Annotated in this window: 54 protein-coding genes and 1 pseudogene (1 of these 55 running past the window's edge); 16 read left to right on the top strand and 39 right to left on the bottom strand. The window is 67.5% G+C overall.

Features of this window, described 5'->3' with window-relative positions; all coding sequences use genetic code 11:
* The 26 genes from AC5P78_RS19430 to AC5P78_RS19305 all read right to left on the bottom strand — a co-directional run.
* Positions 1–18 carry the beginning of a hypothetical protein gene (locus AC5P78_RS19430; RefSeq protein ID WP_005411594.1) on the bottom strand. The gene continues 423 nt to the left of window position 1, outside the view, so the window shows 18 of its 441 coding nt (coding positions 1–18); the start codon lies at positions 16–18; its stop codon lies off the left edge, out of view.
* Positions 19–80: 62 nt separating this feature from the next.
* Complete coding sequence (locus AC5P78_RS19425; protein ID WP_012481594.1) at positions 81–1,319, bottom strand: beta-ketoacyl-ACP synthase; 1,239 nt, start codon at positions 1,317–1,319, stop codon at positions 81–83.
* Complete coding sequence (locus AC5P78_RS19420) at positions 1,319–2,050, bottom strand: 3-ketoacyl-ACP reductase FabG2 (RefSeq protein WP_012481595.1); 732 nt, start codon at positions 2,048–2,050, stop codon at positions 1,319–1,321. Before AC5P78_RS19420 ends, AC5P78_RS19425 begins: the two co-directional genes overlap by 1 nt.
* A complete protein-coding gene (locus tag AC5P78_RS19415; RefSeq protein WP_005411597.1) occupies positions 2,047–2,502 on the bottom strand; it encodes a hotdog family protein in 456 nt (151 codons plus the stop codon). The genes AC5P78_RS19420 and AC5P78_RS19415 overlap by 4 nt, the downstream gene beginning before the upstream one ends.
* A complete protein-coding gene (locus AC5P78_RS19410) occupies positions 2,499–3,683 on the bottom strand; it encodes a beta-ketoacyl-[acyl-carrier-protein] synthase family protein (RefSeq protein ID WP_005411598.1) in 1,185 nt (394 codons plus the stop codon). Before AC5P78_RS19410 ends, AC5P78_RS19415 begins: the two co-directional genes overlap by 4 nt.
* Entirely contained in the window at positions 3,680–4,237 is a 558-nt protein-coding gene (locus AC5P78_RS19405) for a DUF3261 domain-containing protein (RefSeq protein WP_005414865.1), read from the bottom strand. The genes AC5P78_RS19410 and AC5P78_RS19405 overlap by 4 nt, the downstream gene beginning before the upstream one ends.
* The gene (locus tag AC5P78_RS19400) at positions 4,225–5,475 is read right to left on the bottom strand and encodes an NAD(P)/FAD-dependent oxidoreductase (RefSeq protein ID WP_043034447.1); all 1,251 of its coding nucleotides are present in this window, start codon (positions 5,473–5,475) and stop codon (positions 4,225–4,227) included. Before AC5P78_RS19400 ends, AC5P78_RS19405 begins: the two co-directional genes overlap by 13 nt.
* Before the next feature lie 51 nt (positions 5,476–5,526).
* Positions 5,527–7,902, bottom strand: a complete 2,376-nt coding sequence (locus AC5P78_RS19395; protein WP_323157138.1) for an MMPL family transporter — start codon at positions 7,900–7,902, stop codon at positions 5,527–5,529.
* Positions 7,874–8,503 (bottom strand): outer membrane lipoprotein carrier protein LolA, encoded by a 630-nt coding sequence (locus tag AC5P78_RS19390; protein WP_005411602.1) that lies wholly within the window; start codon positions 8,501–8,503, stop codon positions 7,874–7,876. Before AC5P78_RS19390 ends, AC5P78_RS19395 begins: the two co-directional genes overlap by 29 nt.
* On the bottom strand, positions 8,500–8,931 hold the full coding sequence (locus AC5P78_RS19385) for an acyl-CoA thioesterase (protein WP_005411603.1): 432 nt from the start codon (positions 8,929–8,931) through the stop codon (positions 8,500–8,502). The genes AC5P78_RS19390 and AC5P78_RS19385 overlap by 4 nt, the downstream gene beginning before the upstream one ends.
* On the bottom strand, positions 8,918–10,468 hold the full coding sequence (locus AC5P78_RS19380) for an HAL/PAL/TAL family ammonia-lyase (protein WP_005411604.1): 1,551 nt from the start codon (positions 10,466–10,468) through the stop codon (positions 8,918–8,920). The genes AC5P78_RS19385 and AC5P78_RS19380 overlap by 14 nt, the downstream gene beginning before the upstream one ends.
* Positions 10,458–11,399: a lysophospholipid acyltransferase family protein gene (locus tag AC5P78_RS19375; protein ID WP_049417925.1), complete on the bottom strand. Its 942-nt coding sequence runs from the start codon at positions 11,397–11,399 to the stop codon at positions 10,458–10,460. Before AC5P78_RS19375 ends, AC5P78_RS19380 begins: the two co-directional genes overlap by 11 nt.
* A 1-nt stretch (position 11,400) precedes the next feature.
* Positions 11,401–12,171, bottom strand: a complete 771-nt coding sequence (locus AC5P78_RS19370) for a glycosyltransferase family 2 protein (RefSeq protein WP_043034442.1) — start codon at positions 12,169–12,171, stop codon at positions 11,401–11,403.
* Positions 12,161–13,846 (bottom strand): ApeI family dehydratase, encoded by a 1,686-nt coding sequence (locus AC5P78_RS19365; protein WP_049417923.1) that lies wholly within the window; start codon positions 13,844–13,846, stop codon positions 12,161–12,163. The genes AC5P78_RS19370 and AC5P78_RS19365 overlap by 11 nt, the downstream gene beginning before the upstream one ends.
* Positions 13,839–14,390: a COG4648 family protein gene (locus AC5P78_RS19360; RefSeq protein WP_005414874.1), complete on the bottom strand. Its 552-nt coding sequence runs from the start codon at positions 14,388–14,390 to the stop codon at positions 13,839–13,841. Before AC5P78_RS19360 ends, AC5P78_RS19365 begins: the two co-directional genes overlap by 8 nt.
* Before the next feature lie 22 nt (positions 14,391–14,412).
* A complete protein-coding gene (locus AC5P78_RS19355) occupies positions 14,413–14,670 on the bottom strand; it encodes an acyl carrier protein (RefSeq protein WP_005411609.1) in 258 nt (85 codons plus the stop codon).
* A gap of 17 nt (positions 14,671–14,687) precedes the next feature.
* Positions 14,688–14,945, bottom strand: a complete 258-nt coding sequence (locus AC5P78_RS19350) for a phosphopantetheine-binding protein (protein WP_005411610.1) — start codon at positions 14,943–14,945, stop codon at positions 14,688–14,690.
* Entirely contained in the window at positions 14,932–15,729 is a 798-nt protein-coding gene (locus AC5P78_RS19345; RefSeq protein ID WP_005414875.1) for a lysophospholipid acyltransferase family protein, read from the bottom strand. Before AC5P78_RS19345 ends, AC5P78_RS19350 begins: the two co-directional genes overlap by 14 nt.
* Positions 15,722–16,465: a beta-ketoacyl synthase chain length factor gene (locus AC5P78_RS19340; protein WP_012481602.1), complete on the bottom strand. Its 744-nt coding sequence runs from the start codon at positions 16,463–16,465 to the stop codon at positions 15,722–15,724. The genes AC5P78_RS19345 and AC5P78_RS19340 overlap by 8 nt, the downstream gene beginning before the upstream one ends.
* Before the next feature lie 217 nt (positions 16,466–16,682).
* Positions 16,683–17,696: a cytochrome d ubiquinol oxidase subunit II gene (gene cydB / locus AC5P78_RS19335; RefSeq protein ID WP_005414876.1), complete on the bottom strand. Its 1,014-nt coding sequence runs from the start codon at positions 17,694–17,696 to the stop codon at positions 16,683–16,685.
* Position 17,697: 1 nt separating this feature from the next.
* Positions 17,698–19,095, bottom strand: a complete 1,398-nt coding sequence (locus AC5P78_RS19330; RefSeq protein WP_012481603.1) for a cytochrome ubiquinol oxidase subunit I — start codon at positions 19,093–19,095, stop codon at positions 17,698–17,700.
* A 129-nt stretch (positions 19,096–19,224) separates the two neighbouring features.
* On the bottom strand, positions 19,225–20,424 hold the full coding sequence (locus AC5P78_RS19325) for an ABC transporter permease (protein WP_201861927.1): 1,200 nt from the start codon (positions 20,422–20,424) through the stop codon (positions 19,225–19,227).
* A gap of 1 nt (position 20,425) precedes the next feature.
* Positions 20,426–21,721 (bottom strand): ABC transporter permease, encoded by a 1,296-nt coding sequence (locus tag AC5P78_RS19320; RefSeq protein WP_227843490.1) that lies wholly within the window; start codon positions 21,719–21,721, stop codon positions 20,426–20,428.
* Positions 21,722–22,042: 321 nt separating this feature from the next.
* A complete protein-coding gene (locus AC5P78_RS19315) occupies positions 22,043–22,258 on the bottom strand; it encodes a hypothetical protein (protein WP_049417918.1) in 216 nt (71 codons plus the stop codon).
* Entirely contained in the window at positions 22,255–22,905 is a 651-nt protein-coding gene (locus tag AC5P78_RS19310; protein WP_049417915.1) for an RNA polymerase sigma factor, read from the bottom strand. Before AC5P78_RS19310 ends, AC5P78_RS19315 begins: the two co-directional genes overlap by 4 nt.
* Before the next feature lie 36 nt (positions 22,906–22,941).
* Positions 22,942–23,271: a hypothetical protein gene (locus AC5P78_RS19305; protein ID WP_005411618.1), complete on the bottom strand. Its 330-nt coding sequence runs from the start codon at positions 23,269–23,271 to the stop codon at positions 22,942–22,944.
* 168 nt (positions 23,272–23,439) lie between these two features.
* Between AC5P78_RS19305 and AC5P78_RS19300 the strand changes: the two genes are divergently transcribed.
* The 7 genes and pseudogenes from AC5P78_RS19300 to AC5P78_RS19270 all read left to right on the top strand — a co-directional run bounded on the left by AC5P78_RS19300 (position 23,440) and on the right by AC5P78_RS19270 (position 31,837).
* Positions 23,440–25,812 carry a S9 family peptidase gene (locus AC5P78_RS19300; RefSeq protein WP_180874242.1) on the top strand — a complete coding sequence of 791 codons (2,373 nt, stop codon included), beginning with the start codon at positions 23,440–23,442 and terminating at the stop codon, positions 25,810–25,812.
* The gene (locus AC5P78_RS19295; RefSeq protein WP_065183630.1) at positions 25,809–26,228 is read left to right on the top strand and encodes an NUDIX hydrolase; all 420 of its coding nucleotides are present in this window, start codon (positions 25,809–25,811) and stop codon (positions 26,226–26,228) included. Before AC5P78_RS19300 ends, AC5P78_RS19295 begins: the two co-directional genes overlap by 4 nt.
* 30 nt (positions 26,229–26,258) lie before the next feature.
* Complete coding sequence (locus AC5P78_RS19290) at positions 26,259–26,819, top strand: hypothetical protein (protein ID WP_495217324.1); 561 nt, start codon at positions 26,259–26,261, stop codon at positions 26,817–26,819.
* A 36-nt stretch (positions 26,820–26,855) separates the two neighbouring features.
* Positions 26,856–27,976 (top strand): annotated as a pseudogene (locus AC5P78_RS19285) (hypothetical protein).
* Positions 27,977–28,013: 37 nt separating this feature from the next.
* Positions 28,014–29,627, top strand: a complete 1,614-nt coding sequence (locus AC5P78_RS19280) for a hypothetical protein (protein ID WP_012481612.1) — start codon at positions 28,014–28,016, stop codon at positions 29,625–29,627.
* Between the two features lie 54 nt (positions 29,628–29,681).
* Positions 29,682–30,578: an oxygen-dependent coproporphyrinogen oxidase gene (hemF, locus tag AC5P78_RS19275; protein ID WP_012481613.1), complete on the top strand. Its 897-nt coding sequence runs from the start codon at positions 29,682–29,684 to the stop codon at positions 30,576–30,578.
* Between the two features lie 95 nt (positions 30,579–30,673).
* Complete coding sequence (locus AC5P78_RS19270) at positions 30,674–31,837, top strand: hypothetical protein (protein ID WP_076739418.1); 1,164 nt, start codon at positions 30,674–30,676, stop codon at positions 31,835–31,837.
* Between the two features lie 42 nt (positions 31,838–31,879).
* Here the strand turns inward: AC5P78_RS19270 and AC5P78_RS19265 are convergent, their stop codons facing one another.
* On the bottom strand, positions 31,880–32,359 hold the full coding sequence (locus AC5P78_RS19265; protein ID WP_024957711.1) for a DUF421 domain-containing protein: 480 nt from the start codon (positions 32,357–32,359) through the stop codon (positions 31,880–31,882).
* Between the two features lie 340 nt (positions 32,360–32,699).
* A complete protein-coding gene (gene polA / locus AC5P78_RS19260; RefSeq protein ID WP_012481616.1) occupies positions 32,700–35,474 on the bottom strand; it encodes a DNA polymerase I in 2,775 nt (924 codons plus the stop codon).
* A gap of 98 nt (positions 35,475–35,572) precedes the next feature.
* Here polA and AC5P78_RS19255 point away from each other — a divergent pair, with 98 nt between their 5' ends.
* Positions 35,573–35,857, top strand: coding sequence for a DUF2782 domain-containing protein (locus AC5P78_RS19255; protein WP_005411628.1), 285 nt, complete (start codon positions 35,573–35,575; stop codon positions 35,855–35,857).
* 257 nt (positions 35,858–36,114) lie between these two features.
* Here the strand turns inward: AC5P78_RS19255 and AC5P78_RS19250 are convergent, their stop codons facing one another.
* Positions 36,115–36,561, bottom strand: a complete 447-nt coding sequence (locus tag AC5P78_RS19250; protein WP_005411629.1) for a universal stress protein — start codon at positions 36,559–36,561, stop codon at positions 36,115–36,117.
* A 185-nt stretch (positions 36,562–36,746) separates the two neighbouring features.
* On the opposite strand from AC5P78_RS19250, the gene AC5P78_RS19245 reads away from it, so the two are divergent.
* A complete protein-coding gene (locus AC5P78_RS19245; RefSeq protein WP_005411630.1) occupies positions 36,747–36,893 on the top strand; it encodes a hypothetical protein in 147 nt (48 codons plus the stop codon).
* Between the two features lie 48 nt (positions 36,894–36,941).
* Here AC5P78_RS19245 and AC5P78_RS19240 read toward each other — a convergent pair whose 3' ends face one another.
* Complete coding sequence (locus AC5P78_RS19240; RefSeq protein ID WP_043034430.1) at positions 36,942–37,496, bottom strand: hypothetical protein; 555 nt, start codon at positions 37,494–37,496, stop codon at positions 36,942–36,944.
* A 255-nt stretch (positions 37,497–37,751) separates the two neighbouring features.
* On the opposite strand from AC5P78_RS19240, the gene AC5P78_RS19235 reads away from it, so the two are divergent.
* Positions 37,752–38,378 (top strand): hypothetical protein, encoded by a 627-nt coding sequence (locus AC5P78_RS19235; protein ID WP_024957802.1) that lies wholly within the window; start codon positions 37,752–37,754, stop codon positions 38,376–38,378.
* A 91-nt stretch (positions 38,379–38,469) separates the two neighbouring features.
* Here the strand turns inward: AC5P78_RS19235 and AC5P78_RS19230 are convergent, their stop codons facing one another.
* The 6 genes from AC5P78_RS19230 to rpmB all read right to left on the bottom strand — a co-directional run bounded on the left by AC5P78_RS19230 (position 38,470) and on the right by rpmB (position 44,652).
* Positions 38,470–38,796, bottom strand: a complete 327-nt coding sequence (locus tag AC5P78_RS19230) for a low molecular weight protein tyrosine phosphatase family protein (protein WP_495217323.1) — start codon at positions 38,794–38,796, stop codon at positions 38,470–38,472.
* 121 nt (positions 38,797–38,917) lie between these two features.
* Positions 38,918–41,110 (bottom strand): DNA helicase II, encoded by a 2,193-nt coding sequence (uvrD, locus tag AC5P78_RS19225; protein ID WP_049396046.1) that lies wholly within the window; start codon positions 41,108–41,110, stop codon positions 38,918–38,920.
* Between the two features lie 9 nt (positions 41,111–41,119).
* A complete protein-coding gene (locus tag AC5P78_RS19220; RefSeq protein WP_024957799.1) occupies positions 41,120–42,541 on the bottom strand; it encodes an FAD/NAD(P)-binding protein in 1,422 nt (473 codons plus the stop codon).
* Positions 42,542–42,586: 45 nt separating this feature from the next.
* Complete coding sequence (gene cls / locus AC5P78_RS19215) at positions 42,587–44,005, bottom strand: cardiolipin synthase (RefSeq protein WP_005414897.1); 1,419 nt, start codon at positions 44,003–44,005, stop codon at positions 42,587–42,589.
* 232 nt (positions 44,006–44,237) lie between these two features.
* Positions 44,238–44,405, bottom strand: a complete 168-nt coding sequence (gene rpmG, locus AC5P78_RS19210; protein ID WP_169411268.1) for a 50S ribosomal protein L33 — start codon at positions 44,403–44,405, stop codon at positions 44,238–44,240.
* Between the two features lie 10 nt (positions 44,406–44,415).
* Positions 44,416–44,652: a 50S ribosomal protein L28 gene (gene rpmB, locus AC5P78_RS19205; RefSeq protein WP_005411638.1), complete on the bottom strand. Its 237-nt coding sequence runs from the start codon at positions 44,650–44,652 to the stop codon at positions 44,416–44,418.
* Positions 44,653–44,930: 278 nt separating this feature from the next.
* Here rpmB and AC5P78_RS19200 point away from each other — a divergent pair, with 278 nt between their 5' ends.
* The gene (locus AC5P78_RS19200; RefSeq protein WP_065183637.1) at positions 44,931–46,145 is read left to right on the top strand and encodes a nucleotide disphospho-sugar-binding domain-containing protein; all 1,215 of its coding nucleotides are present in this window, start codon (positions 44,931–44,933) and stop codon (positions 46,143–46,145) included.
* Between the two features lie 13 nt (positions 46,146–46,158).
* Here AC5P78_RS19200 and dnaQ read toward each other — a convergent pair whose 3' ends face one another.
* Both dnaQ and AC5P78_RS19190 read right to left on the bottom strand, forming a co-directional pair.
* Positions 46,159–46,668, bottom strand: a complete 510-nt coding sequence (gene dnaQ, locus AC5P78_RS19195) for a DNA polymerase III subunit epsilon (protein WP_065183638.1) — start codon at positions 46,666–46,668, stop codon at positions 46,159–46,161.
* A gap of 55 nt (positions 46,669–46,723) precedes the next feature.
* Entirely contained in the window at positions 46,724–47,617 is an 894-nt protein-coding gene (locus tag AC5P78_RS19190; RefSeq protein WP_495217322.1) for a LysR family transcriptional regulator, read from the bottom strand.
* Positions 47,618–47,725: 108 nt separating this feature from the next.
* Between AC5P78_RS19190 and AC5P78_RS19185 the strand changes: the two genes are divergently transcribed.
* The 5 genes from AC5P78_RS19185 to AC5P78_RS19165 all read left to right on the top strand — a co-directional run bounded on the left by AC5P78_RS19185 (position 47,726) and on the right by AC5P78_RS19165 (position 54,383).
* Complete coding sequence (locus AC5P78_RS19185; RefSeq protein WP_065183640.1) at positions 47,726–48,115, top strand: RidA family protein; 390 nt, start codon at positions 47,726–47,728, stop codon at positions 48,113–48,115.
* A gap of 203 nt (positions 48,116–48,318) precedes the next feature.
* Positions 48,319–48,651, top strand: a complete 333-nt coding sequence (locus AC5P78_RS19180; RefSeq protein ID WP_005411643.1) for a hypothetical protein — start codon at positions 48,319–48,321, stop codon at positions 48,649–48,651.
* Between the two features lie 56 nt (positions 48,652–48,707).
* Positions 48,708–49,961, top strand: a complete 1,254-nt coding sequence (locus AC5P78_RS19175; protein ID WP_065183641.1) for a TolC family protein — start codon at positions 48,708–48,710, stop codon at positions 49,959–49,961.
* Entirely contained in the window at positions 49,958–51,163 is a 1,206-nt protein-coding gene (locus AC5P78_RS19170; protein WP_065183642.1) for an efflux RND transporter periplasmic adaptor subunit, read from the top strand. The genes AC5P78_RS19175 and AC5P78_RS19170 overlap by 4 nt, the downstream gene beginning before the upstream one ends.
* Before the next feature lie 10 nt (positions 51,164–51,173).
* Positions 51,174–54,383: an efflux RND transporter permease subunit gene (locus AC5P78_RS19165; RefSeq protein ID WP_049396041.1), complete on the top strand. Its 3,210-nt coding sequence runs from the start codon at positions 51,174–51,176 to the stop codon at positions 54,381–54,383.
* 95 nt (positions 54,384–54,478) lie between these two features.
* Here the strand turns inward: AC5P78_RS19165 and AC5P78_RS19160 are convergent, their stop codons facing one another.
* Positions 54,479–56,251, bottom strand: a complete 1,773-nt coding sequence (locus AC5P78_RS19160; RefSeq protein WP_049396040.1) for a DUF885 domain-containing protein — start codon at positions 56,249–56,251, stop codon at positions 54,479–54,481.
* Positions 56,252–56,489 lie beyond the last annotated feature (238 nt).

Below are 56,489 nucleotides of genomic sequence, written 5' to 3'. Positions count from 1 at the left end.
CATCAGGGTGCGGCGCATCGGAACATCTCCTTGTCGGGGGTGCGGGTGGGTTGAGGAAAAAGGCGGGATGGGACGGTGGATCATTCGCTCCAGCGGCGGAACACCAGCGAGGTGTTGATGCCGCCGAAGGCGAAGTTGTTGCTCATCACGTACTCGGCCTGCAATTCGCGGCCCTGCCCGGTGATGAAGTCGAGCTGGCCGCAGCGCGGGTCAACCTCGGCCAGGTTCAGCGTGGGGGCGAACCAGCCGGCACGCATCATCTCGATGCTCAGCCAGGCCTCGAACGCACCGCAGGCACCGAGCATGTGGCCGACGTAGCTCTTCAGCGAGCTGATCGGTACGCGGCTGCCGAACACCTGCGCGGTGGCCTGGGTCTCGGCGATGTCGCCGTGATCGGTGGCGGTGCCGTGGGCGTTGACGTAGTCGATCTGCGCCGCCTCCAGGCCCGCATCCTCCAGCGCCAGGCGCATGGCCTGGGCCATGGTGTCGGCGCTGGGCTGGGTGACGTGCTGGCCGTCGCTGTTGGTGCCGTAGCCGACCACCTCGGCAAGGATGGTGGCACCGCGCGCCTGCGCGTGCTCCAGGTCTTCCAGGATCAGCGTGCAGGCACCCTCGCCCAGCACCAGGCCATCGCGGCCGGCATCGAACGGGCGCGGCGTGGTCTGCGGCGCGTCGTTGCGCACGCTGGTGGCGAACAGGGTGTCGAACACCGCCGCAGCGGTAGCGTCGAGCTGCTCGGCACCACCGGCGACCATCACCGTCTGCTTGCCGCTGCGGATCGCTTCATAGGCCGCGCCCACGCCCTGGCTGCCCGAGGTGCAGGCGCTGGAGGTGGTGTAGACACGCCCGGACAGGCCGAAGAACACGCCGATGTTGACCGGCGCGGTATGGCTCATCATCTTCAGGTAGGTGGTGGCGCTGATGCCTTCGGTGGTGAACTCGTTGAGCATGCGCCCGAACTCGCCGGTGGCTTCGTGGCTGCCCGACGAGGAACCATAGGCCACGCCGGTGCGACCGCTGCGCAGCACCGGGTGCTCGTGCAGGCCGGCTTCGCGCAGCGCCACTTCGGTGGCACGCACCGACATGATCGCGACCTTGCCCATGGAGCGGGTGGTCTTGCGGTTGTAGCTCGGCGGCAGCGCGAAGTCCTGCGCCGGCGCAGCCAGCTTGGTGTTCAGCCCGGCATAGACATCCCACTCGGGCATCGCGCGCACCGCGTTGCGGCAGCTGCGCAGATGCGCCTCGATGGTCGGCCAGTCATGGCCGAGCGGACTGATCGCGGACGCACCGGTCACCACGACGCGACGATCGGTGGCCATCAGAGCATGCCCCCGTTCACCGAGATCACCTGGCGGGTGATGTAGCCGGCCGGTTCGGACAGCAGGAACGCCACCGTGGCCGCCACTTCGTCGGGACGGCCGACGCGGCCGGCGGGAATCAGCTTGAGCGCGTGTTCGATCACTTCATCGTTGAGCATTTCGGTCTCGATCAGGCCCGGGGCCACGCAGTTGACGGTGATCTGGCGGCTGGCCAGTTCCAGCGCCAGGGCCTTGGTGGCACCGATGATGCCGGCCTTGGCGGCACTGTAATTGACCTGCCCGCGGTTGCCGGCCAGTCCGGACACCGACGACAGGGTGACGATGCGGCCCGGCTTGCGCCGCCGCACCATCGGCATGATCAGCGGATGCAGCACGTTGTAGAAGCCATCCAGGTTGGTGTGGATGACCTGGTCCCAGTCTTCCGAAGAGAGCGCCGGGAAGGCGCCGTCGCGGGCGATGCCGGCATTGCAGACCACGCCGTAGTACGCGCCGTGCGCTTCGACATCGGCCTCCAGCGCGGCGCGTGCGGCCTCGCGGTCGGCCACGTCGAACATCAGTACGCGGGCCTGCTGGCCCAACGCGTGGATCTCGGCCACCACGGCCTGTGCCTCATCCAGGCGGCTGCGGCAATGCACCACCACGTCGAAGCCATCGCGCGCGATGCGCAGCGCGATGGCCCGGCCGATGCCCCGGCTGGCGCCGGTCACCAGCACGCTTCGATTCCCTGTCATGCCTGTCCACTCTCCAGATAGGCCATCGCATCGGCCGGTTCGAACACCGACACGTTGGCTGTCGCCCATTCGTCCTCGCCCGCCAGGATGCGGCAGGCGAACATCCCCAATCCATTGTCACCCAACAGCTCGCAGCGCGCCTGTACGCGCAGCCGCGAGCCGCTGGGGAAGCTGCAGCGCGCGCTGTTGTAGCGGCGGCTGCCGAGCAGGAAGCCCAGCTGCGGCGGCTTGCCGGCTGCACGCGCACGGCAGCCGGCCCAGGCCGCGATGGCCTGTGCCATGTATTCGATTCCCACCCAGGCCGGTACTTCGTGGTTTTCCACGAACAGGCCGGCCTCGGGCACCACCAGTTCCGCCTCGATGGTGTCCTGGTCCCAGTGCGTGATGCGCTCCAGCAGGCACATGTCCTGGCGGTGCGGTACTACCTCTTCAATTGCATACAGCATGTTCATCGACGCTCCAGCGCCAGCACGGCATTGCTGCCGCCGAAGGCGAACGAATTGCTCAGCACCCGCCGCGGTGCCTGCGCCAGGCGGGTGGCCGGTGCGACCAGCGGCAGTGCCGGCAGCGCGGGGTCTGCCACGCCGTCCCACCAGTGCGGTGGCAGTTGCTGCTGCGGGTTCTCGGCCAGCACGATCCAGCACAATGCAGCTTCGATCGCGCCTGACGCACCCAGCGTATGGCCGGTCAGGGGCTTGGTCGAACTGGCCCGAATGCCGTTGCCCAGCACCTGCGAAACCGCCAGGCTTTCCATCGCATCGTTGTGCCCGGTGGCGGTGCCATGCAGGTTCACGTAGTCCACTTCATCGGCCGCCCAGCCGGCGCGCTGCAGCGCCTGCTGCAGGGCATCGATGGCACCCAGGCCCTGCGGATCGGGGGCGGACATATGGTGAGCGTCGGCCGACTCGCCCCACCCGGCCAGGCACACCGGGCCCGGCTCGCGGGTGAGCAGGAACAGCGCGGCGCCCTCGCCGATGTTGATACCGGCGCGGTGCTGCGAGAACGGATTGCAGCGCAGGGCCGACACCGATTCCAGCGCGCTGAAACCGGCCACGGTGAAGCGGCACAGCGAGTCCGCGCCGCCTGCGATCACGGCGTCGACGATACCGGCTCGCAGCATGCGTGCAGCCGACATCAATGCCTTGGCACTGGACGAGCAGGCGGTGGACAGGGTCCACGCGGGCCCCTGAGCGCCGCTGCGCTGGCGCACGAACTGCGCGGCAGTACCCATTTCCTGCTGGGCGTAATCGAAGCCCTGCGGCCACTGGCCCTGTTCGGCGTGGGTGCGCAGGGCCTGCTCGGACTCACCAATGCCCGAGGTGCTGGTGCCCAGCACCACCGCCACGCGCTCGGCGCCATGGCGGGTGATCGCGGCGGCCACCGCCGGAGCGATCTGCGCCAGTGCCACGTCCAGCAGGGCGTTGTTGCGCCCGCGCAGGGCCACCGGCAGTTCCTCCAGCGCCGGCAGTGGCGTGCGTACTTCTCCCAGCGCCAGGGTGCGCCCCGGCAACAGGCTGTCGTTGTCACTGAGCCCGCCCGGCACGTCGGCGAACATCGCCGACGCGACAGCGGCGCGGCCATCGCCGAGCGCGCAGACCACGCCCAGGTCGTTCAGGTAGATCGGTGCACTCATCGGTCCTGTCCGGCCATGTCGATCGATTCGATGCGCAGCGCATAGCCTTCGGCACGGTTGTCCAGCTGCACGCTGCCATCGTCCAGGCGCTGCAGTTGCAGCCACACCGTGCCATCGCGCGACAGGCTGCGCTGCTGGCCGTCGTCGCTGACCTGCCAGTCGGCCGGCAGCGCGGCGGCGATGGCCGCGGTCGGCCACAGCGCGAACTGCAGGTCATCCAGCACACGCTCGGCACGTACCTGCGGCGGCAGCCACGGCGCGCGCTGCTGGGTCAGCTGCTGGCCGTCCCACTGCAGGCGCACGCCGGTCTGGCCCATCGCCTGCACCGCCAGCTGCACCTGCTGCGCGTCGGCTTCCAGCAGCGCGTCGAGGTCGCGCTCATGGCTGCCGAAGCGGAAATGCAGCTGCTGCTGCAGGGCCAGCGGCGCCGGCAGGCTGGCCGGCGACAGCCGCAGCGGCGGCAGCTCCACCTGGGGCTTGGGCATGCGCCCGGCACAGGCGGCCAGCAGCAGGCACAGCAGCAGGGCCGCAGTACGGAAGATCAGGCGCTGCACAATTCCTCCAGCACGCGCATGCGGCGACCACTTTCATCGGCCACATACGGATTCTTGGTGTCCCAGGCGTAACCGGCCAGGATGGAGCTGATCATGTCGCGCACTTCGGGCTGCTGCTGCGGGTGGTAGATGATCTTCTGGAAGCCGCCCTGGTACCAGCTTTCCACGAAGCGGCGGAAGGTCTTCACGCCGGCGCGCAGCGGGATCGAGAATTCAGCTTCCCAGTCTACGGTTTGGCCGGCATAACGGCGCTTGAGGCACTCGCTGGCCAGCTGCGCGGACTTGAAGGCAATGGTCACACCGGACGAGAACACCGGGTCGAGGAACTCGCCGGCGTTGCCCAGCAACGCGTAGCCGGGGCCCCACAGCGAGCTGACATTGGCCGAGTAACCCGTGATGCGGCGCACCGGCAGCACCGCCCATTCGGCATTGGCCAGCAGGCGGGTCAGGTTGGGGTCCTCGCCGACGATGGCCTGCAGCTTCTGCAGGTCGTCGCCTTCGTAGCGCTCGAAGAACGACGGCTCGGCGACCACGCCCAGCGAGCAGCAGCCGTTGGAGAATGGAATCGTCCAGTACCAGACGTCGATGTGTTCGGGATGGGTGGTGATCAGGATCTTGTTGCGGTCGAAGTCGGCTTCGGCCGGAATGTTGTCGCGCACGTGGCAGAAGATCGCGCCGCGCACCGGGAAATTGGATGGCGATTCCAGCTGCAGCAGGCGCGGCAGCAGGCGCGCGAAGCCCGATGCGTCGAGGATGAAATCGGCCTCGATGCGGTATTCGCTGCCATCCGGGCGGCGCACGTTCACCGCAGGCTGTTCACCGGGTTCGACCGACAGCACTTCATCACCGAAACGCAGCGTGGTTCCCATGCGCTCGGCGCCGCGTGCCAACACGTTGTCGAAGTCGGCGCGCTGCACCTGGTAGGTGGTACCCCAGCCCGGCGAGAACTTCTTCCGGAAGTCGAAGGCAGTACGCGCTTCACCGTGCACGAAGGCCGCGCCGTTCTTGTACTGGAAGCCGGCCTCGACCACATCCTGCAGCAGCCCGGCTGCTTCGATGTACTCCATGCTCTGCGGCAGCAGGCTTTCGCCGATGGAGAAGCGCGGGAACTGCTGGCGCTCCAGCATCAGCACCTGTCGGCCCTGCTGGCGCAGCATCGCCGCGGCCACGGAGCCGGCCGGGCCTGCGCCGATGATCAGGATTTCAGTGCGTTCGACAGCATCCACAGCAGTACTCATCGGGGCGTCCTTGTTGCTCGATCAGGGAAAGAAGAAAAGCGGAAGGCGGACTCAGGCCGGCGGCAGGTCATGCGGTGGCGGCCGGAACAGTGGCGAGATCAGCCAGACCAGGCCGATGCCGAACAGCAGGGTCAGGCCGAACGCGCGCAGCGCCGGGGTCTGCGACAGGCCCAGCAGGCCGAACGACAGCCAGGTGCTGGCCGCACCCACGCAGACCGCCAGCCATGCGCTGGCATCGCCACGGTGTTCGATCAGGAAGATGCCGTAGTCGATGCCCATGCCCAGCAGCAGCATCAGCGCCAGCACGTTGAACAGCTGCAGCGGCTGGCCGAACAGGCCCAGCAGGCCCAGGGTCAGTGCGCCGGCAATCAGGGTGGGGGCAAATACGCGCCAGGCCTGGCGGCGGTAGCGCAGCCACAGCGCACCGAACACCAGTGCGATGCCGACCAGCAGCAGCCCGCCCATCAGCTTGCGGTAGTGGCCCAGCAGCTTGGAGAAATCGGAGGTGCGGTCTACCCAGCGCACGCCGGGCAGGCCTTCGGCAGCACCCTGCAGCGTGGCCAGGGCATCGGCGCGCGACAGGTCATCGACCATCACCACGCTGATCATCTGCCCACCGACTTCACCCACCCACAGGTGGCGGAACGGCTGCGAGGCCGGCGAGGCCAGGAAGGCTTCGGCGGTGAGCGGCGCGCCGGCGAACTGCGGCCGCTGCAGCGGCTCGCCCACCGCCTCGGACACGGCCGACAGCACGCCGGGTTCCACCTTCGCGGTCAGCGCAGCATCGGCCTGCTGGCGTGCCGGTGATGGCAGCCAATCGCTGATCGCGCGATAGCCACCAATGCGCTTGTCGGTGGCCAACACACGCAGGCGCTCGGTCAGTGCTTCCTCGCGCTGCAGCAGCTGCGCGGCATCGACACCCTGCACCAGGTAGAACTGCGCCGGACTGGGCATGCCCAGCAACTGGCTCAGGCGGATCTGCTGCGCCATCAATGCCGGCGGCGAGGACTGCAGGCTGCGCAGGTCGTCGTTGCTCTGCAGGCGCACGATGCCGATGGCAGACAGTGCCAGCGCGACCACCACGAAGACCGTCACCGCGCGGCGGCCATGCAGCCGCGGGAAACGCTCCAGCGTATTGCCCAGCCACTGCGAGAAGCGGGTCTGGCGGATCTCGCCACCGTCGAGCCACGGGAACCAGAAGATCACCGTGAGGAAAGCTGCGGCCAGGCCGACCACCGAGAACAGCGCCATCTGGCGCAGGCCGGGGAACGGGGCCAGGCCCAATGCCAGGTAGGCCAGCGCGCTGGTCAGCAGGGCCAGCCACAGGCCGGGCAGCAGATGCCGCAGCAGTTTCCAGCGACGATCGGCCGGTTCGGCCTGGCGCGAGGCGAACCAGTGAATGCCGTAATCCTCGGCCACGCCCACCAGCGACGCACCAAACACCAGGGTCAGCACGTGCACCTTGCCGAACACCAGCACGGTCACCGCCAGCGCCACGCCACAGCCGATCAGCAGCGAGGCGGCCACCAGCAGGATCGGGCGCAGCGAGCGGAATGCCAGCCATACCAGCAGCAGCACCGCCGCCAGCGACCCCCAACCGATGGTGTTGATCTCCTGGTTGGCCTGCACCGCGGCGGCCTCGGCATGCAGCGGCACGCCGGCATGCAGGATTTCAAGCTCAGGCGCCGCCGCCGTGGCGGCCTGCCCGGCACGTTCCAGCAGGCCATCGAGGTGGCGCTCGCCATCCAGCTGGAACGCCGAGCCGGGCGTATCGAACTGCAGCACGGCCCAATGCCTGCCCTCGGCTTCAAGCAGGCCGTCATCGCCCAACCGCAGGCCCGAACCCTGCGCCTGCTGCTGCCACCACTGCGGCCACAGCGACAACGGATCCTGGCGCCATTCAGTCAATCGCGGCGCACCCATCGGGCCATACAGCGCAGCCAGCGCCTGCTCGGCCAACACGCCCGGTTCGCTGCCCAGCAACTGCTCGCGCTGGGCCGGTGTCAGCAGGCGGTCGCGGTACGGCGCGTAGAACGCGCGCGCCTCGTCAAACCAGCCTTCGATCGAGCCGCTGGGTACCAGCAAGGCATGGTCGGCATCCTTGGCCATGGCCGCCGCAAAGGCCACCTGCGCGCGCTTGGCAGCCGCGCTGTCCTTGCTGCCGAGCAGCACCACGACCTGCCGCGAACTGCCATCGGCAATGCGCCGGGTGACGTCGCTCAACAGGCGGTCGTGCGCATCCTGCGGCAGCAGGGCGAGGATGTCGGTGTCGATCCGCGATTGCTGGCTCCACAGCTGCCACTGCTGTGCGCCCAGCGCCAGCAGCACCAGCAGCCAGGCAATGCCCAGCCAGTGCCACCAGCGCCGCAACCGGTCCGGTGCGTTCGATGCCACGGCCTCACTCAAAGCGGCGGGCCTCGTCGGCATTGAGCGTGGCCGGCGCCTCGCTCAACGCGCTGAACTGGATCTGCGTGCGGTCCTTGTTGGCCTCGACGATCTCGACCTGGCGCACGTAGCGGTCGCCCTGCAGGGTCAGCGATTCGAAGGCCTTGGCCAGCATCGCCGACTTCGGCGTCAGGCGCAGCCGCCAGCCCTGCCCTTCACGGCTGGCCGCCACGTTGAACTGGCTGGACAGTGCCTGCACGTCGCCACTCATCAACGCGAACATGATCGCATTCACTGAACGCATCGCCGGCTGCTGCCGCGCGTCCAGTTCGACGCGGGTGCTGCCATCACGCTGCCGGCTTAGGATGCGGTCGGCGGTGACCACTACTTCCGAGGGGAACGGCTTGAGCGTGGTCCAGATCACGCCGTGCTGGCGCGCGACCACGAACCGGCCCTGCGAGCGCAGCGGGTTCCTGAAGCCACTCACCTGCTTTTCCTGAGTGAACTGGCCACGCAGCACATCCGGCCGCGCCACCGCCTGGGTAATCGCATCGATGGCGGGGTCGGCCGCCTGCACCAGTGGTGCGGCCACCAGCAGCAGCGCGCACAGCAGCGCACGCGCGAAACGGTTCGCTCGGTTCATGGCGCAGGCACTCCCAGGCGTTCCCACAGTACCGGCGGGCACTGGTACAGCATTTCCTTGCTGGCCGCGTCCACCGCGACCTGGATGGTCATCGCCCGGGTCAGCACCTGGCCGCTTTCCGCATCGAGGATTTCGTACTCGATCTTCAGCCGGTTCTCCCATTCCACGATGCGCGCGACCACGCGCAGCGCCTGGTTGAACAGCAGCGGGCGCACGTACTTCACCCGCGCGTCGACCACCGGCCACAGGTAGCCCGATTCGAGCATCTGCGGGTAGTCGTAGTCGTAGCGACCGAGCAGCGCGCAGCGCGCGATCTCGAAGTACTTGAAGTAGTTGCCATGCCAGACCACGTTCATCGGATCGCAGTCATGGAAGGCGGGGGTCAACGCAATCTCGCCAACCCGTTCAATGGCCTCATTCACCGGCATACAGCTCCCAACGTTGCGCGCGGATCTCCACCAGCAGTTCCCGCAGTTCGCGATCCAGCGCGCGGTCTTCCTCGACCAGGGCGATGCGTTGCCCCAGGTCGGCGTACATGTCGGCCAGACTGCCATGCAGCTGCGCATTCAGGCCAACCCGTTCACGCAGGGCCAGGCCCTGGCGCGCGGCGATCAGCATTGCCGCCACCACCTGTTCGGTCAGCTCGATCACGCGCAGGCAGTCGCGCGCGGCGATGGTGCCCATGCTGACCTTGTCCTGGTTGTGGCATTCGGTGGAACGCGAGAACACGCTGGCCGGCATGGTCTGCTTCAGCGCTTCGGCAGTCCAGGCCGACACGCTGATCTGCAGTGCCTTCAGCCCATGGTTGATGGCCGCGCGCGGACCGGTAGCCGCCGACAGGTTGGCCGGCAGGCCATGGTTGTAACGGGCGTCCACCACCAGCGCCAGCTGCCGGTCGAGCAGATCGGCAACGTTGGCCACGGTGTTCTTCAGGGTGTCCATCGCCAGCGCGATGTGGCCCCCGTAGAAGTGGCCGCCATGCAGGATGCGCTCGCCGTCGGCGTCGATCAGCGGGTTGTCGTTGGCGCTGTTCAGTTCGGTCTCGATCAGCTGGCGCAGGAACGGCAGGCTGTCCTCCAGCACGCCGATCACATGCGGTGCGCAGCGCAGCGAGTAGCGATCCTGCAGGCGCTGTTCATTGCGCGGCGGGCGCTCGCTGTGCAGGTCGCTGCGCAGGCGCGCGGCGATGCGGCCCTGGCCCGGGTGCGGCTTGGCTGCGAACAGGGTTTCGTCGAAGTGGTGCGCGTTGCCGTCGCTGGCCAGCACGTTGAACGCGGTCAGGCGCGTAGCCATGCGTGCCAGGTAGTCGGCGCGCTGCCAGGCCAGGCAGGCCAGGCCGGTCATCACCGCGGTGCCGTTCATGATCGCCAGGCCTTCCTTCGGCCGCAGCTTCAGCGGGGTCATGCCGATCTTCGCCAGCACGTCCGCCGCCGGCTGCACGCGGCCGTCGTGCAGCACCTCGCGCTCGCCGCACAGCACCGCCGCCACGTAGGACAGCGGCGTCAGGTCACCGCTGGCACCGACCGAGCCTTCGGCCGGAATCATCGGCAGCACGTCGTGCTGCAGCAGCGTGGCCAGGCCTTCCAGCAGCGGCAGGCTTACACCGGACATGCCGCGCACCAGAGAGGCCAGGCGCGCCGCCAGCACCGCACGGGTCTCGACCGGGTCCAGGTAACGGCCCAGGCCGCAGCCATGGTAGGTGTACAGGTGGTGCGGCAGTTCAGCCACCAGCGCCGGTGGGATGTTCACCGTGCACGAATCGCCATAGCCGGTGGTCACACCGTAGATCACGCCGTCCTCGCGCAGCAGGCGGTCGAGGAAGTCGGCACCGCGCTGGATGTGCGCGCGGAACGCCGGCGCGTCGCTCAGTGCGGCCTCGCACTGGCGCTGGGCCAGGGCAACCACGTCTTCGATGGTCAACGGTGCATCGCCAAAGCGGCATGCGGGTACGGCGTCAGTCGTCATGCGGAGCCTGATCCCAGAAGGGGAAGAAATTGAACCAGTCCAACGGGGACTGGATGACCTGGAGTTCCAGCCAACGCGCGAAGCGCTGTGCCTGTTCGGCCAGTGCCGCATCGCGTGAGCCGCGCGGCAGCACGATGCGTTCGGCGAACTGTTCGAATGCCACGCGGTAGCCCTCGCCCTGGTGCAGGCAGGCCATGGTGTAGACCGGGCAGCCCAGTGCGGCGGCGAGCACATAGGCACCGATCGGGAACGGGGCGCGGTGGCCAAGGAAATCGGCGGTGACGCTGCGTCCGCCCTGCACCGGCGTGCGGTCGCCGACGATGGCGACGAAGCCCCCCGCCGCGACGCGCTCGGCCAGCATCACTGCCGTGGCCGGGCCCATTTCGGTTACCTGCACCAGTTCCACCGCCGCCAGCGGGTCCAGCCGTTGCAGCAGGCGGTTGAAGCGCTGCGCATGCGCGGTGTGCACCAGCACGGTGATGCGGAACCCCGGCACCTGTTCGGCCAGCACCTGGCACAGTTCCAGGCAGCCGATGTGCGCGGTCAGGATCAGCCCGCCTTCGCGGCGCGCGATCTTCTCCAGCACCAGGTCGCGATGCAGGTGGATGCGTTCGGCCGGATAGCGCCCGCCCAGGCCGAGGATCTTGTCCAGCATCGTGTCGGCGAAGGCGAAGAAGTGGCGCAGGCTGTCGCGCCGGGTCGGCGCACGGCCCAGCACACCGCTGTGTGCCTGCAGGCGCTGGAGGTACTGCATGGAGGCCTGGCGGCCGACGCGGTTGCCCAGCCAGTGGCAGGCCACCACGGGCCACACGCACAGTCGGAACGGCCAGCGCCCGAACCAGCGGTGCACCCAGCACAGGAACAACACGCCGGCCACCGACGTCGATTCGCCGATGTCGGCCCAGTGCGGAGCGCCCTGCGCGGCCGCCATCTCAGCGCTGCCCCCGCAGGCGGCGCCACAGCAGGCGCGGCGCGCGCCAGAGCATGCCGAAGAACAGGCGGGTATGCATGCGGCTGATGCGCACGTTGTCACGCCACACATCGAAGTGCGACACGCCATCGGCGGGATAGGTCACGCGCGTGGCCAGGTGCTCGACCGGCAGCTGTCGCCAGTACAGGCGCACCATCACCTCGGTATCGAAATCCATGCGGCGGCCGATGGTCTCTTCACCGATCAGGCGCAGCACCGGCGGCAGCGGATACACGCGGAAGCCGCACATGGTGTCGCGCAGGTGCAGCGACAGCGTGTTGATCCAGACCCAGATATGGGTCGCGTAGCGTCCGTACAGGCGCGCCTTGGGAACACTGGCGTCGTAGGCCGGGATGCCGCAGATCACCACACCCGGGTGCGCACGCGCCGCCTCGACGAAACGCGGCAGGTCGGCGGTATCGTGCTGGCCGTCGGCATCGATCTGCAGCACGTGGCTGTAGCCACGCGCAGCGGCTTCAGCAAAACCGGCCAGCATCGCCCCACCCTTGCCCTGGTTGATGTCCAGGCGCAGCAGGTCGACGCCCTGGCGCTGTGCCAGCGAACGCAGCACCGTCGCGCACGCTTCATGCGAGCCATCGTCGACCAGCAGGCACGGCAGCCCGGCGGCCTGCACGCCGTCGACCACCGCCGCGATGGCGTGCTCGTGGTCGTAGACGGGAATCACCACCAGTGGCGCGAACGCGGCACCGGCAACGGCCGGATCAGTCCGCATCGGCGAAAACCACCTTGCCGCTGGCATGCACACCGTGGCTGGAGGTGTAGCGGAAGGCCAGCACATTGCGCGTGGCATCCCAGTCCAGCTGCAGGGTCAGCTCATCGCCCGGGCGGGCCACGTGCTGGAACTTCACCGCATCCATGCGCAGGAATCCGGCCGGCATGCTGAACGCCTGGCGGCCAAAACGCACGGCCCAGTCCAGCTGCGCCACGCCGGGCAGGATCGCCGCCTGCGGGAAGTGGCCCTGGAACGGCCGCAGCGCCGGGTCGAGGGTCATGCGCAACGTAGCGCTGGCAGCATCGCGGTGAACCCAGACCGGCACCGGCATGAGCGGCTGGAACAGCGCCGCCAGTGCCGCCTGGGTGACCTTGCCCTGTGCATTGATCGGCAGCGCCTTCACCAGGCGCCAGCGGCGCGGCCGGGTGACCGCGTCATGCGCCTGTGCCAGGCGCGCGCCAAGGCGCTGGCCCAGCGCGCGGCGCGCGGCGTCACCGCCCTCCAGCAGCGCCAGGCTGGCCGGTACCACCACCGCTGCCAGCTGCTCACGCTGTCCTGGCAGGACCAGTACTCTCACATCGTCCACTTCGGTGTCTTCGCGCAGCGCGCGTTCCAGCGCATCCAGCGAAACGCGGCGCTCCTCGATCTTGACGATGCGGTCGGCACGGCCCAGCAGGCGGAAGCGGCCATCGGCCAACGCTTCCACGCGGTCCTGGGTGCGCCACCAGTCGAGGGTTTCCAGATGCGCTGAGGCGACGGCCAGGCAGCCATCCTCGATGCGCCATTGCACGCCTGGCAACGGCTGCCACGGCGGCAGGTCGGTATCCCAGCGGCGCCAGGCGATACCACCGGTTTCGCTGCTGCCGTAAACCTCGGTCGGTGCCACGCCCAGCCATTGCCGTACCTGGCGTGCGGCTTCTTCGGGCAGCGGGCCACCGGAGGAGAACACCGCGCGCAGGCGGCCGTGCAGGCTGGCCCAGTCGAGCTGCTCGGGCAGGCGCTTGAGGTGGGCTGGCGTCGCCACCAGCACCGTGTCGGTACCGGCCAGCGCGCCCACCAGGTCTTCGTGGAAGAACCGGCGCGGATGGATCAGGCGGCCGGCGGCCAGCGGCCACAGCACCCGGAACAGCAGGCCGTAGATGTGCTGGTGGGACACCGTGCCATGCACCTGCACGCCTTCCAGCTGCGCGCCGAACGCAGCCTGCAGCGCATCCACCTCGCGCGCCAGCTGGTCCATGCGCTTGTTGATCGCACTGGGCTGGCCCGTGCTGCCGGAGGTGAACACGCACAGCTCGCAGGCGCGCTCGTCCAGCACCTGCAGTTCGCCGTCCACGCCAACGGTGGGGGCAACCAGCGCTCGGTAGTCGGCGGAAACATCGCCGGCAAAACCGCTCACCTGTGGCTGCAGCGCCTGCAGCGTGGCCGGCAGGTTGTCGGCAGCCAGGAACACCCGCTTGCCGGCATGCCAGGCGCCGAACAGCGCAGCAGCGAAGGCCACCGCATCATCGAAGTACAGGGCCCAGTCACGGCCATCGGCAGCAGCAAAGGCCGCACGCCAGGCCAGCACCCGCTGGCGGAAGCGGGCATGGTCGATCACCTCGCCATCGCACACGCCGATGCTGCGCTGCGGCTGCGGGTCCACCAGCAGCCGGTCCAGGGCAATCCACTCAGCCATGCGCGTGCGCTGCCTTGACCCGACGCCGCACCAGCCACTCACCTGCAAACAACACGCCCATCATCACGTACGCCAACAATCCGTTGTAGAGCATCCAGACCCGGTCCGACGCGTAAAGCGCGGTCAGCAGGGCCAGGCTGCCGTTGAGAACGAAGAAGCCACACCACACCTGGGTGACGCGGCGGGTATAGGCCACCGCGAACGCCGGCAGGTCCGGCTCCTGCAACCGCGCCAGGCGTTCCACCAGCGGCGGGCCGAAGCGCAGGCTGGTGCCGAACACCGCCAGCATCACCATGTTGACCAGCGCCGGATACAGCTTCAGCGGCAGGGCCTGGTTCAGCACGGTGGCCAACACGGCCAGCAGGCCGGTTCCCGCGGCGGCGGCCCACCACAGCGGCTGGCGCGTACTCAGCGCACGCAGCAGGGCCAGGGTGAACAGCAGCAGCGACAGCCAGCGTGGCTCGAAACGGCCCATCGCCAGGTACACCAGCACCGGGTAGGCCAGCGAGATCGCAGCCACCACGACCGTGCGTGCGCGTGCCATGGCGGAGCCGCCGGCGCTGCGGTCAGGCGGCTGCCTGGTCCGGCAGCAACCCATGCACGACATCGACGATGTCCTGCACGGTGCGCACGGCCTTGAACGCTTCCGGCTGCAGATTGCGGCCCAGCAGCGGCTTGAGCTGCACGATCAGGTCGACCGCATCGATGCTGTCGATATCCAGGTCGTCGTACAGGCGTGCCTCGGGGGTGATCCGGGCGGTTTCGATCTCGAAGCTGTCGGTCAGGATGCTGACGATGCGTTCGAACAGTTCATTCTTGGTCATGGCAATTCCTGGCGCCGTTACGACTGGCGGGCGGCGACGAACTCGCCGAGCGCGCGCACGCTGGAGAAATGGCGACGGGTTTCTTCCGAATCGGCCGAGAGGCTGACACCGTACTTCTTCTGCAGCGCCAGGCCCAGCTCCAGCGCGTCGATCGAATCCAGGCCGAGGCCCTCGACGAACAGCGGCGCGGTCGGATCGATGTCCTCCGGCGTGATGTCCTCCAGCGAAAGGGAGGAAATGATCAATTCCTTGATCTCGTGCTCAAGTGCTTGCACGGGGCGGCTCTCCAGACAGGTCGAAATAACGAGAAAGGTGCTCGGTAACGCGGCGTGCCGCCAAGGCATCCCCCCTTGGCGAGTCGTCTTCGGCCAAGAAAGGCGCGATCGGGATATCTTCGCCGATCTGCAGCCGAACGTGAAAGCGACGTGAGGGGACACGATACCACTTCTGTCCCTTGGTCAGGGTTGGCGGGCTGCAGGTGATCCGCACCGGGGTGACGTCGATGCGGCCCCGTACGGCGATGTTGGCGGCCCCGCGCTGCAGGCGCGGCGGCTGCCCGGGCACGCTGCGGGTGCCCTCCGGGAAGATGACCAGGGTGCCGCCGGCATGCACCGCGGCCACGCAGTCATCGACCAGGCCGGCGCCATCGTCATTGGAGATGTAGCCGGCGGCCCGTACCGGACCGCGCATGAACGGGTTGCAGGCCACGGCCCGCTTGACCACGCAGTCGGCGTTGGGAAGCAGCGAGATCAGGCAGACCACGTCGATCAGGGTCGGGTGGTTGGCCAGCACCAGCAGGCCGTCACGCTGCAGGCGTTCACCGCCCTCGATCTCGTAGGTCATCACCCCCAGCCCGCGCATCAGCCGCAGATGGCTGGCGAACGCGACCTGGACCACGCGCCGGGCGCGCCGGCGACGGGCCACCGGGTCCCGCATCAGCAGCAGTACCGGCATCACCAGGACGCCGAGCAGCAGCCCGCCCAGGCCAAACGCAACAAAGCTCAGGCCGGTGCCAAACACCCGCCAGGCGTGGTCGAGGCGGCGCGGCAGCTCACTCACGGCGGCCCCAGCGCCAGCGCTGGCCATGGGCCACGTGCTCCAGCGCTGGCGCGCCGGACAACAGGAAGCGATGCAGGTCCAGCGCGTGCGGCAGCAGGCCGGGCACAGTGCTGGCCTGGCCGTCGGCCGGCTGCCACTGCAGCGCCAGCGTCGGCCGGTCCTCTGCTGGCGCGGTCAAACGCCAGCACCAGGCGAAGAACGGGTCGGGTTCGTCGGCGAACGTCGCGTAAACCTCCGGGAGCGGCGACTCGTAGACCACCACCCGCACCTCGCGGGCGCCATCGGCCAGCAGGCCGACGGCCTCCAGGCACGCGGCTTCGACCGTTGCCTGGCCAGCCGCCAATGCCAGGTAGTTGCCGCGATGGCCGCGGGCGATTGAATACAGCGCGGCGATCGCGTTGTGCACCGACAGGCCAAATCCGGTGGGCGACAACGGCTGGTCGCCGACCAGCGCCCCCAGCAGGTCCATCGAACGTGCGACGTCGCCATGGCGGCTGGCGAACACCAGCGGCACGTCGCTGTCGGCCCCCTGCCCGTCCTCGCACCAGCACGCGGTCTGGATCGCCATGCGGCCCAACCGCTCGATGCGACGGCGTTGCATTGCCGGAACCTCTGCCAGTGCCGGCGTATCCCCGCCGTGCGGCAGGTACGGCGCTTCGGCCCAGCCCAGCCACTGGCTACGCTCGCTCAGGCCGGGCGCCCACGCGGCCCAGTCGACGATGGAGAATTCAATCATTTAGCGTTGGTGCTTCAACGGGAGAACGATAGGCACGAGCCATTACGGCGACGCGCGGCGGCCCCCCATTCCTGCAGCCGTGCGTCCGTCCAGGACGTCGCCGGCTGCCCCCCTGGCTGCCGGAAAGGAGCGCACGCTAGCACGTCCCGCCCGGGGTGTGCAGGTTTCACATTCCCCAACACGGGGCCCGGCACCGGCGGGCCCCGCCATCAACCCATCAGTGGTAACCGGTGTCGGCGTGCACCTTGCCGCGGAACACCCGGTACGACCACGCCGTATAGCCCAGGATGACCGGCAGCAGAATGACCAGCCCGACCAGGGTGAAGCCCAGCGAGGAGGCCGGCGCGGCTGCCTGCCACAGGGTCATCGACGGCGGCAGCAGGTACGGCCACATGCCCAGCACCAGGCCAAGGAAACCAAGCACGAACAGCGCCAGGCTGAGCAGGAACGGCGGCAGGTCGCGGCGCGGATGGGTCGCACTGCGCCACAGCGCGGCGGCCACCGCCAGGGTCAACAGCGGCACCGGCGACAGCCACCAGAAGTTGCCGTCGCTGAACCAGCGGGCCATCAGCCGCGAATCGAGGAACGGCAGCCAGCTGCTGACCAGGCCCATCGCTGCGATCACCGCCACCACCAGCGGCCGGGTCATCTGCCGTGCCAGCGCCTGCACGCGGCCTTCGGTCTTCAGGATCAGCCAGGTGCTGCCCAGCAGCGCATAGCCGGCCACCAGCGCGGCACCGGTCAGCATCGCGAACGGGCTGAACCAGGCGAACGGTCCGCCCTGATAGACGCCGTCCACCAGCGGGATGCCCTGCACCAGGGTGCCCAGGATCACGCCCTGGGCAAAGGTCGCCAGCAGCGAACCGAGGCCGAACGCCACGCTCCACAGCCGGCGCGATCGATGCGCCTTGAAGCGGAACTCGAAGGCCACCCCGCGGAACACCAGCGCCACCACCAGCAACAACACCGGCAGGTACAGCGCCGACAACAACACCGCATAGGCCTTCGGGAACGCCGCCAGCAGCCCGGCGCCGCCCAGTACCAGCCAGGTCTCGTTGCCGTCCCAGATCGGCGCGGCGGTGTTCATCATCAGGTCCAGCTGTTCCTCGTCCTCGGCGAACGGGGCGAGGATGCCGATGCCGAGCACGAAACCGTCCAGCACCACATACATCAGCACGCCGAAGCCGATCACCGCGAACCACGCCACCGGCAGCCAGGTCATCAGGTCCATGTCAGCGCTCCTCCAGCGGTTCGTCGGCCGCCGACAGCGGGCGTGCCGGGGTGTGGCTGCCGTGGTCCAGCGACGGCCCATCATCGTGCGGACGCGGTCCGTGGCGCAGGATCTTCACCAGGTACCAGATGCCCCAGCCGAACACGAAGGCGTAGCCAACGACGTAGACCGCCAGCGACAGCGCGGTCATCCACGCGCTCTGCGGGCCGACCGCATCAGCGGTGCGCAGCACGCCATACACCACCCACGGCTGGCGGCCCATCTCGGTGACGAACCACCCGGACAGCAGCGCGATGAAGCCGCTGGGCAGCATCCAGTTCCAGCCGCGCAGCAGCCACGGCGAATCCAGCAGCTTCCTGCGCCACAACTGGAAAGCCGACACCCAGGCCAGCAGCAGCATCAGCGTGCCCAGCCCGACCATGATCCGGAAGGCGAAGAACACCGGCGTCACCGGCGGCCGCTCGCTGGACGGTACCGAAGTGAGCGGGTCGAAGGTGCCGTCCAGGCTGTGGGTGAGGATCACGCTGCCCAGCTTCGGGATGGCAACTTCGAAATCATTGCGCTCTTCCTTCTCGTTCGGCAGCGCGAACACCACCAGTGGTACGCCCTCGCCCTCCTTGGTTTCATGCCAGTGCGCTTCCATCGCCGCAATCTTCATCGGCTGGTGCTTGAGCGTGTTCAGGCCATGCATGTCGCCGACGAAAATCTGCACCGGCACGGTCAGTGCCGCGAACGCCACCGCTGCCACCAGCATGCGCCGGCCCGCTTCCACGTGCGTGCCCTTGCGCAGGTACCACGCGCCGACGCCACCGATCACGAAACAGGTGGTGATGAACGAACCCAGCGCCATGTGCGCCAGCCGGTACGGGAACGAAGGATTGAACACCACCTGCCACCAGTCCACCGGATGCACCACGCCGTTGACCATCTCGTAGCCGGCCGGCGTATGCAGCCAGCTGTTGGACGACAGGATCCAGAACGTGGAGAACAGCGTGCCCAGCGCCACCATGCAGGTGGACAGGAAATGCAGGCGCGGCGAGACGCGGCCCCAGCCGAACATCATCACGCCGAGGAAGCTGGCTTCCAGGAAGAACGCGGTCAGCACTTCGTAGGTCAGCAGCGGGCCGATGACCGTGCCGGCCACCTCGCTCAGCCGTGGCCAGTTGGTTCCGAACTGGAAGGCCATGACGATGCCGCTGACCACGCCCATGCCGAACGACACCGCGAAGATCTTCTGCCAGAAGAAATACAGCTCGCGCCACACGGGCAACTTCGTGCGCAGCCAGCGCCATTCGATGAAGGCCAGCCAGCTGGCCGTGCCAATGGTGAAGGCGGGGAACAGCACATGGAAACTGATGACGAATCCGAACTGGATCCGGGACAACAACAACGCGTCCAAGGGACGCCTCCTGCCTGTGACCGGTGGGATACCGGACCACTTTAGGAGGATTTCGTTAAGACGGGATGCGACCGGGTGACGCGCTGCTTCACTTTGTCGCAGGTGAAGCTGGGTGACAGGATGAATGGGCTACAGGGGCTTCAGCAGGGTCAAAGGCGGCTCCTTGGCGATTCGCAGGGCCCGGGGTACCAGTGCAGTCAAGCAGGCCGCCATCACCAGCACGACAGCGCTCGATATCGAGAACCACGGTGAACCGGTGATCCCGTCCTGCGGCGACCCTACCCACTGCAACGACAACGCGCCGAGCAGGGTGCCCAGCGTGGTGAACAGTGAAACCTCGAACATGATTTCGGCAAAGATCACGGATCCGCGAGCACCCAATGTCCGTCGAACCCCAATGGAGTGCCGGCGCTGATCAAGCCACGCGCCCACAACTCCAGAAACGCCGGCCATCAGCACACCGAGAACAACGGCGGTCATGACCGCGAGCACGGTCGTAGCGAAGCGATCAGCTTTGACGTAGGCGTCGCGATAACCCGCCAGCGTCTCGACACCGGCTGGATGCATGATCCGATAAGGCCGCTGCAGCGCATCGGCGGTGCGATCAAGCGATGAACGATCAACCTCCGACTTCCACTTCGCCAGATAATAGCGACTGGCGCCCATGGGAAGGCCCGGGAGCAGCACCCACTGCGAGTCCCGCTCATTGCCGCCTGGCGCCGGTCCAGCAACAGACGCAAATACGCCCACGATGACCCGGCTGCTGCCGGGGCCGAAATACAGGTGGCGGCCAACAGCATTCCCCGTTCCGAACAGATGGGCAGCCAGCGATTCACTGATCAGCACCACCGGAGCGCCTTCAATCGTGTCGTCCTCCGTGGCATCGCGCCCCAGGACGATTCCCGCGCCCAGCATCGCCAGCAAGCCAGAGCTTGCAGTTACAACGGGAACGCGATCACATCCAGCAACGTCTGCCGTGCCCGCGTTCATCGAATGCACCATGGCCGACTCACTGGTGCATACGCCGTATCGATGGGCTCTTCCCCCGAACGGAACAGCGTCGCTCACAACCGTGTCCTGAACACCGGGCAGCAGTGCTGCAGACAGGTCTGTCCGCAGCACTGCTTCATCCGCGCCTTCTTCGACATCAGAGACTCTGACCACACCAATCGATGCTGCCTCCCGGATGCTCCCGGCGTTCAATCTGGCGAAGCTGTCCAGCGCAGATTGCAGTGCGAACGCACATGCCAGGCTTGCAAGCGCTGCCTGCACTGCAAGCAGTGCGGCGCTTCCCAAATGTCGTCGGGTCTCCCTCATCGATTCGAACATTTCAGGCAGCCCCCTTCGCGAAGGCACTCGACAGGGAGCTGACCCTGCAGATTTCAAACGACGGGACCAATGAACAGAGCAACGTCGTGACGACTCCCAGGCCAGCGGCCATCAGCATTGCCCCAGCATGCATCGCCGTTATCGCGCTGGGCAGAACGTCTCCCGCAGCAACCACCCGGATTCCCAGCGTGTAGGTGACGACAGCGAGCACACTGCTTGCGGCTCCCGCCGCGATGGATTCCCACATGAGCTGGATGAACACGTCCCGACGTCGCGCTCCCAGTGCACGTCGTATCGCGAGCTCCCGCCGACGGCGCCCCAGACTGAAGCTCAGCAGCGCCGCCGCGTTGACGATGCACACACCGAGAAGGATCAGTGACAGCCGAAGCTGCATCCTGGCCCGCTCCGGAACCAATCCCAGCCTATCCAGCCACTCCATCAACGGCCAAAGTGCCACCTGCTGGGTGCCTGGTTCGATCCGAAGGCCCTTTGCCTGTGCATAGGCATCCAGATTCGCCCGGTAGGCGGCGACATCGTCCGCGGTGGGCAGCCACGCCCACAATTGGAGCCATGACACGTTGGCTCCTGCAGGGTCCGTGTCCTGGTCACCCCCCCAGATCGCCGTCCCATCCACAACAGTCAGCCTGTCCGCGATTGCGGTCTCAACTGGCAGGTAGATCTCGTCAGGTTCCACAAACGGCCGGCGTGTGAGATCTCCCTGAAACATCGGTACCGGATGCCAATCCTCCGCGACACCCACAACAGTGTAGGTGCGCCTGCCCAGTTCCAACCGATGACCAACACAGTCCTGCGCACACTCGCGCTCGGCGAGCGCACGCGACAGGACCACTATCCGACTCGCAGCATGCCCCTCCTCGGCGGTCCATGCCCGCCCTTGAACAACGGCGATGCCAAGGACACTGAAGACTTCAGAGGTGGCGAACCTCGCACGCAGCCTTGCGCTGGACGCTCCCGGCCGGGAGAGCGTCACCGCCCCCCCTGCCATTGCTGCCTGCTTCCACGCCCGGCCCTGGTTCAGAAGCACCTTCGCATCTGGCCAGGTCAGTGCCTGGCCAGGATCCGGCGAACCCCTGCGCAGTGCGTCTGGACGCGCGTCAAGGTACGGGCGGAACAATGCCGAGCTCCTGCCTGGCGCGGGATCCGACGATGCCTGGAGAACAATGGAGAGCATCACGGTCGTGATCCCCACCCCCGCACCCAGCATGAGAGCGATTGCCAGATGAGTGCCGATCCGTTGCTTGAATCGGGCAAGCGAAAGCTGGATGTAGTAGAGCATCATCCAATTGCATCCGGCGTTGGATTACTGGCGCACCTGTCCATGTGATTCTCACTCCATACCCGTGGAAGCTGATGGTTGAGAGTCTCTGATTGTGAAACTCCGACTCAAGCGGAGGCATGGAGTTTGCAACTTTCCTCAGGAAACACACGTAGCTCGCGGACCCTGAATAGAGCGACTGCCACTGATGACGAGGCCGACGTGACGGAGTCTGACGGGAAAGGCCAACTGCCGACGTGGAGACAACGCCCGACGCTTGGATATCTGATCGGAAGTTGGAGGAAGAAGCGTCCCAAAGCAGTTGCGGGCGTCAATGTTCTTCTAGACCCAGAAGTACCAGGCCGCTGCAGCCAGCAGCGCGCCAAACAACAGCACCTGCACCACCACATAGCCCACGCCACTGTCGCGTGACTCAGCGGCAATGCGCTTCTGCAGCGCCTCACTCACATCCGGCGTTTCTTCCCGCTGCACCTGCTCACGCAACGCCTGCGCCAGCGCGCGCTTTTCCGCATCGCGAGGGTCGGTCGGTCGGTTCACAGCAGTTCTCCGGCGGCGGCACGCCGCGTCAGTTCCTGCTTCAGGACCTGGCGCGCACGGTGAAGGTGGCTCTTGATGGTACCGCGCGCCAGCCCGGTCACCTGCTCGATTTCGGCCAGATCGAAATCCTCCAGGTAGTGCAGGCCGACGATCAGGCGCTGCGGTGCACTCAGCCGTTCCAGCGCCGCGCCGAGCTGGCGCCCTGCCTGCAGCGCCTCGCTCAACTCAACCGGGCCCGGGCCTTCATCGCCGACACCCAGTTCCTCCGGCACCTCCACGGCCACCATCCATTGCGCCTCCAGCCGCCGCCGGCGCAGGTGCTGCAGCGCCGTGGTGTAAGCGACCCGGGATACCCAGGTGCGCAGCGAGCATTCAAAACGAAACCGGTGCAGCTGGCGGAACACCGCAAGGAAATTTTCCTGCAGCAGGTCGGCCACCTGATCACGATCGCCCACCATGCGCCCGATCACATGCGCGCAGGTGCGTTGATGGGTCTCGACCAGCTGCGAAAACGCCACCTGCGAGCCATCGATGATGGCCCGCACCAGGGCCTGGTCCGCGTCCAGCGGTCCGATGGGTGCCTCCGTCTTCGCGTCGTGGCGGCGACGGCCCCGCAGTGCCGACAGTGCGTCGTCGAGCAGGCTCATCTACGGGGCGCCCCCTGTGCCCGTGGCACGCCTGCCTCAGCCCTTGCGCGCAGCAGGACGGGTGAAGTGCCAGGCCAGCAGCTGGCCCAGGCCGGCACTGCCGACCAGTGCGGCGGCGGCGCCGAAGGTCAGGTCACGGGCACCCATCGCTTCCAGCAGGGCCATGGCCAGCGCCAGGCAGACCAGGCTGATGCCCCAGCGCAGCGCGCCCTGGCGGCGGCGCTCTTCTTCCAGTACCGCCAGCGAGCGGATCACTTCCTCGGGCACGTGCGGAGCCACCAGCTTGCTGCGGGCGCGGGCATCGGCAATGGCATGGATCGCGTAGGCGATGCAGATGAAGAGGGTGATCGGGATCAGTTCCTGCATGGTCGGGCTCCTGTTCGGTGGATGATGCGGGTTCAGGAGAATGGATGCGCGAGGCCGGCCAGCGGTTGCACTACTTTGCCAATCCCGCTGCCATGACCTGTGGCCCCTGCCCCCGGCCCTTGCGGCTGCTACGCTTGGCCGGTTTTCCTCTACTGGTGCCGTCCGCCCATGTCCCGAGTGCTGCCCCTGTCCCTCCTGCTGTCGGCCGTGCTGGCCGCACCGGCCGCGCATGCCGCGCCGACGCCGATCACCATCGAACAGGCCATGGCCGACCCGGACTGGATCGGTCCGCCGGTCGAGAAGGCCTGGTGGTCGTGGAACAGCCAGCAGGTGGAGTACCAGCTCAAGCGCAACGGCAGCCCGGTGCGCGATACCTTCCGCCAGCCGGTGGCCGGTGGCGTGGCCGCGCAGGTGGCCGATGACCAGCGCGGCACCCTGGACGTGGCCGAGCCGGTCTACGACCGCAGCCGCAGCCGCAGCGCCTTCGTGCGCAATGGCGACGTGTTCGTGCGCGACCTGCGCAGCGGCGCGCTGACGCAGCTGACCCGCAGCAACGAGCGCGCGGGCAACGTGAACTTTGCCGCGGACAACGGCGTGATCTGGCGCGTCGGCCAGAACTGGTTCCACTGGACCGCCGCCAGCGGCGTGCAGCAGGTGGCCAGCCTGAAGGCCGAGAAGGACCCGCGCACGCCGCCGAAGGCCGACGTGCTGCGCGACCAGCAGCTGCGCACGCTGGAAACCCTGCGCCGCGACCGCGAGCAGCGCGAGGCATTGAAGGACCAGGACCAGCGCTGGCGCCAGGCTGATCCGACCCGCGCACCGGGCCCGGTCTACCTGGGCGCCGACGTCGAGATCGGTGACAGCGTGCTGTCGCCGGACCTGACCCACCTGGTCGTGGTGACCAAGCCGAAGGACTTCGATGACGGCCGTGGCGGCAAGATGCCGCTGTACGTGACCGAGTCGGGCTACGAGGAAACCGAGGACACCCGCACCCGCGTCGGCCGTAACGGCTTCGAGCCGCACACGCTGTGGTACGTGGACGTGCGCACCGGCAAGGCCGAGAAGGTTTCGCTGGCCGGCCTGCCGGGCATCAGCACCGATCCGCTGGCCGAGCTGCGCCGCAAGGCCGGCAAGGACGCGCTGAAGGGCGAGCGCAGCCTGCAGGTGATGAGCGACTTCATGGGCGGTGGCATCCGCTGGAGCCCCGATGGCCAGCAGGCCGCGGTGATGCTGCGTGCCAACGACAACAAGGACCGCTGGATCGTCAGCATCAACGCCGCCGACGGCCGCGTGCAGAACCGCCATCGCCTGACCGACAACGCCTGGATCAACTGGGGCTTCAATGATTTCGGCTGGATGGCCGATGGCCGCACGCTGTGGCTGCTGTCGGAGGAATCGGGCTTCTCGCACCTGTATACCCAGTCCGGTACGGCCAAGCCGCAGGCGCTGACCAGCGGCAAGTGGGAAACCTCGGCGCCGGTGCTGTCGGCCGACGGCAAGGGTTTCTACTTCCTGTGCAACCAGCAGGCGCCGCATGACTACGAAGTCTGCGCGGTCGACACCGGCAGCCGCCAGGTGCGCGAGCTGACCAGCCTCAACGGCGTGGAAGACTTCTCGCTGTCGCCGGACGGCCAGCAGCTGCTGGTGCGCTACTCCGGCGCCTACCTGCCGGCGCAGCTGGCCGTGGTACCGAGCACCGGCGCAGGCCAGGCCCGCGTGCTGACCGACACCCGCACTGCCGAGTTCAAGGCGCGCCAGTGGATCCAGCCGAAGCTGGTGGCGGTGCCGTCCAAGCATGGCGCCGGCGTGGTCTGGGCCAAGTACTACGAGCCCGAAAACAAGGAACCGGGGAAGAAGTACCCGATCGTGATGTTCGTGCACGGCGCCGGCTACCTGCAGAACGTGCACCAGCGCTACCCGGCCTACTTCCGCGAGCAGATGTTCCACAACCTGCTGGTGCAGAAGGGCTACATCGTGCTGGACATGGATTACCGCGGCAGCGAGGGCTACGGCCGCGACTGGCGTACGGCGATCTACCGCAACATGGGCCACCCGGAACTGGAAGACTACAAGGACGGCCTGGACTGGCTGGTCGACACCCAGCAGGGTGACCGCGACCATGCCGGCATCTACGGTGGTTCCTACGGCGGCTTCATGACCTTCATGGCCCTGTTCCGCTCGCCGGGCACGTTCAAGGCCGGCGCCGCGCTGCGCCCGGTGGTGGACTGGCACCAGTACAACCACGGCTATACCAGCAACATCCTCAATACCCCGGACATCGATCCGGAGGCGTACCGCGTGTCCTCGCCGATCGAATACGCGCAGAACCTGCAGGACAACCTGCTGATCGCCCACGGCATGATGGATGACAACGTGTTCTTCCAGGACTCGGTGAACCTGACCCAGCGCCTGATCGAACTGCACAAGGACAACTGGTCGATCGCACCGTACCCGCTGGAGCGCCACGGCTATGTGCGCGCCGATTCCTGGCTGGACCAGTACAAGCGCATCCTCAAGCTGTTCGAGCAGAACCTGAAGTGAGCAACGCCGCGGCCACGATCCACATCGTGGCCGCGGTCATCCTGGATGACCGCGGCCGGGCGCTGGTGGTACGCAAGCACGGCGCCAGCCGCTTCATCCAACCGGGCGGCAAGCCCGAACCCGGCGAAGCGCCGCTGCAGGCGCTGGCCCGCGAACTGGACGAAGAACTCGGTGTGCAGCTGTGCACCGAAACCGCCATCGCGCTGGGCACCTTTGAGGATTGGGCGGTGAACGAACCCGGCCATCGCGTGCAGGCACAGGCCTGGTGGGTGCGGGTGGACGGCACGCCACAGGCATGTGCCGAGATCGCCGAACTGGCCTGGGTGCCACTGCAGCCGCCGCATGGCCAGCCCTTGGCACCGTTGAGCGAACACCATATCCTGCCGGCCGTCGCCACCCGGGTGACGGCCCGCTGATCGCGCGGGCACCGATTGCAAGGACACCGGATGTCAATGTCGATCCCGCCGATTCCCTCGCTGGTCCAGCCGACCTATCACGCCTGGGTGCGCCCGATCGCACACGCTTCGTTCTCGCTGTCGCTGCTGCTCACGGTGTACTTCGTGATGCAGGGGCTGCTGCTGTGGCCGCTGCACAACCTTCCGATCTGGCATCTGGTTGAGAGGGAAGTACAAGACCAGCACCTGCACAGCCTGACCTGGCTTTTGGCGCATCCGGTGGCCGCGTCGATGATTGCCGCGCTGCTGTGCCTGGCCTCGACGCTGGCCAGCTGGGGCCTGCTGCGCGAGCGCAGCTGGGGCCTGTGGAGCTTTGTGGTGATCCTGCTGCTGAGCGCATTGGCCAACTTTGCGGTCGCCGGCTGGTTGGACGTGTTCATGCGTGATGTCATCCCGTTTCTCTCCGACGACGCCGTCCTGCAGCAGGAACTCCATCTGAAACGCTGGTTGATCACGCTGACCGTGGTGGCCATGTCATTGGTGCTCCTCGGCCTGCAGGGCTGGCTGGCCTGGCGCCTGTTGCGGCCGGACCTCCGCTCGCGCTTCCACTGAGCCCCCCCCCCTTTCCCGCACGACAAGGACCGTCGCTTGCGCTTGCCGACCCTTCTCCCCGCGTTGCTGGTGCTGACTGCGCTGCCTGCCGGCGCCGATGCGCTGCAATGTGGCGAATACCGCAGCGCCGATGGCGGCATGACGCTGGTGTTCACCACTCCCGGCAGCGGCTACCACCACGATGAGGGCAGCGAGCCTCAGCCGCTGTGGGTTGATCGCGGTGCGGCACAGACGCGGTTGGTCATGCTCGACGATGGCGTGGCGCAGCCGATCCGTATCAGCGCCGATGGGCAGCGCATCGAGCACGACGGGGTGGTGCTCTACACCCTGCGCCAGCCCCGCGCCTGCGCCAGCGAGCCCAGCGCGATGGATGGCAGCTGCCGCGCCGCTGGCAGCCACTGCGTTGCACGGCTGCCCACGGCCTCACCCGGCCAGGCCCAGCGTGCGTGCAGCGAAGGCGTTGGCGCGGGCTGCTCGGCGCTGCTGCGCCAGCTTCGCGATGGAACAACTGTAGCCGGCAGCGATGACACCAGCCCCGCGCGCTTCGAACGCCCGCCCATCTGCCGCGAACACACGCCCGGCCATGACCCGCAGGCCTGCGAGACGCTGACCGGCGATGCGCTGGCCGCCGCCATGCAGAAGGTCGGTGAACGCCTGCAACAGGAAGACGAAGACATGCCGGATTCACCGCTTCCGGCCGCTGCACGCGATCGCCTGCAGCAGTTGTGCCTGCAGCACCGCAGTGGCCGCTTCTGCGTCGAAGTAGCCGCACAGCAACTGATCGCGCTGGAGCCCGCATTGGCGGTGCAGGCGCTGCAGGTGGTCTGCGATGCCGGCCGCACCAGCGCCTGCGAACGCATCGCACCGCTGCGCGGTCCCGGCGCTGACCTGCGCCTCGTCCCGGCCCAGCAGGTGCCCTGCGGCCGCTACCAGGCCGATGGAGGCGTGATCGACAGGCTCGACTTCGGCGATGGCACCCGGGCCCGCCTGCAGAACGGCGCCATCCACCTGCAGCAGAACGGCGAAACCCTTGTGCTGCGCCAGCTCGGCAACGGCGATCTGCTCGGCATGGATGCGCAGACCGCCTACCAGCGTACCAGCCCGTGCCCGGCACGGCAGAATGTACGCCCCCGCGCGAGGGCCCTGGTTCGCCGTAGCGCCTGGAGTTTCCCGTTCGATCGTCAAGGAGACGACATGCATTCACCCGCACCGCGCCAGCGCTGGCTGGCCTGGGCGTTGCTGCTGGCCGCACCGATGGCCGCCGCACAGTCACCACAATGCGGCCTGTTCAAGGCCGACGAAGGCAGCAGCACGCTGCGCATCAGCTCACCCAACCGTGGCGAGCAGAAGCACTTCGGCAGTGCGCCGTCTCCGGTCGCGTTCCAGCAGATCGACGGAAAGCTGCAACTGGTGAACCTGGAACATGGCCTGCCCAGCGCGCTGCAGGTGCGCGACCGTGGCCGCACGGTCGAGGTGGATGGCACGACCTACATCCTGCTGGCCCCCGAACAGTGCGCCGCAGCAACCACGCCGGCTGAAGGCAGCTGCCTGGCCAATGCCGTGGCCTGCCTGGACAACCGTCACGAAGCCACTCCGGCCACGCTGGAAGCAGGGTGTCGGGAAGGCGTGCCCGGCATGTGCCTGCAACTGGCTGATCGTTGGCATGAGGAGGCTAAACCTGTCGTCGAAGCCGATCCTGTCCAGCAGAAGGCGGCCCTCGACGCCGCCCTGTCCGGTATCAAGCTCCCCGCTGCCTGTGACAACGGTGGCTTCGAACAGGAAACCCCGGCATGTGCCGCCGCGCTCGAGGCCGACCCCGCAGTGCAGGCGCAGCTGGTCAAGGCCGCGATGACGGCAGCCATGACCGAAGCCATGGTGACGATGACGGCGCCGACCGTGCCGGTGATCATTCCGGCTGAGCGGCGGCAACAGTTGTTGCGGCTGTGCCGCGAGGTAGCGCATGGCGGCTTCTGCGAGCGGGTGGCCGAACTGTCCTGGGACGCGGGAGATCCCCTGCTGGCGGTGCAGGCGCTGGCTGCGGCCTGCACACCGGGCAACGACACCGCCACCTGCGAGCGTCTGCCGGCGTTGCAGGCGCTGGGCGCATCATTGCGACCGCAACCGGCAACGGCCCTGCCCTGCGGCAACTACCGGGCCGATGGCGGTCTGATGGACACGCTGGACTTCGGTGACAACGGCCTGGTCGGCGTTGGCTGGAACAGCCATCTCCGCGCCCGCGTCGAAGAGGGCGACATCCGCATCCGCCACGACAGGGGCGGCGACTTCGTGCTGCGTCCGCTGCCTGGCGGCCAACTGCTGGGCCTGGATACCTGGACCCGCTTCCAGGTGTTCACCCCCACTGGCGATGGCCCGGGCCGCTGCAGTGCACCGAAGCAGTACACCGTGCTGCCGCTACCCCAGGATTGCCCGCAGGCGCTCGCTACCGGCGGGGCGGAAGCCTGCTGCGCGCAGGGCAAGCTGCAGGGCTGCAACGTACTCGGCAACCGCCTTGCGCTGTCCGGGCACTGGCTGCAGGCCGCCGAGCACTACACCACGGTCTGCCGCGCCGGCGTCCGCGAGGGCTGCGAGAACCTGGTCACGGCCCAGGGCAACGATGCCGAGGTGGATGCACATGCACTGCTGGACCGGCTGTGCAAGGCCGACCGCAGTGGCCTGCACGTGGCCTGCGACGTGCTCGGCACCCAGAACTGGGAACTGATCGATCTGGGCCGCGCGCTGCAGAAGGCGGCCGATGACGCGGCATCAGACGACACCCCGCCGCCACGCCATTCCAACCGCAAGCGCTGAGCCGGCCAGGGCCTGTCCGCAGCTTCGGGCGGGCCCTGCGGTAAAGTACGCGCCATGAACGAATTCGAGCGCGTGCGCGCCTACCTCACCGACCTGCAGGACCGCATCTGTGCGGCGATCGAGGCCGTCGATGGCCGGGCCCGCTTCCAGGAAGACCTGTGGCAGCGTGCCGAGGGCGGCGGTGGGCGCACCCGCGTGCTGCGCGACGGCGCGGTGTTCGAGCAGGCCGGTATCGGCTTTTCCGATGTGTCCGGCAGCCGCCTGCCGCCGTCGGCCTCGGCCAACCGCCCGGAACTGGCCGGCGCCTCCTGGCGCGCCACCGGCGTGTCGCTGGTGTTCCACCCGCTCAACCCCTACGTGCCGACCACCCATGCCAACGTGCGCTTCTTCCAGGCGCAGCGCGATGGTGAAGTGGTGGCCAGCTGGTTCGGCGGCGGCTTCGACCTGACCCCGTTCTATCCGTTCGACGAGGACGTGCAGCACTGGCACCAGGTGGCACGCGATCTGTGTGCGCCGTTCGGCGACGAACGCTATGCCGCGCACAAGCGCTGGTGTGATGAGTACTTCTTCCTGCGCCACCGCAATGAAACGCGCGGCGTCGGCGGGCTGTTCTTCGACGACCTGCACGGCGACTTCGAGCGCGACTTCGCTTATCTGCGTGCGGTCGGCGATGGTTTCCTCGACGCCTACCTGCCGATCGTGCAGCAGCGCAAGGACGCCATCTATGGCGAGCGCGAACGCGAGTTCCAGCTGTACCGCCGCGGCCGCTACGTGGAGTTCAACCTGGTCTACGACCGCGGCACCCTGTTCGGGCTGCAGAGCGGTGGCCGCAGCGAAAGCATCCTGATGAGCCTGCCGCCCCGGGTACGCTGGGAGTACGGCTTCACCCCGGAAGCGGGCAGCGCCGAGGCGCGCCTGGCCGACTATCTGGTGCCGCGCGACTGGCTGTGATCTTCCGGCGCCACGCCTGACCCGTGGCGCCCTCTCCTGCCTGTGGTGCGCCCCGCACCGGACAGGCCCTGCTCACTTCCTTCAAGGATGACCCCATGCCCGCTGCTGTTTCCCCCCGCCCTCGCGCTGCGGGCTGGCGCTCCCTGCTGTTGCTTGCATTGGCCTCGGCCAGCCTGCCGGCCGCCGCTCAGTCGATGGCCTGCGGCACCTACAAGGACAGCAACGGCAACACCACGCTGACCCTGGAGAGCGAAGGCCACGGCTTCCTGTCCGGCCCCTACCAGGCCACCGAGGAGCTGCGCATCGCCCGCCAGGAAGACGTGCTCGGTACCGGCAACCTGTCCACGGGCCAGCTGGAAAACTGGTACTTCTCGGACAACGACCGCACGATCAGCACGCCCTATCGCGAGTTCACCCGTGAGCACGCCGCCGCCTGCAAGACGATGCCGCAGCCCGTCGAGGGCGGTTGCGTGATGAACACCTCCGAGTGCCTGGAGGCGCTGCCAGAGGCCGCACCCGTGAAACTGCACGCCTGGTGCGCCGAGGGCGTGGGCGCAGCCTGCATGCGCCTGCTGGAGACCTACCAGCAGCAGGCCAAGGACGCAGCGCCCGGAAAGGAAGAACCGCCGATTCCCGAGATCTGCAGGGAGGAGCTGCCCTCGTTCGACGCCGAGGGTTGCATGACGGCAGCCAAGGAGATTGCCTCGGAAATGATGGGCAAGGCCCTGCTCGGCCTGCAGCATTCCGTGGATGCGCCTCTGCCACCTGCACAGCTTGATGAACTGATCGACCTTTGCCGCGTGCAACAGGGCGAAACGTTCTGCGCCGACACCGCCGAAACCTTGTGGAGCAGTGGCCGCCTGCAGGAGGCCCGCGATGCGCTGCAGCGATCCTGTGCACAGCGCGCGGATGCCCCGGCCTGCGGTCCGGCCAAAGACCTTGCCGTTCTCGCCAGCGCCCCCGCGGCAGCGCTCACGCCGGTGCCGGCCGCCGCACTGCCCTGTGGCAGCTTTGAAGCCGAGCGCAGCGTGCTGTCGCAGCTGCGTTTCCTCGAGGGTGGTGTGGTTGAGGCCGGTGGCCGCGAACAGCCACTGCGGGCAAGCCTGCGCGATGGCCGCATCCTCATCCACCGCGATATCGGCAGCGACTTCGTGCTGCAGCTGCTGCAGAACGGCAACCTGGTCGGTATCGACAGCGGCAATCGTTTCGCCTATTACGAGCGCAAACCGGCGGCCGGCACTACCCGCTGCACACCGTGAATGATGCGCTGTAGCGCCGAGCCCATGCTCGGTGCTGCACGATCAGGTGCCCTTCCGCGGAAGGATGGTGATGTGCCCGGTCGTCTCCAGCAGGGCGATCTGCACATCCTCGATCCGCAGGCCACCCTGCTGGCGCAACGCAGCATCGAAATCGGCCCGGCTGATCAGTTCGCGGCGAAGAACACCCTCCAAAAGCCGGCCATCGCGCGCGATTACGGTAGGTTCTCCTTCGATCATCCGCTCCATGCGTCGATTCCGGGTGGTCAGCCAGCCCACCCCATAGTTGAGCAGGATGAGGGTCGCGGCCAGCAGCAGGCCGCCGCCCAGCGAGGTATCGGTGCCCAGCAGCGCGTTCTGCACCGCATTGCCCAGCAGCACGATCAACAGCACGTCGAAGGGCGTGATCTGCCCTAGAGCCCGCTTGCCGCCAAGCCGGACCATGCCCAGCACCACGACATAGACCACCACCGCGCGCAGGATGAACTCCCACCAGGGCATTGCCAGTGCAAACAGATCGGGCATGGCCTTCCCCTGTGGAACGATAGCCCAGCCTAGCACCAAGGATCTGACCCCATCCCTGGTGCTGCGGCGGCACAAATAAAAAGCCCCGCTGACCAGGGGGAGGTCAACGGGGCCGGGGAACGGGCACTTGGGGAGGAGTCCCCGTTCCGAGATCTGCTCCAGGGGATGGGAGAGATCCACAACAGGCGTTGCGCCTGTCGAGAGTTATAGAAGCACTCCGAACACTAACGGTTCGTGAAGGGGCCCAATTTAATGAACCTCGATCAGGACAACATTCATGATCGAGTCAGAAACCTCTGACGAATGAACGAATTCACGTCGTTTTCGGCCTGAAATGCCCTCAGTGCGCTTCGTCCCAGTTGTTGCCGACGCCGGTATCGACCACCAGCGGCACCCGCAGTTTGGCCGCTTGCGACATGCGCTCGACCACCTGCAAACGCAAGTCTTCAACGAAACTGCTTTCGGTTTCGAACACCAGTTCATCGTGCACCTGCAGGATCATCCGTGCCGGTGCGCCGCTGTCACGCAGCCACTGGTCCACGTCCACCATCGCGCGTTTGATGATGTCGGCGGCGGTGCCCTGCATCGGCGCGTTGATCGCCGCGCGTTCGGCACCGGCGCGCAGGCCCTGGTTACGTGCATGAATGTCGTTCAGGTACAGGCGACGACCAAACAGGGTTTCCACATAGCCCTGGTCGCGGGCCTGCTGGCGCATCCGCTCCATGAAATCGCGCACGCCCGGGTAGCGGCTGAAGTACAGCGCCACGTAGTCCTGCGCCTGGCCACGGTCGATGCCCAGGTTGCGGGCCAGGCCGAAGGCGCTCATGCCGTACATCAGCCCGAAGTTGATCGCCTTGGCGGCGCGGCGCTCGTTCGGGGTCACTTCCTCCAGCGTGCGCCCGAACACCTCGGCGGCGGTGGCACGGTGCACGTCGGCGCCCTGCTCGAAGGCACGCACCAGGCCCGGGTCCTCGGACAGGTGGGCCATGATCCGCAGTTCGATCTGCGAATAGTCGGCCGCCAGCAGCTGGAAGCCCTCCGGCGCCACGAACGCGCGGCGGATGCGACGGCCGTCCTCGGTGCGGATCGGGATGTTCTGCAGGTTCGGGTCCGACGAGGACAGGCGGCCGGTGGCGGCTCCGGACTGGTGATAGCTGGTATGCACGCGGCCGGTATCCGGGTTGACCATCTCCGGCAGCTTGTCGGTGTAGGTGCTGCGCAGCTTGGCCAGCCCGCGGTACTCCAGGATCACGCGCGGCAGCTCGTGCTGGTCGGCAATCGCCTCCAGCGCCTCTTCATTGGTGCTGGGCTGGCCCTTGGGGGTCTTCACCACCGCCGGCAGCTTCAACTCGTCGAACAGCACCGCCTGCAGCTGCTTGGGCGAATCCAGGTTGAAGCTGCGCCCGGCCAGCTCGGTGGCTTTCTGCTGCGCGGCCAGCATGCGCGAAGACAGGTCCTGGCTCTGCCGGCGCAGTTCGTCGGTGTCGACCCGCACGCCGTTGGCTTCGATGCTGGCCAGCACCGGCACCAGCGGCATCTCGATGCCGCGGTAAACGCTGTCCAGCGCCGGCTCGGCCAGCAGCTGCGGCTGCAGCGCGTGGTGCAGGCGCAGGGTGATGTCGGCGTCCTCGGCGGCGTAGCGGCTGGCCTCGTCGATGCCCACCTGCGAGAACGGAATCTGCTTGGCGCCCTTGCCGGCCACGTCCTCGAACTTGATGGTGCTGTAGCCCAGGTAGCGCAGCGCCAGCGAATCCATGTCGTGGCGGGTGGCGGTGGAATTGAGCACGAAGCTCTCGAGCATGGTGTCGTCGTGGTAGCCCTGCACCTGCACGCCGTGGCGTCGCAGCACGTGCAGGTCGTACTTGCCGTGCTGGCCCAGCTTCTTCTTCGCCGGGTCCTGCAGCACCGAGCGCAGTGCGTCCAGCACCTGCTGCATCGGCAGCTGGGCCGGCGCACCCGGGTAATCGTGGCCGACCGGAATATACGCCGCCCTGCCCGGCTCGACGGCCAGGCTGATGCCCACCAGCCGCGCACGCATCGCGTCCAGCGCATCGGTTTCGGTATCGAAGCTGATCAGGTCGGCCTGCTGCAGGCGTTCGACCCAGGCCTGCAGCTGCTCGGCGCTCAGCACGGTCTCGTATTCACCCGGCGCGGACAGTGCCGGATCCAGCGTGCCGGCGGCGGGCGCCTCGACGCTGCCACGCGCGAAGCCGGCCGCAGTGCCGCGCAGGCTCGGGGTCGCCTCGCTGGCGGCCACCGGTGCCGGCACCGGCGCACCCAGCTCCTTCAGCGCCTGGGTGAAGCCGTAGCGCGCATACAGCTCGGTCAGCTCCGGCACGTCCTGCTCGCGCAGGGCCAGCGTGGTCGGGCTGGCGTCCAGCGCCAGGTCGGTGCGGATGGTCACCAGCTCGCGGTTCAGCGGCAGGCGCTCCAGCGCCGCGCGCAGGTTTTCGCCGATCTTGCCCTTCATGGTCGGCGCGGCCGCCATCACCCCATCCAGGTGCTGGTACTCGGCCAGCCACTTGGCGGCGGTCTTCGGCCCGCACTTCTCCACGCCCGGCACGTTGTCGACGGTGTCGCCCATCAGCGCCAGCAGGTCGATGATCTGGTCGGCGCGCACGCCGAATTTCTCCATCACCGCCGCATCCGAATCCATGCGGCTTCCGGTCATGGTGTTGACCAGCTCGATGCCCGGGCGCACCAGCTGGGCGAAGTCCTTGTCGCCGGTGGAAATGGTCACCTTCAGGTCCTGCGCCAGGCCCTGGAGGGCCAGCGTGCCGATCACATCGTCGGCTTCCACGCCGGGGACGCGCAGGATGCTGATGCCCAGCGCCTCGACGATGCGGCACATCGGCTCGACCTGGCTGCGCAGCTCATCGGGCATCGGCGGGCGGTTGGCCTTGTACTGATCGTACAGGTCATCGCGGAAGGTCTTGCCGGGCGCATCGACCACGAACGCGACGTAGGCCGGGCGTTCCTTCAGCGTCGAACGCAGCATGTTGACCACGCCGAACAGTGCGCCAGTGGGTTCACCCTGTGCATTGGACAGGGGCGGCAGCGCGTGGAACGCGCGGTACAGGTAACTGGACCCGTCGATCAGGACTAATCTGCTCATGGGCCGATTCTACGCGCCCGTGCCTGCACCGCGACGACACGGCACGCACCTGGCGATGGGGCATAATCAGGGCTCTCTCCAGGCAAAGGCCCCCGCCGATGAAGACCCTGATGCTGGCTTCCCTGCTCCTGCTCGCTGGCTGCGCCAGCATGGGTGGCGCAGGTGCTCCCCCGGTGGACGTCAAGGGCGCCGATGTCTCCAAGCGCACCATGGACAACGGCGATGTCATCGAGGAATACCGTGTGTCCGGCCAGCTGCGCATGGTCAAGGTGACGCCATCGCGCGGTGCTCCGTTCTACATGTACGACAAGAACGGCGATGGCCGTTTCGACAACGACAAGGACGGTGTGTCGCCGGTGTACTGGAAGCTGTACAGCTGGTGATGTGACCGGGGTCGGATCCCTCTCCACAGGAAAGGGCTCTGACCCCTCAAGGCCATCGGCACGGCCCATCCACGCATGGCGTGGATCTACCGGGACAACGAACGTGGATCCACGCCATGCGTGGGTGACCGCCTATCAGTAGATCCACGCCATGCGTGGATCCGCCCCCCGATCCCCGACAAAAAACAACGCCGGCGCGCATCCTGCGGCCGGCGTCGGGTCCCCTCCCCGGGAACGCTTGAATCAGTGGGTGTGGATCAGCGGATGACCAGCACCGGCAGCGTGCTGCGTGCCAGCACTTCGGCAGTCTGGCTGCCCAGCAGCACGCGGGTCACGCCACGGCGGCCGTGCGAGGTCATCACGATCAGGTCGCTGTTGCGCTCGCCGGCGGTCTCGATGATGCCGTCAGCTGCGTAGCGGTCCAGCACGTGCACCGGATTGGCGGTGATGCCCTGCTCGGCCGCCTTGGCCAGCGCCGGCTGCAGCACCTTCTGCGCGCCTTCCTCGCGGTCGGCCTTGTACTCGGGGCTGTTCATGTAGCCCACGCTCCAGCCCATGGCGTCGTACATGCCGACGGCCCACGGCTCGGAGACAGTCACGATATCGACCTCGGCGTTGAGGTCCTTGGCCAGCTCCAGGCCCTTGGCCAGGCCCTTGTCGGCCAGCTCGGATCCGTCGGTGGCAATCAGGATGCGCTTGTACATGGTGGGGCTCCGTAGCGATCTGCCAGATGGGAACGACACCATTGCACACCGGATGTGCAGGCCGTGCCTTGAGCAGAATCAATCCGGCGCCGCGCATTGGCGTGTGCGCACCGCCCGCTTGCACGCACCGGTCGGGCGGCGCATGCTCGGCGGGCGGCGCACTGCCGCGCCCAAGGACGACCGACATGCAGGACAACAAGCCGCCCGTCTGGAGTTCCCAGAAGTCCATCATGGTCGCCGCGATCATCGCCTTGGCGGTGCTGTTCGGCGGCTACCAGATCGGCAAGGACATGGCGCTGCGCGACAACGCCCGGCAGTCAGCCGGCCGATAACCTGCTGCCGTAGAGTCGAGCTTGCTCGACTCTACAGCGCCCCTACCTTCAGGCGATCTGCACCACGCGTGCGTTCTGGCACAGCGGATAGCTGCCCACGAATCCGGCAATCGCATCACGCATCGCTTCGAACGATTCGCCGTACATGTACAGCGCGGTTTCGGTCGGGCCCTGCCACCAGCTGCAGATCTCGCCCAGGCCGTCGATGTTCTCCGACAGCTGTTCGAACACGTGGTTGGAATCGCACTGCTCGTAGACTTCGTCCGGCAGGTTCAGGCCATCCAGGTAGATGCCCAGCCCCTCGGTCACGCCGAAGCTGCGGTCGGCTTCACCCGCGCCCTGCAGCTGCGAACCCTTCGGTGCACCCAGCTGTTCCAGCAGGTCGATCAGCTTCGGCACGCCGTCCGCATCGACCAGCGCCACTTCGATGTCGCCGTACTCGACTTCACCGAGGTCGGATATTGCAGTGCCACCACCGGTCAGCTCGCCCACCTGGGCCGCCTGCAACAGCGCGTCGAGCGGGTCCTCGAACAGTTCGTGACGATGCTCGGGCTGCAGCCGGGCGTTCAACTTCACGGTGACGTGCAGCGTGGGTTCGGTCATGGGGGCGTTCCTGGAGGATGTCAGGCCCCATTGTAGAGTCGAAGGGAGCGGCAGGAGCCGCTGCCAACGTCGCTTGCGACCGCCCAAAGGGTGCCGGTCAGGACGACCGGCATAGCCATGCTCGACTGCATTTTGCTCGTCCCAGTAGAGCCACGCCTATGCTCGGCTGCCCCGCTGTGACCAACGCCACTCCCGCTGCCTGCGAGCCACGCGATAATGCGCGTCGCAAGGACACCATTCCAACAGGGGGAATACATGAAGTCGATCATTGGTCTTTCGCTGCTGCTGCTCCTCACCGGCTGCGGCATCCGCACCGAAGTGGTGCGCGTGAACGTGCCCGATATCCGGGTGAATCCCGAAGAGGGTCCGGTAGTGGTGGTGGGGCCGGTGCGCGACGTCCGTCCGGTCTATTACCCGGAAGTTGCGGCAGCCGACCGTGCGAAGAACATTGCCGGGGTGGTTCGTCAAGGCAACGGCGTCCTTGTCTCCATCGAGTCCACCACAGCGGCGGACAAGACACGCGCAATCATGATCCAGGCATTGCGAAACATGGGCTATCGCACCGCCGATCAGTGCGAAACCTCATGTACGCAACTGGAGGCCTCGCTCACCGATTTCTCGGTCAAGATGCCGGCGAACTTCTTCCGGATGGTGTCATCCACACAACAGATGCTGGCCGACATTTCGGTGCAGGTCGTTGCGCGGAAGGAAGGCCAGACCCGTACCTTCACCGCCACCGGGCATGGCGCGAACATCTTCCAGGTGCCATCACGCGAGAACTGGGAAATCGCACTGGAGCGCGCGGTAAAGAGTTTCACCAGCAGCCTGCAGCAGTCGATGTCCGAACAGGATGCGACGGCCGGTTCAAAGGCGCAGGACTGACGCTCTGTCTTTCTGGTAGACCCGAGCCATGTTCGGCTGCCTTTCCCGCCAGAAGCAGCCGAGCATGGGCTCGGCTCTACACCACCAACGCTCAACGCAGGAACGGCGCCACCTTGCGCTTCAGCAACTCCACCAGCACCGGGTCCATGTAGTCGTAGTCATCCGGGATATCCAGGCAGATCACCCGCTTGTCCTTCAGCCACGGCTTGTAGCGGCTGGACAGCCGGCTGCGGTGAGCACGCTCCATCACGAACACGATATCGGCCCACTGCAGCAGCTCGGGGCTGAGCACTTCCTCGGCATCGGCCAGCAGCCCGGCCGATGCGGTTTCGATGCCCGGCCACTCGGCGAACACCTGCTCGGCCGTCGGGCTGCGCAGGCGGTTCTGGCTGCAGAGGAAGAGCACGTTGCGGGTCATGGCTGCAGCGTATCGGGGTCGGATCCCTTTTCCAACGGAGAAGGCTCCGCCCCCAACCACGTGCATTCCGCGATGGGGTCAGAGCCCTCCCTGCGGGGGGGATCCGACCCCCCGACGGTGATCAGATCACCGTCAGGTTGGCGTAGGCCATCACCAGCCACTTGCTGCCGGCGTCGGCAAACTCGACCTGCACGCGGGCGTGGGCGCCGCTGCCTTCGTAGTCGGTCACCATGCCTTCGCCGAACTTGGGATGGGTGACCAGCGCGCCGAGCTTGACTGGCGGCGCCTCGATCGAGGCATGGCCCATCACCCGGCTGGCGCCCATCGAGGCCGGCCGCGAGACCTGCACCTTCGGGCGCACTTCGTGCAGCAGCTCGCGCGGAATCTCGCGCAGGAAGCGCGACGGCAGGCTGTAGTTGTCCTGACCATGGATGCGGCGCGATTCGGCATAGCTCAGCACCAGCTTCTGGCGCGCGCGGGTGATGCCGACGTAGGCCAGGCGGCGCTCTTCTTCCAGCCGCCCGCTTTCCTCCAGCGAACGTGCACTCGGGAACAGGCCGTCTTCCATGCCTGCCAGGAACACCAGCGGAAATTCCAGGCCCTTGGCCGAATGCAGGGTCATCAGCTGCACGCCGTCCTCGCCGGCCTGCGCCTGGCCTTCACCGGCCTCCAGCGCGGCGTAGGCCAGGAACGCGACCAGCTCGTCCATGTCCTCGCCCACTTCCTCGATGTCGTCGGCGCGGCGCACGAAGCGCGAAGCGACCGAGACCAGTTCGTCGAGGTTGTCGGTGCGCGATTCCGAATCCAGCGAATTGCGGCTTTCTTTGCTCCAGTGCTCGCGCAGCTGCGAGCGGGCCAACACGTGGTCCACGCGCTCGGCCAGGGTCATGTGCACGGTCTGCGCCTGCAGCTCGTTGACCAGCCCCAGGAAGCCGGCCAGTGCATTGCGCGCGCGTGCGGCCAGCGCGTTGCCCTGGGTGACCAGCATCGTTGCTTCCCACAGCGAGATGCCCTGCGCGCGCGCCTCGCGGCGCACTTCGTCCAGCGTGCGGTCGCCGATGCCCCGGGTAGGCGTGTTGACCGCGCGCTCGAAGGCGGCGTCATCGTTGCGGTTGGACAGCAGGCGCAGGTAAGCCAGCGCGTCCTTGATTTCGGCCCGTTCGAAGAAGCGCATGCCGCCGTACACGCGATAGGGCACCTGTTCGCTCAGCAGCGCCTCTTCAAGCGCGCGCGACTGTGCGTTGCTGCGGTAGAGCACGGCCACTTCGGTGTAGCTGCCACCATCGCGTACCCACTGGCGGGCACGCTCGACGATGTAGCGCGCCTCGTCCATCTCGTTGTACGCCGCGTACAGGTCGATCGGTTCTCCGTCGCCACTGTCGGTCCACAGCTGCTTGCCGATGCGATCCGGGTTGTGCGCGATCACCGCATTGGCAGCGCCGAGGATGTTGGCAGTGGAGCGATAGTTCTGTTCCAGGCGGATGGTCTGCGCACCTGGGAAATCACGCAGGAAGCCCTGCACGTTCTCGACCTTGGCGCCGCGCCAGCCGTAGATGGCCTGGTCATCGTCGCCGACCACGAACACGTGGCCGGAATCGCCGGCCAGCACGCGCACGAAGGCGTACTGGATGGCATTGGTATCCTGGAACTCGTCCACCAGGATCTCGCGGAAGCGGGCACGGTAGTGCGACAGCAGCGCCGGGTTGTCGCGCAGCAGTTCATGGGCGCGCAGCAGCAGCTCGGCGAAGTCGACCAGGCCGGCGCGGTCGCAGCGTGCCTGGTATTCGATATAGGCCTGGCGCATGGTTTCCAGCCACGCATCATGCGGCTCGGGCTGGATGTGCTGCGGGCGGCGACCCTCATCCTTCTGTTCGTTGATCCACCAGGCGATCTGCTTGGCCGGGTACTTGCCGTCGTCCAGTTCCAGCGCCTGCACCACGCGCTTGACCAGCCGCAGCTGATCATCTGAATCCATCACCTGGAAGCCTTCGGGCAGCTTGGCGTCCTGCCAGTGCAGGCGCAGCAGGCGGTTGGCCAGGCCGTGGAAGGTGCCGATCCACATGCCGCGGCTGCCATTGGGCAGCTGCGCGTCGATGCGGTGGCGCATTTCACCGGCCGCCTTGTTGGTGAAGGTCACCGCGAAAATGCCGTGGGTCGGCACGCCTTCGACTTCATGCAGCCAGGCGATGCGGTGGGTGAGTACGCGGGTCTTGCCGGAACCGGCACCGGCCAGCACCAGGTGGTGGCCGGGGGGAGCGGAGACGGCTTCGCGCTGGGCCGGGTTCAGGCCATCAAGCAGGTGGGAGACATCCATGCCCCCATTTTACGGCATCGCCGTCGCGGCTCCTGCGACCACCTGGGTGGCCAGTGCTTGCGCCTGCTGACGCAGTTCAGGCACCGCCAGGCTTTCCCACAGGCTGCCGATGCGCAGGCTGCCGAGCACGCCCAGCCGTGCCTGCGGCTGGCCCCCGGCAGCACACAGGCGGTCGCCCGGCACCGTGCTGTCCAGGCCCAGCCCATGCGGGCCGGGGCGCGCCAGACCATCGGCCTGCAGCTGCTGCAGCAACGGATTGCGCAGCGCACTGGCGCGGGTTTCCACACCGGTGGCGTTGATCACGCCGCCGATCGTCCACTGCTGTTCATTGCCGGTGGCATCGCGACCCGACAGCCGCAGGGCATCGCCTTCGCGGCCGACGCGTTGCAGGCGGGACCGGTGAACACGCAGTTGGCCGCTTTCGATCAGCGCCTGCAGCTGTGCGTCGACCTCTTCGGCGATGCGGTGGCGATGCACGTCCCAGTAGCGCACCACATGGCGCAGGAAGCGGCGCTGGTCGGCCGCGTCGAGGCTGCACCACAGCGCCTGCCCGTGCGGACGGATGCGGTCCATCACGCCCTGCCACGGCAGGCCGTCGGCCTGTGCCTGGCGTGCGAACCCACGCAACGCGCGCAGGCGCTGGCGCAGGTTCATCGGCAGCAGCGTGGCCGGGTCGAACCTGGGCAGGCCACCATGCGCATGCGGCAACGGCAGCAGGCCGTGGCGCGAGATCACATGCAGCGGGCCGGTGTGGCCGGCGGCGACCAATGCCAACACGGTGTCGGCCATGCTCAGGCCGGAGCCTACGATGGCCACGGCCTGCTCGCCGGCCAGGGTGCGTACGCCGTCGTAGTCCCAGGCCTCGATCACGTCATCGGCGGGCAGTGCCTCGGCACCGGCCACCGGCAGCGGCCGCATGCTGTTGCCGGTGGCCAGCACCGCCTGCGCGGCGTGCAGCGTGCTGCCATCGCCGAGTGTCAGCTGGTAGCCATGGTCATCCGGCTGCAGGCCCAGCACCGGCTGCGCGATCACCTGCAGCTGTGCCGGGCTGGTCGCAGCGGCCTCCTGCAGGCGCTGCTGCAGGTAGGCAGCAAAGTAGTGGCGGCACACATAGCGCTCGCCCAGCACCTCGCGCGCCTCGCCCGGGTAGGCATTGGCGGCCATCAGGTAGTCGAGGAAATCGCCGGGCTGGTCGGCAAACGCACTCATCTTCGCCGCCGGCACGTTCAGCAGATGCTCCGGCCATGGCGTGGCATAGGCGATGCCCTGCGCCAGCTGCGAGGCGGGTTCGAAGATGGCCAGCGCCAGCGGCGCCTTGGCCTGGCGCAACACCTGGATCGCCACCAGCACCCCGGCCGCACCACCACCGATGATTGCCAGGTCCAGTTCGCCATTACGCGGTGAATCAGTCATGTGCCGATTGTAGGCCATCGGCGATGACGGGCCGGATTGCCGGAATGGGCGGCCGGCATTGCTTCACATCAACGCATCGGCCAGCCGTGCAATACCTTCGCGGCTGCGCCGCCACGTGGGACGGCTGCGCCACTGCTGCAGGTCCAGCTGCCGCGACTCGCGCAGGTAGCCGTCCTCGATCGCGCACAGCTGCTGGACCAGCGCGCGGTCGTAGCAGATCAGGCCGATCTCGGCATTCAGCGCGAACGAGCGGATATCCATGTTGATGGAGCCGAGCACGGCGATGTCCTCATCCACGCTCATGTGCTTGGCGTGCAGGAACTGCGGCTCGTACAGCGCGATGCGCACGCCACAGCGCAGCAGTTCATCGTAGTAGGCCTCCTGCGCCCACGACGTCAACCGCTGGTTGTTGCTGGCAGACAGGATCAGCTGCACCTGCACGCCGGACAATGCGGCGATACGCAGCGCACTCAGTGTGGCTTCGTCAGGTACGAAGTACGGGGTGACCATCACCAGCCGGCGTCGCGCCAGGTGGATCAGCGCGGCTACCGCGTCGCGCGCGTTGCTGTACGGGTAGGCCGGGCCGCTGGGCAGCAGCTGGGTGGCGATGTCGTCGCCGCATTCGGGCACATCGGTGATCACATCTAGGCGCTGGCCGGTCTCCATGTACCAGTCGCTGGCGAATACGGCTTCCAGGTGCGCCACCGCCGGGCCGCGCACGCGCGCCACCAGTTCGCGGTTCGGGTGGCCCGGCACGAACTGCGGGCCCGCCAGGTTCTGCGAACCGACATAGGCCACTTCGTTGTCGATCACCGCGATCTTGCGGTGGTTGCGCAGGTCCATGCGTCCGCTGCGACGCCAGCGCAGGCCACCGGGCAGCATCGCGCGCACTTCGATGTCGCGCGCCTGCAGGCGCTTGCGATAGGCGCGCAGGCCACGCTTGGCGCCCACCGCATCGAGCAGCACGCGGCACTGCACGCCACGCGCGGCGGCACGCTGCAAGGCCTCGACAATGGCCTCGCCGACCGCGTCGTCGAACATCAGGTAGTACAGCAGGTGCACGCGGTCTTCGGCCTGGTCGATGTCGGCGATCAGCGTGTGCAGCGACTCGTCGTAGTCGGTCAGCAGATCGACGGCGTTGCCGTGTACCGGCATGAAATCGCCCTGGCGCTGCACCAACGGCACGATCTCGGCGCTGGCGGTGTCGGGCTGTGGGGTCCAGCGCAGGCGATGCTGCAGCGCCTGCTCCTCACGGATCACCTGCGAGGCCTCGGCCTGGCGGCGGATGCGCTCGCGCGACAGCCACGGATGGCCGAACAGCAGGTACAGCGGCAGGCCCAGCAGCGGTACGAAGCCGACCAGCAGCAGCCAGCTGCGCGCCGCGCCGGGCGTGGTGCGGGTGGGAATCCAGCACAGCGCGACCAGCCGGATCAGCCAGTCGATCAGCAGCAGGTAGGAACCCAGCAACCACTCGAACAGCATCGTGTCGCCCGTCGGGAGGTGATGGGCCATTCTGCCCAGCGGGGTGTGTAGAGTCGAGCTGCGCTCGACTGCGTTGAAGCAGCGTGCCAACCAAGGTTGGCACCTACCGGGGGGTGGAGGGAGTGTGCCGACCAACGGTCGGCACCCACAGGCGCCCACCACGGGAACATCGGGCATGAAAAAACCCGCCACAAGGGCGGGTTTCTTCGCGGGGACCAGCAATCCTTGCGGATTACTTGATCTTGCCTTCCTTGTACAGGACGTGCTTGCGCACGACCGGATCGTACTTCAGGAATTCCATCTTCCCCGGGGTGTTCTTCTTGTTCTTGTCGGTCGTGTAGAAGTGGCCGGTACCGGCCGAGGAAATCATACGGACCTTATCGCGCTTGCCTGCCATGATGCTTTACTCCTCAGACCTTTTCGCCGCGCGCACGCAGCTCAGCCAGAACGGAATCGATGCCGTTCTTGTCGATGGTGCGCAGTGCATGCGCGGAAACACGAAGCTTGACCCAGCGGTTCTCGCTGGCCACCCAGAAACGGCGCTCGTGCAGATTCGGCAGGAAACGACGACGGGTCTTGTTGTTGGCGTGCGAGACGTTGTTACCCGTCTGCACTCGCTTGCCGGAAACCTGGCATACGCGGGACATTGCGCACCTCGATAGTAGTAGTTGTCAGCCCGTAGCCCGGGAGACGGCGGCCTCGATGGTTGCCCACCACACGTCAAGAGAATCAAAGGGTTACGCTGGCGTTGGGCGGCCGGGGACGTGCTCCCGGGGGCGCCGCCCGGTAGAAAACCGGACACAGCGAGCCGCGCATTATGCACGGGTTCAAGCACTTGCGCAAGTTACCCACAGGCTGCGGCTGAACCGGCAGGGCCGGGAGCCCGCCAACCGGCATACTGCTCCGGTTCACTGCGGAGCTTTCCATGCGGCTGCTGGCCCTGACCTACGGAACCGAAGGCGATACGCGTCCGCTGGCCATGCTCTGCCATGGGCTGATCGGCGCAGGCCACGCGGTGACACTGCTGGCCGATGGCGGCACGCTGGGCAGCGCGCAGGCACTGGATGTGCCCCATGCGGCTCTTGAAGGTGACATCCATGACGAAGTGGTCGCGCTGGTCTCGCGTGGCAACGGTGTTGCCGCCGCCAGTAGCGGGCTGGCACGGATGGCGCTGCAGCATGTCAGCGGCTGGATGCGCCAGGCCGATGCCGCTGCCGAAGGCTGCGATGCGATTCTGACCGGTGGCCTGGCGGCCTTTGTCGGCATGAGCGTGGGCGAACGCCGCGGACTGCCGGTCATCGGCACCGGCATGATCCCGCTGACCCCGACGCGGGCCTTCCGCTCTCCGTTCCTGCCACCGGGACGCTCGCCGGGCTGGTTGAACCGCGCCAGCTATGGGCTGGTCAACGGCCTGATCTGGCGCCAGTTCCGTCGGCCGATCAACGCAGCCCGCAAGCAGCTGGGGCAATCGCCGCGCCGCTCGCTGTGGCCCGGCCTGCCGATGCTCTATGGCATCTCGCCGCAGCTGCTGCCGCCACCGGCGGATTGGCCGGCCGACCACATCGTCTGTGGCCAATGGCGCCTTCCTGATGCGCCCTGGATACCCCCGGCCGATCTGCAGGCCTTCCTCGATGCCGGCCCGGCGCCGGTGTATCTGGGCTTCGGCAGCATGACCGGCTTTGATCGCGAGCGCGTGTTGCCGGCCCTGCTGCAGGCGCTGGCGCCACGCCGGGTGCTGCTGTTTCCTGGCTGGGTGGGACTGCCTGCGATGCGCTTGCCCGATTCGGTCTTCGTACTGGGGCCGACTCCACACGAAGCGCTGTTCCCGCGTTGCGCATTCGCCATCCATCACGGTGGCAGCGGCACCACGCATTCGGCCTGCCGCGCCGGTGTTCCTTCGCTGGTGATGCCGTTCGCCGCCGATCAGTTCTTCTGGGCTGATCGTCTGTATCGGTTGGGCGTGGCACCGGCACCGTTGTCACCGAAGCGGCTGGACGCAGCAACGCTGGCGGCAGCCATCACCTTCGTTGAAACCGACGCAACACGCGCACGCGCGGCGGCCCTGGGCGTGGCGATGCGCCATGAGGACGGGGTGGCCTGTGGCGTTGCAATGATCGAGCGATGGTTGCGGCCGGTGTGACAGCGGCCAGGCCTCAGCGCAGGTGCGGAATCACCTGCGCCAGTAGGTGCGCATCCTTCAACGCGCCATGCAGGCCGCGCTGGCTGGGAATGCGCAGGCGCTGCAGCACATCATCCAGCTTGTTGCCCTGACCCGGCCAGCGTCCCCGCGCAAGCTTCAGGCTGCAGGTGATGCGGCAGTGCTGGGCCAGCGCGCCGGGGATGCCGGACAGGCGCAGCTCGTTGTCCAGGAAGCCCACATCGAAGGTAGCGTTGTGCGCGACCATCTCGCTGCCGCGCAGGAACTCCAGCAGTTCGACCGCCTTGCTGGAGAACAGCGGCTTGCCCACCAGCATCGCATCGCTGATGCCGTGCACGCGCTGTGCGCCCCAATCCACCTTGCGCTGCGGCTGCAGGTAGGTGTGGAACTGGCGGCCGGTGAGCTGGCCATCGATCAGTTCGACGGCACCGATTTCGATCACCCGGTGCCCCAGGCGGTGGGAGATGCCGGTGGTTTCGGTATCCAGTGCGACGATGCGGCTCATCAGGGTGTGCGTTCTCCAGTACGTGCACGCCGATTTTCGCACGCGACCGATGCACTCACCCCAACGCTTCCACCACCCAATCGATGAACACCCGCAGCCGCTGGCTCATGTGCCGGTTCGGCGGGAACATCACGTGCATCGGCATCGGCGGCAGCTGCCAGTCCTGCAACACCGGCAGCAGCTCGCCGCGCGCCACGTGCGGCTCGGCCATGTAGCTGGGCAGCGCCACCACGCCCAGCCCCGCAAGCGCCGCGGCCAGATAGGCGTTTCCATCATCGAAGCCGACCGTATAGCGGCCCTGCACCTCAACGCGCTCATCGCCGCGCTGCGCGCTGAACACCCGCGCCCGGCCACTGCGCGGGCTGAGGAAGCCGACCATGTGGTGGTCGGGTCCCTCCAGCGCGCGCGGGTCGGTCGGCAGGCCGAAGCGCTGCACATAGCCCGGACTGGCGTGGAAACCGATCGGCAGCGCGCCGAGCGGCCGCGCCACCAGTGCCGGGTCGGCGGGGGTGCCACCCCGGATCACGCAATCGACGTTGTCGGCGATGACGTCGACCTCGCGGTCGCTGACGCCGATGTCCAGCTGGATCTCCGGGTAGCGCGCCTGGAAATCCAGCAACGCCGGCACCAGCCGCAACCGCGCGTACGGCCCGGGCACATCCACGCGCAGCCGCCCGCGTGGCTGGGTGGCCGCGTCGCCCAGCCCGCCCTCCACTTCTTCCAGCTCGGCCAGCAGGCGGGCGATGCGCGGGTAGTAGGCCGCGCCGTCGGCGGTGACGCTGACCCGGCGCGTGGTGCGGTTGGGCAGGCGCAGCCGCAGGTGTGCCTCCAGTTGCTGCACCAGCTGGGTGGCCGTAGTGCGGCTGATCTGAAGGGTCTGCGCGGCCCGGGTGAAGCTGCCGGTTTCCACCACGCGGGCAAACGCCCGCATCGCCTCGAAACGGTCCATGGCGGGCCATGATTGTTTGGAATTGGCAATCAATCTAGGCCGATCATCGCGGTTTATCCAGACAGCACTGGCGCGGAGGATGGCGTTCTCTCCCACGGGATCTTCCCCATGTCACAGCGTGATGTCGTTTTCCCCGCCGTCCGCCAGGCCCTGTACGAGCGCAACCGCTACTCGCCGGCGATCCGATCCAATGGCTTCCTGTTCGTCTCCGGCCAGGTCGGCAGCCGCGAGGACGGCTCGCCCGAGCCGGATTTCGAAACCCAGGTGCGCCGCGCGTTCGAGAATCTCAATGCGGTGCTGGCCGCTGCCGGCTGCACGTTCGATGACGTGATCGATGTGACCGTGTTCCTGGTCGATCCGGAAACCAACTTCGAGAAGGCCTGGGCGATCGTGCCCGAGTACTGGGGCGAGGCGCCGCACCCGACCCTGACCGGCATCGGCGTGACCTGGCTGTACGGGTTCCAGTTCGAGATCAAGGTGATCGCGAAGTTGCCGTGATACGGGTAGTGCCGGCCGCTGGCCGGCAACGCAGTGGGGTCGAAAAGCGTGTCGACCAAGGTCGACACCCACCAAGGCAGGAGGTCCGCACCCACCAGGGCAGGATGCCCCCAGGCCGTCCACCTGAACGGGAGATTCCGACGTATTCCCGAAGCGGCCATTGATATTGTATCCGGCGAAAACCGCTTGCTAGCCTCCCTTCCATGCGCCGGATCTCCCGCCACCTTCGCTCGTACCTGATGATGCTGCTGATGGCGGCATTCGTGGTCGTGCCGGTGGCCGACGCGCTGGCCTGCACGGTGGAACCGCACGCCAGCACGGTGCACGTGGAGTCCGCTCCGGATGCCGATGGCGATACCGACGGCAAGCATGTTGGTGCCTGTGGCCACAACCACTGCCACCACTCCAACCTGAGCCTGCCGGCCAGTACCCTCGCCGCCTTCGGTGCGCCACTGCCGGCGCGCTGGATGAATGCCGGCGACGCGGCGACCTATGCGGTCGCCCAGGATGAATTGACGCGTCCCCCCCGGGCGTGAGTTGAGCGCGTCCCGCGATTGCGGGCTCCCGTTTCACTCACAACCGGAATCCCCCTATGTCGATCCTGACACCTCGGTCGCCGCGCGCGGCCGGGCTGGTCGTCGCTGTGTTGCTGGGCCTGGCCCCGGCGGCATCGGTGATGGCGCAAGCCGCCCCTTCCTACGACGCCCTGCTTGAACGCCTGGACCAGCTGCCCGGCACCCGTGTGGGTGCGGCGCTGGCCGAGGCCGCCGACGCGCGCGCCGACCAGGCCCGTGCATTGCCCAACCCTTCCCTCTCCTACTCCGCTGAAAACGCCTGGGGCACCGGCTCCTATGGCGGCATGGGCAAGGCCGATACCGTGCTCACCTTGTCCCAGCCGCTGGAGGTCTGGGGCCAGCGTGGCGCGCGCGTCCGTGCGGCCCGGGCCGAAGCCCAGGCGGCCAACCTGCGTGGTGCCCAAAGCCGCAGCGACGTGGCCAGCCAGCTGGCGGTGGTCTACGCACAGGCGGAAAGTGCACTGCGCCGCTACACCCTGGCCGAAGAAGCACTGACCCTCACCCGCGCTGACGCCAACGCCGTCAACGCGTTGGTCAAGCAGGGCCGCGAACCGCAGCTGCGTGCGGTGCAGGCGCAGAGCGAGGTGGCCAACGCCAGCGCCGCGCTGGATGAAGCGCAGGCGTTCCGCGATGCCGCGCTGGCCCGCCTGGCCGGTGCTGCACTGCTGGATGCACCGGTGCAGTCGATCGACGACAGCCTGCTCGACCGTGCGCCGCCGCTACCGCGTGGCGCCACCGACGTGGCACTGGCGGTGCGCATCGCCGAAGCCGAAGCCGATGCGGCGGGCAAGCTGGTCGAGGTGGAGCGCAAGCGTGCCCTGCCCGACCTCAGTGTCACCGCCGCGCAGACCCGCTTCCGCGAGGGCGGCGAGCGTGCCTACAACCTCGGGGTCAGCCTCAGCATCCCGCTGTTCGACCGCAACCGCGGTGGCATCCGCGCCGCCAATGCCGACCAGCGCGCGGCCGAAGCGCGCCTGGACCAGCAGCGCCGCGACAGCGAGGCCGAGCGCCTCTCTGCGGTGGCCGGGTTGAAGGCCGCCAGTAGCCGTACCCGCGCCGCCGATGAAAGCGTGGTCGCCGCCGAAGAGGCGTATCGCCTGGCCCGCATTGGCTTCGACGCCGGACGCATCTCGCAGCTGGAACTGCGCAGCACGCGCAGCGCCCTCATCGCCGCCCGCGGCACCGCCGTGGATGCGCGCCTGTCGCGCGTCGCCGCGGAAATCGATCTTGCCCGCCTGGAAGGGCGCGCACCCTTTGTGGAGGCTCCATGACTCTCTCCCGTACTTTCCCGCTGATCGGCGGCGTGCTGCTGACCGTCCTGCTGGCTGGCTGCGCCGGCAACGCGCAGACGCCTGCCAATGAAACCCCCGCTGCGGCCAAGGCCGGCACCGACGATGGCCACGGCCATGCCGCCGGCAGCAAGGAAGCCAAGGCAGAAACCGCGAAGGCACCTGCTGACGCCGACGAAGGCGTGGTGCAGCTGACCCCGGAGCAGATCAAGGCCTCCGGTATCGAAGTGGTCGCGATCGGTCGCGGTGGCGGTGGCTCCACGCGCCTGTCCGGCCGGGTCGAACCGTCGGTCGGTGCACGCGCCTCGGTGGCGTCGACCGTGACCGGCCGCGTCGAGCGCGTGCTGGTCGCGCCGGGCACCGCGGTGAAGCAGAACCAGGCGCTGGCGATCGTGGTCAGCGGCGAAGCGGCGGTGTTCCGCGCCAATGCGCTGGCCGCAGCGGCCGAAGCCGAAGCCGCGCGGCTGGCCTATGGCCGCGACAAGGCCCTGGTCGACCAGGGCGTGGTCGCCCGCCAGGAGATGGAAGCCTCGCGTGCACGTTCGCTGGCGGCACAGGCCCAGGCTGCTGCCGCGCAGGCCCAGGCCGCCGCGAACGGTGCGCCCGATGCCAGCGGTCGCGTGCGCATCACCAGCCCGGTGGCCGGCATCGTCGGCAACGTGCAGGTCACGCCGGGCGGCGTGGTCGCCGCCGGCAGCGCGGTGGCCGACGTCGCCGACCCGACGATGAACGAGCTGGTGTTCACCGCACCGCCCGCGCTGGCCGCGCAGGTCACGCCCGGCATGAAGCTGGAAGTCAGCGTGCCGGGTGGCGGCTTCACCGCCACCGTCACCGGTTCGGCTGCCGATGTGCGCCAGCAGGGCGGCGTCGCGGTGATCCGTGCTACGCCGGTGGATGCGTCGCTGCCGCCGGCCGGTTCGCCGGTATCGGCCGTAGTGGTCACCGAAGGCCAGGACGGCTCGCTCAGCGTCCCGGCCGATGCAGTGCAGAACGTCGATGGCAGCAGCGCGGTGTTCGTCGCCGTCGAAGGTGGCTTCAAGGCGCAGCCGGTCCTGGCTGGGCGTCGCGCCGGCGACCGCATCGAGATCCTCGGTGGCCTGACCGGCAATGAGCGCATCGTCGGTGCCAACGCCTTCCTGCTCAAGGCCGAACTGGCCAAGGGCGAAGCCGAGCACGGCCACTGAGGAGGCGACCATGTTCAAGCTGATCATTGAAACAGCGGTGCGCCACCGCTGGCTGGTGGTGTTCATGGCGGCGCTGATCGCTGCGGTGGGCCTGTTCCAGCTGGGCAAGCTGCCGATCGACGCGGTGCCGGACATCACCAACCGCCAGGTGCAGATCAACACGGTGGCACCGGCGCTGACCCCGGAGCAGATCGAGCGGCAGGTGACCTACCCGCTGGAAACCGCGCTGGCCGGCATCCCCGGCCTGACCACCACGCGTTCACTGTCGCGCAATGGCTTCTCGCAGGTCACCGCGATCTTCACCGATGCGACCGACATCTACTTCGCGCGCCAGCAGGTGGCCGAACGCATGCGCGAGGCATCGGAAGACCTGCCCGATGGCGCGTCGCCGATGCTGTCGCCGGTCACCACCGGCCTCGGCGAAGTGCTGATGTGGACCGTGGACTTCACCGCGTTCGATCCGGCCAGGCTGGCCAAGCCGGGTGAAGCCGGCTGGCAGGCCGGCGAGGTCTACCGCACGCCGGAAGGCAATCTGCTGCGTACACCGGAAGAACGTGCGACCTACCTGCGCACCGTGCAGGACTGGATCATCGCGCCGCAGATGCGTTCCAGCCCGGGGCTGGCCGGCGTCGATACGGTCGGTGGCTACGTCAAGGAATATGGCGTGCATCCGGACAGCGCCCGGCTGGCCGCGCACGGCCTCGGCCTGGCCGATCTGGTCACCGCCCTGCAGCGTTCCAACGTGCAGGCCGGTGCCGGTTTCGTGCAGCGCGCCGGCGAAGGACTGGTGGTGCGTGCCGATGGCCTGGCGCTGACCACCGAGGATCTGGCACAGGCCCCGGTGGCGACCCGCAATGGCGTGGTGGTGCGCGTGGCCGATGTGGCCGAGGTCGAGCTGAGCCGCGCGCCGCGCCTGGGTGCGGCCAGCCGCAACGGCCATGAAGCCGTGCTGGGTACCGCGCTGATGATTGCCGGCGGCAACAGCCGCACCGTGGCGCAGGCCGCTGCGGCGCGCCTGGAACAGGTGAACAAATCGCTGCCGGCCGACATCGTGGCCGCGCCGGTGCTGGACCGCAGCGTGCTGGTCAATTCCACCATCAAGACCGTGGCCAGGAACCTCACCGAGGGCGCGCTGCTGGTGGTGGTGGTGCTGTTCCTGCTGCTGGGCAACCTGCGTGCAGCAACGATCACCGCGCTGGTGATTCCACTGTCGTTCCTGTTCGCAGTGATCGGCATGAACCGCTTCGGCATCAGCGGCAACCTGATGAGCCTGGGTGCGCTGGACTTCGGCATCCTGGTGGACGGTGCGGTGATCGTGGTCGAGTCGACGCTGCTGATGCTGGGCCAGCGCCGCGCCGAACTGGGCCGTGCATTGACCGCGATGGAGCGGCTGCGCGTGGCTGCCGATTCGGCGATGAAGATGGCGCGTCCAGCTGCGTTCGGACAGTTGATCATCCTGCTGGTGTTCGCGCCGATCCTCACCCTGGAAGGCGTGGAGGGCAAGACGTTCCACCCGATGGCAGCGACCTTCATGCTGGCCCTGGTCGGTGCCTTCATCTTCTCCTTCACCTTCGTGCCGGCGATGGCCGCGCTGCTGGTGCGCGAGCCGAAGGTGAAGGACGGCGATACGCATGCCGAAGATGGCGAGCACGAGACGAAGCTGATCCGCGTGCTGCGTGCGCGCATCGAGCCGATGGTGCGCAAGGCCGTGGCGCATCCGCGCACGGTGCTGGCAGCTGCGGTGATGATGGTGGTGGTGGGCATCGGCGCGTTCTCGCTGCTGGGCCGCGAGTTCATGCCGACGCTGGACGAAGGCAACGTGGCGATGCAGGCCCTGCGCGTGCCGTCGACCTCGCTGGAGCAGTCGCTGGCGATGCAGCTGGCGCTGGAGAAAGCGATCGCCACGCAGCCGGAAGTGGAGACCGTGTTCTCGCGTACCGGTACCGCCGAGGCGGCCATCGACCCGATGCCGACCAACATCTCCGACAGCGTGATCGTGCTGAAGCCGCGCAAGGACTGGCCCGATCCGAAGCTGGCCAAGGACGCACTGGTGGCGCGCTTCGAAAAGCTGGCCGGGCAGCAGCTGGGCAACAGCTTCGAGTTCAGCCAGCCGATCGAACTGCGCTTCAACGAGCTGATTTCCGGCGTGCGTACCGACCTGGCAGTGATGATCTTCGGCGATGACTTCAGCCAGCTGCAGAAGGTGGCCGACCAGGTGGCGCTGAAGCTGCGTGCGGTGAACGGCGCGGCCGACGTGCGGGTGGAACAGATCTCCGGCCTGCCTACGCTCAACGTGGCGATCGACCACGTGGCGGCGGCGCAGTACGGCCTGACTGCCGCGGATGTGAGTGATGCACTGTCCACCGGCATTGGCGGCACGGCGGCCGGCAAGATCTTCGAAGGTGATCGCCGCTTCAACGTAGTGGTGCGCCTGGACGATGCCTCGCGCAACGATCCGGACCAGCTGGCCTCGCTGCCGATCGCCACGCCTTCGGGGCTGGTGATTCCGCTGTCGTCGGTCGCGCGCATCACGGTCAGCGAAGGACCGAACCAGATCAGCCGCAACAACGGCAGCCGCCGCGTGGTAGTGCAGGCCAACGTGCGTGGCCGTGATCTGGGCGGCTTCGTGGGTGAAGCACAGGCGGCGGTGGCAGACGTGGCGCTGCCGCCGGGTGCGTACCTGACCTGGGGCGGTCAGTTCGAGAACCTGCAGCGCGCGGAGAAGCGACTGGCAACGGTGGTGCCGGTGGTGTTCCTGCTGATCGGCAGCCTGCTGTTCATGGCCCTGCGCAGCGGCAAGGAAGCCATTCTGGTGTTCAGCTGCGTGCCGCTGGCGCTGGTCGGCGGCATCCTCGCGCTGCTGCTGCGTGGCATGCCGTTCTCGGTATCGGCGGCGGTCGGCTTCATCGCCGTCTCCGGCGTGGCCACCTTGAACGGCCTGGTGCTGATGCAGGCGATCCGCGAACGCCTGGATGCCGGTGACCTGCCGCTGCAGGCAGCGATCAACGGTGCATCGAGCCGTATCCGTGCGGTGCTGACCACGGCGCTGGTGGCGATCGTCGGCTTCATTCCGATGGCGATTGCCAGCGGTTCCGGTGCGGAAGTGCAGAAGCCGCTGGCGACGGTGGTGATCGGTGGCCTGATCACCGCCACCGTGCTGACCCTGCTGGTGCTGCCGACCTTTGCTGCACGGGTGGCCAAGCCGCGGGCGGTGGGGTGAGCTGAGAGGGGGTCGGAGCCCTTTCCGTGGGAAAGGGATCCGACCCCGTGACCGGGTCGGATTGCCGGCCAGCGGCCGGCACTACCCGGTAGCGGTCAGGCCTTCTTGCGCTCGGCGATGTAGGCCTGGATCTGCTGTTCCAGCACCGGCAGCGGCACCGAGCCCTGCTTGAGCAGGGTGTCGTGGAAGCCCTTGATGTCGAACTTGTCGCCCAGTTCCTTCTCGGCCTGCGCGCGCAGGCGCACGATGGCGATCTCGCCCAGCTTGTAGCTCAGTGCCTGGCCCGGCCAGGAGATGTAGCGGTCCACTTCGGTGGTCACTTCATGCTCGCTCAGCGCGGTGTGGTCACGCAGGTAGGCCAGCGCCTGCTCGCGGGTCCAGCCCTTGCTGTGCACGCCGGTGTCGATCACCAGGCGCGCGGCGCGCCACATCTCATAGGTCAGGCGGCCGAAATCCTCGTACGGGGTTTCGTAGATGCCCATCTCCACGCCCAGCTTCTCGCAGTACAGCGCCCAGCCTTCGCCATAGGCGGAGATGTAGGCGTTGCGGCGGAACTCGGGCAGGTTCTTCTGTTCGGCGGCGATCGCGCCCTGCAGCGCGTGGCCCGGATCGGACTCATGCAGCGTCAGTGCCGGCAGGTTGTACAGCGGGCGCGACGGCAGGTTGTAGGTATTGAGCCAGTAGGTGCCCATGCCACCACGGCCGGCGGTCCAGAACGGCGCGATATCCGGCGGCACCGGCACGATGGTGAAGCGCGCGCGCGGCAGCGTCATGTACTTGCCGAGCTGGCCGTCCGCCCGCTTGGAGATCCACGCGGCACGCGACAGCAGCTCTTCCGGCGTCTTGGCATAGAACTGCGGATCGGTACGCAGGAAGGTCAGGAACTCGGCGAAGCTGCCCTTGAACTTCACCTGCTTGATGATGTCGTTCATTTCCTTCTGGATGCGTGCGACTTCATCCAGGCCGATGCGATGGATCTCGTCCGGCGACAGGTCCAGCGTGGTGTATTCGTGGATCTGCTGCTTGTAGTACGCCTTGCCATCAGGCATCGCTTCGGCGGCCAGGGTGGTGCGCGCCTGCGGCACGTACTCGTTGACGAAGAAGGTGCGCAGCTGCTGGAACGCCGGCACCACCTTGCCGCTGATCGCTTCACGCGCCTGCGCCTGCAGCCTGGCCTGCTCGGCGGCCGGGATGGTGGTGGGCAGCTTCTTGAACGGCGCGTACAACGGCGATCCGGTCGGGTCCTTCAGCTCGGCGACGGTGGCGATGGACACTTCGCGGCCATCGAGCACGGCACGCGGCACGCTGAAGCCACGCTTCAGGCCGGCACGCATGTTCTCGGTCTGCTGGCCGAAGTAACGCGGCACATCGTTCAGCCGTGCGATGTAGTTCTGGTAGTCCTGCACGGTCTTCATCTCGCGCCGGGCCATGAAGGACAGGTTGGACCAGAACGAGGAGTCGGCGTTGAACGGCATCTCGTAGCCGCGCAGGCGCGTCTCTTCGGCCAGGTTGAACACCTGGTCGTGGTAGATCGCGTAGTTGACCTGGTTGTCGGGCGACAGGGTCTTCGGGTCGATCTTCTTCAGCGCGGCGAGGGTCTCGTCCCACACCTTCAGGCGCGCCTGCTGCGCGGCCGGGCCGACATCGGGCATGCGGGTGGCATTGGCCGGCGCGTCTTCGTCCTCGCTGGCCTCACCGCCGCCCTGCTGGCGCCACTTCCATTCCTTCTCGTACAGCGCGCGGAAGGCGGCATCGGCGGGCGATTCGGTGGCCACGCTGGCCGGTGCGGCGGTGGCAGGCGGCGCGGCAAGGGCCACGGCGGGGGCGGACAGGGCAATCAGCAGGGCAACGGCAAGACGGGTTTTCACGAGCACAGGTTCCCGGGAAGGCAGACCCCGATGATGGCACCGCCCACGGCCCACGGCATGGGACGAAGGTCCTGCCTGCAGCGCAGGCAGGACCGGGAACCGGCCGCAGGCCGGGCCCCCAGCGCCGGGGGCGCGTGGTAGAGCCGACTGTCAGTCGGCTGCTCTTCCGCCATATGCAGCAAACCCCGCGCTCCGCGCGAAAGTCGACTGACAGTCGACTCTACCCACGGCAGGCAGG

It is taken from the genome of Stenotrophomonas sp. YJH_SMC_133, assembly GCF_059370655.1.
This window is presented reverse-complemented; position numbering and strand designations above follow the sequence as displayed.

Coding starts and splice junctions, on each gene's coding strand:
- AC5P78_RS19425 (WP_012481594.1), bottom strand. CDS start 1,319: ATGGCCACCGATCGTCGCGTCGTGGTGACCGGTGCGTCCGCGATCAGT.
- AC5P78_RS19420 (WP_012481595.1), bottom strand. CDS start 2,050: ATGACAGGGAATCGAAGCGTGCTGGTGACCGGCGCCAGCCGGGGCATC.
- AC5P78_RS19415 (WP_005411597.1), bottom strand. CDS start 2,502: ATGAACATGCTGTATGCAATTGAAGAGGTAGTACCGCACCGCCAGGAC.
- AC5P78_RS19410 (WP_005411598.1), bottom strand. CDS start 3,683: ATGAGTGCACCGATCTACCTGAACGACCTGGGCGTGGTCTGCGCGCTC.
- AC5P78_RS19400 (WP_043034447.1), bottom strand. CDS start 5,475: ATGAGTACTGCTGTGGATGCTGTCGAACGCACTGAAATCCTGATCATC.
- AC5P78_RS19395 (WP_323157138.1), bottom strand. CDS start 7,902: ATGCCGACGAGGCCCGCCGCTTTGAGTGAGGCCGTGGCATCGAACGCA.
- AC5P78_RS19390 (WP_005411602.1), bottom strand. CDS start 8,503: ATGAACCGAGCGAACCGTTTCGCGCGTGCGCTGCTGTGCGCGCTGCTG.
- AC5P78_RS19385 (WP_005411603.1), bottom strand. CDS start 8,931: ATGCCGGTGAATGAGGCCATTGAACGGGTTGGCGAGATTGCGTTGACC.
- AC5P78_RS19380 (WP_005411604.1), bottom strand. CDS start 10,468: ATGACGACTGACGCCGTACCCGCATGCCGCTTTGGCGATGCACCGTTG.
- AC5P78_RS19375 (WP_049417925.1), bottom strand. CDS start 11,399: ATGGCGGCCGCGCAGGGCGCTCCGCACTGGGCCGACATCGGCGAATCG.
- AC5P78_RS19370 (WP_043034442.1), bottom strand. CDS start 12,171: ATGCGGACTGATCCGGCCGTTGCCGGTGCCGCGTTCGCGCCACTGGTG.
- AC5P78_RS19365 (WP_049417923.1), bottom strand. CDS start 13,846: ATGGCTGAGTGGATTGCCCTGGACCGGCTGCTGGTGGACCCGCAGCCG.
- AC5P78_RS19360 (WP_005414874.1), bottom strand. CDS start 14,390: ATGGCACGCGCACGCACGGTCGTGGTGGCTGCGATCTCGCTGGCCTAC.
- AC5P78_RS19355 (WP_005411609.1), bottom strand. CDS start 14,670: ATGACCAAGAATGAACTGTTCGAACGCATCGTCAGCATCCTGACCGAC.
- AC5P78_RS19340 (WP_012481602.1), bottom strand. CDS start 16,465: ATGATTGAATTCTCCATCGTCGACTGGGCCGCGTGGGCGCCCGGCCTG.
- cydB (WP_005414876.1), bottom strand. CDS start 17,696: ATGGACCTGATGACCTGGCTGCCGGTGGCGTGGTTCGCGGTGATCGGC.
- AC5P78_RS19325 (WP_201861927.1), bottom strand. CDS start 20,424: ATGTTCGAATCGATGAGGGAGACCCGACGACATTTGGGAAGCGCCGCA.
- AC5P78_RS19320 (WP_227843490.1), bottom strand. CDS start 21,721: ATGCTCTACTACATCCAGCTTTCGCTTGCCCGATTCAAGCAACGGATC.
- AC5P78_RS19310 (WP_049417915.1), bottom strand. CDS start 22,905: ATGAGCCTGCTCGACGACGCACTGTCGGCACTGCGGGGCCGTCGCCGC.
- AC5P78_RS19305 (WP_005411618.1), bottom strand. CDS start 23,271: ATGCAGGAACTGATCCCGATCACCCTCTTCATCTGCATCGCCTACGCG.
- AC5P78_RS19300 (WP_180874242.1), top strand. CDS start 23,440: ATGTCCCGAGTGCTGCCCCTGTCCCTCCTGCTGTCGGCCGTGCTGGCC.
- AC5P78_RS19290 (WP_495217324.1), top strand. CDS start 26,259: ATGTCAATGTCGATCCCGCCGATTCCCTCGCTGGTCCAGCCGACCTAT.
- AC5P78_RS19280 (WP_012481612.1), top strand. CDS start 28,014: ATGCATTCACCCGCACCGCGCCAGCGCTGGCTGGCCTGGGCGTTGCTG.
- hemF (WP_012481613.1), top strand. CDS start 29,682: ATGAACGAATTCGAGCGCGTGCGCGCCTACCTCACCGACCTGCAGGAC.
- AC5P78_RS19270 (WP_076739418.1), top strand. CDS start 30,674: ATGCCCGCTGCTGTTTCCCCCCGCCCTCGCGCTGCGGGCTGGCGCTCC.
- AC5P78_RS19265 (WP_024957711.1), bottom strand. CDS start 32,359: ATGCCCGATCTGTTTGCACTGGCAATGCCCTGGTGGGAGTTCATCCTG.
- polA (WP_012481616.1), bottom strand. CDS start 35,474: ATGAGCAGATTAGTCCTGATCGACGGGTCCAGTTACCTGTACCGCGCG.
- AC5P78_RS19255 (WP_005411628.1), top strand. CDS start 35,573: ATGAAGACCCTGATGCTGGCTTCCCTGCTCCTGCTCGCTGGCTGCGCC.
- AC5P78_RS19250 (WP_005411629.1), bottom strand. CDS start 36,561: ATGTACAAGCGCATCCTGATTGCCACCGACGGATCCGAGCTGGCCGAC.
- AC5P78_RS19245 (WP_005411630.1), top strand. CDS start 36,747: ATGCAGGACAACAAGCCGCCCGTCTGGAGTTCCCAGAAGTCCATCATG.
- AC5P78_RS19240 (WP_043034430.1), bottom strand. CDS start 37,496: ATGACCGAACCCACGCTGCACGTCACCGTGAAGTTGAACGCCCGGCTG.
- AC5P78_RS19235 (WP_024957802.1), top strand. CDS start 37,752: ATGAAGTCGATCATTGGTCTTTCGCTGCTGCTGCTCCTCACCGGCTGC.
- AC5P78_RS19230 (WP_495217323.1), bottom strand. CDS start 38,796: ATGACCCGCAACGTGCTCTTCCTCTGCAGCCAGAACCGCCTGCGCAGC.
- uvrD (WP_049396046.1), bottom strand. CDS start 41,110: ATGGATGTCTCCCACCTGCTTGATGGCCTGAACCCGGCCCAGCGCGAA.
- AC5P78_RS19220 (WP_024957799.1), bottom strand. CDS start 42,541: ATGGCCTACAATCGGCACATGACTGATTCACCGCGTAATGGCGAACTG.
- cls (WP_005414897.1), bottom strand. CDS start 44,005: ATGCTGTTCGAGTGGTTGCTGGGTTCCTACCTGCTGCTGATCGACTGG.
- rpmB (WP_005411638.1), bottom strand. CDS start 44,652: ATGTCCCGCGTATGCCAGGTTTCCGGCAAGCGAGTGCAGACGGGTAAC.
- AC5P78_RS19200 (WP_065183637.1), top strand. CDS start 44,931: ATGCGGCTGCTGGCCCTGACCTACGGAACCGAAGGCGATACGCGTCCG.
- dnaQ (WP_065183638.1), bottom strand. CDS start 46,668: ATGAGCCGCATCGTCGCACTGGATACCGAAACCACCGGCATCTCCCAC.
- AC5P78_RS19190 (WP_495217322.1), bottom strand. CDS start 47,617: ATGGACCGTTTCGAGGCGATGCGGGCGTTTGCCCGCGTGGTGGAAACC.
- AC5P78_RS19185 (WP_065183640.1), top strand. CDS start 47,726: ATGTCACAGCGTGATGTCGTTTTCCCCGCCGTCCGCCAGGCCCTGTAC.
- AC5P78_RS19180 (WP_005411643.1), top strand. CDS start 48,319: ATGCGCCGGATCTCCCGCCACCTTCGCTCGTACCTGATGATGCTGCTG.
- AC5P78_RS19175 (WP_065183641.1), top strand. CDS start 48,708: ATGTCGATCCTGACACCTCGGTCGCCGCGCGCGGCCGGGCTGGTCGTC.
- AC5P78_RS19170 (WP_065183642.1), top strand. CDS start 49,958: ATGACTCTCTCCCGTACTTTCCCGCTGATCGGCGGCGTGCTGCTGACC.
- AC5P78_RS19165 (WP_049396041.1), top strand. CDS start 51,174: ATGTTCAAGCTGATCATTGAAACAGCGGTGCGCCACCGCTGGCTGGTG.